The organism is Halomonas urmiana, from assembly GCF_005780185.1.
In the GTDB taxonomy this organism is placed as follows: domain Bacteria; phylum Pseudomonadota; class Gammaproteobacteria; order Pseudomonadales; family Halomonadaceae; genus Halomonas; species Halomonas urmiana.
The window spans coordinates 1-54155 of sequence record NZ_VBUI01000022.1; the positions used below are offsets into that span (position 1 = coordinate 1).

The 54155-nt window shown below is 67.7% G+C and carries 58 protein-coding genes, 4 tRNA genes and 1 riboswitch (1 of these 63 running past the window's edge); of the genes, 32 read left to right on the forward strand and 30 right to left on the reverse strand.

Translation table 11 applies throughout. The features are described 5' to 3' along the window. On the forward strand, positions 1–194 hold a 194-nt coding region (locus FEI13_RS19280), incomplete at its 5' end, for a hypothetical protein (protein ID WP_204758401.1). On the opposite strand, the gene FEI13_RS13910 is transcribed toward FEI13_RS19280, so the two are convergent. The 3 genes from FEI13_RS13910 to FEI13_RS13920 form a co-directional block, all read right to left on the reverse strand. Then, positions 170–1297, reverse strand: a complete 1128-nt coding sequence (locus FEI13_RS13910; protein WP_138182126.1) for a DUF294 nucleotidyltransferase-like domain-containing protein — start codon at positions 1295–1297, stop codon at positions 170–172. The two genes, FEI13_RS19280 and FEI13_RS13910, sit on opposite strands and share 25 nt — an antisense overlap. A gap of 278 nt (positions 1298–1575) precedes the next feature. Further along, positions 1576–1890: an HlyU family transcriptional regulator gene (locus tag FEI13_RS13915; protein WP_138182127.1), complete on the reverse strand. Its 315-nt coding sequence runs from the start codon at positions 1888–1890 to the stop codon at positions 1576–1578. 49 nt (positions 1891–1939) lie between these two features. Then, positions 1940–3160: an argininosuccinate synthase gene (locus FEI13_RS13920; protein ID WP_138182128.1), complete on the reverse strand. Its 1221-nt coding sequence runs from the start codon at positions 3158–3160 to the stop codon at positions 1940–1942. Positions 3161–3307: 147 nt separating this feature from the next. Here FEI13_RS13920 and rnt point away from each other — a divergent pair, with 147 nt between their 5' ends. Further along, complete coding sequence (gene rnt, locus FEI13_RS13925; RefSeq protein ID WP_138182129.1) at positions 3308–3973, forward strand: ribonuclease T; 666 nt, start codon at positions 3308–3310, stop codon at positions 3971–3973. Between the two features lie 108 nt (positions 3974–4081). On the opposite strand, the gene grxD is transcribed toward rnt, so the two are convergent. Continuing rightward, a complete protein-coding gene (grxD, locus tag FEI13_RS13930; RefSeq protein WP_138182130.1) occupies positions 4082–4432 on the reverse strand; it encodes a Grx4 family monothiol glutaredoxin in 351 nt (116 codons plus the stop codon). Between the two features lie 172 nt (positions 4433–4604). On the opposite strand from grxD, the gene argF reads away from it, so the two are divergent. From argF to FEI13_RS13965, 7 genes are all read left to right on the forward strand, one after another. Then, the gene (gene argF, locus FEI13_RS13935) at positions 4605–5525 is read left to right on the forward strand and encodes an ornithine carbamoyltransferase (RefSeq protein ID WP_138182131.1); all 921 of its coding nucleotides are present in this window, start codon (positions 4605–4607) and stop codon (positions 5523–5525) included. A 93-nt stretch (positions 5526–5618) separates the two neighbouring features. Then, on the forward strand, positions 5619–5918 hold the full coding sequence (locus FEI13_RS13940; RefSeq protein ID WP_138182132.1) for a hypothetical protein: 300 nt from the start codon (positions 5619–5621) through the stop codon (positions 5916–5918). Between the two features lie 116 nt (positions 5919–6034). Continuing rightward, a riboswitch (TPP riboswitch) is annotated at positions 6035–6157 on the forward strand. A gap of 62 nt (positions 6158–6219) precedes the next feature. Continuing rightward, positions 6220–7320 carry a glycine oxidase ThiO gene (gene thiO / locus FEI13_RS13945; protein ID WP_204758402.1) on the forward strand — a complete coding sequence of 367 codons (1101 nt, stop codon included), beginning with the start codon at positions 6220–6222 and terminating at the stop codon, positions 7318–7320. Then, positions 7317–7526 carry a sulfur carrier protein ThiS gene (gene thiS, locus FEI13_RS13950; protein WP_138182134.1) on the forward strand — a complete coding sequence of 70 codons (210 nt, stop codon included), beginning with the start codon at positions 7317–7319 and terminating at the stop codon, positions 7524–7526. The genes thiO and thiS overlap by 4 nt, the downstream gene beginning before the upstream one ends. Beyond that, positions 7526–8326, forward strand: coding sequence for a thiazole synthase (locus FEI13_RS13955; RefSeq protein ID WP_138182135.1), 801 nt, complete (start codon positions 7526–7528; stop codon positions 8324–8326). Before thiS ends, FEI13_RS13955 begins: the two co-directional genes overlap by 1 nt. 129 nt (positions 8327–8455) lie before the next feature. Further along, the gene (locus FEI13_RS13960; RefSeq protein ID WP_138182200.1) at positions 8456–9592 is read left to right on the forward strand and encodes an alcohol dehydrogenase catalytic domain-containing protein; all 1137 of its coding nucleotides are present in this window, start codon (positions 8456–8458) and stop codon (positions 9590–9592) included. Next, the gene (locus FEI13_RS13965; RefSeq protein WP_138182136.1) at positions 9589–10641 is read left to right on the forward strand and encodes a proline racemase family protein; all 1053 of its coding nucleotides are present in this window, start codon (positions 9589–9591) and stop codon (positions 10639–10641) included. The genes FEI13_RS13960 and FEI13_RS13965 overlap by 4 nt, the downstream gene beginning before the upstream one ends. A 35-nt stretch (positions 10642–10676) precedes the next feature. Here FEI13_RS13965 and FEI13_RS13970 read toward each other — a convergent pair whose 3' ends face one another. Both FEI13_RS13970 and FEI13_RS13975 read right to left on the reverse strand, forming a co-directional pair. Beyond that, entirely contained in the window at positions 10677–11780 is a 1104-nt protein-coding gene (locus FEI13_RS13970) for a DUF4236 domain-containing protein (RefSeq protein WP_138182137.1), read from the reverse strand. A 316-nt stretch (positions 11781–12096) separates the two neighbouring features. Next, positions 12097–12172: transfer RNA gene (locus tag FEI13_RS13975), tRNA-Ala, on the reverse strand. Positions 12173–12401: 229 nt separating this feature from the next. Between FEI13_RS13975 and uvrY the strand changes: the two genes are divergently transcribed. From uvrY to nadB, 8 genes are all read left to right on the forward strand, one after another. Continuing rightward, positions 12402–13049 carry a UvrY/SirA/GacA family response regulator transcription factor gene (uvrY, locus tag FEI13_RS13980; RefSeq protein WP_138182138.1) on the forward strand — a complete coding sequence of 216 codons (648 nt, stop codon included), beginning with the start codon at positions 12402–12404 and terminating at the stop codon, positions 13047–13049. Positions 13050–13116: 67 nt separating this feature from the next. Further along, positions 13117–14931, forward strand: coding sequence for an excinuclease ABC subunit UvrC (uvrC, locus tag FEI13_RS13985; RefSeq protein ID WP_138182139.1), 1815 nt, complete (start codon positions 13117–13119; stop codon positions 14929–14931). Between the two features lie 65 nt (positions 14932–14996). Further along, on the forward strand, positions 14997–15548 hold the full coding sequence (gene pgsA / locus FEI13_RS13990) for a CDP-diacylglycerol--glycerol-3-phosphate 3-phosphatidyltransferase (protein WP_138182140.1): 552 nt from the start codon (positions 14997–14999) through the stop codon (positions 15546–15548). 59 nt (positions 15549–15607) lie between these two features. After that, a tRNA-Gly gene (locus FEI13_RS13995) sits at positions 15608–15682 on the forward strand. A 26-nt stretch (positions 15683–15708) separates the two neighbouring features. Further along, positions 15709–15782: transfer RNA gene (locus FEI13_RS14000), tRNA-Cys, on the forward strand. A 32-nt stretch (positions 15783–15814) separates the two neighbouring features. After that, a tRNA-Leu gene (locus FEI13_RS14005) sits at positions 15815–15901 on the forward strand. Positions 15902–15958: 57 nt separating this feature from the next. Then, positions 15959–17104 (forward strand): FUSC family protein, encoded by a 1146-nt coding sequence (locus FEI13_RS14010; protein WP_138182141.1) that lies wholly within the window; start codon positions 15959–15961, stop codon positions 17102–17104. Next, the gene (gene nadB / locus FEI13_RS14015) at positions 17101–18681 is read left to right on the forward strand and encodes an L-aspartate oxidase (protein ID WP_138182142.1); all 1581 of its coding nucleotides are present in this window, start codon (positions 17101–17103) and stop codon (positions 18679–18681) included. The genes FEI13_RS14010 and nadB overlap by 4 nt, the downstream gene beginning before the upstream one ends. A gap of 28 nt (positions 18682–18709) precedes the next feature. Here nadB and FEI13_RS14020 read toward each other — a convergent pair whose 3' ends face one another. Both FEI13_RS14020 and FEI13_RS14025 read right to left on the reverse strand, forming a co-directional pair. Then, positions 18710–19108, reverse strand: a complete 399-nt coding sequence (locus tag FEI13_RS14020; protein WP_420841602.1) for a protein YgfX — start codon at positions 19106–19108, stop codon at positions 18710–18712. Next, complete coding sequence (locus tag FEI13_RS14025) at positions 19068–19361, reverse strand: FAD assembly factor SdhE (protein ID WP_138182144.1); 294 nt, start codon at positions 19359–19361, stop codon at positions 19068–19070. Before FEI13_RS14025 ends, FEI13_RS14020 begins: the two co-directional genes overlap by 41 nt. A gap of 136 nt (positions 19362–19497) precedes the next feature. Between FEI13_RS14025 and FEI13_RS14030 the strand changes: the two genes are divergently transcribed. The 3 genes from FEI13_RS14030 to lapB are packed head-to-tail and all read left to right on the forward strand — an operon-like array spanning position 19498 to position 21397. Continuing rightward, entirely contained in the window at positions 19498–19860 is a 363-nt protein-coding gene (locus FEI13_RS14030; protein WP_275668753.1) for an integration host factor subunit beta, read from the forward strand. Positions 19861–19912: 52 nt separating this feature from the next. Continuing rightward, entirely contained in the window at positions 19913–20218 is a 306-nt protein-coding gene (locus FEI13_RS14035) for a lipopolysaccharide assembly protein LapA domain-containing protein (protein ID WP_138182145.1), read from the forward strand. Continuing rightward, positions 20219–21397, forward strand: coding sequence for a lipopolysaccharide assembly protein LapB (gene lapB, locus FEI13_RS14040; protein WP_138182146.1), 1179 nt, complete (start codon positions 20219–20221; stop codon positions 21395–21397). Positions 21398–21404: 7 nt separating this feature from the next. Here lapB and pyrF read toward each other — a convergent pair whose 3' ends face one another. Continuing rightward, positions 21405–22103 (reverse strand): orotidine-5'-phosphate decarboxylase, encoded by a 699-nt coding sequence (gene pyrF / locus FEI13_RS14045; protein WP_138182147.1) that lies wholly within the window; start codon positions 22101–22103, stop codon positions 21405–21407. A gap of 214 nt (positions 22104–22317) precedes the next feature. On the opposite strand from pyrF, the gene FEI13_RS14050 reads away from it, so the two are divergent. After that, positions 22318–22608 carry a ComEA family DNA-binding protein gene (locus tag FEI13_RS14050; protein WP_138182148.1) on the forward strand — a complete coding sequence of 97 codons (291 nt, stop codon included), beginning with the start codon at positions 22318–22320 and terminating at the stop codon, positions 22606–22608. A 180-nt stretch (positions 22609–22788) separates the two neighbouring features. Here FEI13_RS14050 and FEI13_RS14055 read toward each other — a convergent pair whose 3' ends face one another. Then, the gene (locus tag FEI13_RS14055) at positions 22789–23550 is read right to left on the reverse strand and encodes an SDR family oxidoreductase (RefSeq protein WP_138182149.1); all 762 of its coding nucleotides are present in this window, start codon (positions 23548–23550) and stop codon (positions 22789–22791) included. 215 nt (positions 23551–23765) lie between these two features. Between FEI13_RS14055 and FEI13_RS14060 the strand changes: the two genes are divergently transcribed. The 4 genes from FEI13_RS14060 to FEI13_RS14075 all read left to right on the forward strand — a co-directional run bounded on the left by FEI13_RS14060 (position 23766) and on the right by FEI13_RS14075 (position 27520). Further along, complete coding sequence (locus tag FEI13_RS14060; protein ID WP_138182150.1) at positions 23766–24290, forward strand: FxsA family protein; 525 nt, start codon at positions 23766–23768, stop codon at positions 24288–24290. Positions 24291–24500: 210 nt separating this feature from the next. Beyond that, entirely contained in the window at positions 24501–24794 is a 294-nt protein-coding gene (locus FEI13_RS14065; protein WP_138182151.1) for a co-chaperone GroES, read from the forward strand. 62 nt (positions 24795–24856) lie between these two features. Continuing rightward, positions 24857–26503 carry a chaperonin GroEL gene (gene groL, locus FEI13_RS14070; RefSeq protein ID WP_138182152.1) on the forward strand — a complete coding sequence of 549 codons (1647 nt, stop codon included), beginning with the start codon at positions 24857–24859 and terminating at the stop codon, positions 26501–26503. Positions 26504–26740: 237 nt separating this feature from the next. Next, complete coding sequence (locus FEI13_RS14075; protein ID WP_138182153.1) at positions 26741–27520, forward strand: RNA methyltransferase; 780 nt, start codon at positions 26741–26743, stop codon at positions 27518–27520. Positions 27521–27604: 84 nt separating this feature from the next. On the opposite strand, the gene FEI13_RS14080 is transcribed toward FEI13_RS14075, so the two are convergent. From FEI13_RS14080 to FEI13_RS14125, 11 genes are all read right to left on the reverse strand, one after another. Beyond that, complete coding sequence (locus FEI13_RS14080; RefSeq protein ID WP_138182154.1) at positions 27605–28954, reverse strand: Na+/H+ antiporter family protein; 1350 nt, start codon at positions 28952–28954, stop codon at positions 27605–27607. A 284-nt stretch (positions 28955–29238) separates the two neighbouring features. Next, positions 29239–29889: a PASTA domain-containing protein gene (locus tag FEI13_RS14085; RefSeq protein ID WP_158294551.1), complete on the reverse strand. Its 651-nt coding sequence runs from the start codon at positions 29887–29889 to the stop codon at positions 29239–29241. Between the two features lie 281 nt (positions 29890–30170). Continuing rightward, on the reverse strand, positions 30171–30341 hold the full coding sequence (locus FEI13_RS19100; RefSeq protein ID WP_158294552.1) for a hypothetical protein: 171 nt from the start codon (positions 30339–30341) through the stop codon (positions 30171–30173). Positions 30342–30386: 45 nt separating this feature from the next. Continuing rightward, positions 30387–31052 carry a hypothetical protein gene (locus FEI13_RS14090; protein ID WP_138182156.1) on the reverse strand — a complete coding sequence of 222 codons (666 nt, stop codon included), beginning with the start codon at positions 31050–31052 and terminating at the stop codon, positions 30387–30389. Then, complete coding sequence (locus FEI13_RS14095) at positions 30973–31509, reverse strand: hypothetical protein (protein WP_138182157.1); 537 nt, start codon at positions 31507–31509, stop codon at positions 30973–30975. The genes FEI13_RS14090 and FEI13_RS14095 overlap by 80 nt, the downstream gene beginning before the upstream one ends. A gap of 327 nt (positions 31510–31836) precedes the next feature. After that, positions 31837–32328, reverse strand: coding sequence for a hypothetical protein (locus FEI13_RS14100; RefSeq protein WP_138182158.1), 492 nt, complete (start codon positions 32326–32328; stop codon positions 31837–31839). Positions 32329–32513: 185 nt separating this feature from the next. Beyond that, positions 32514–33530, reverse strand: a complete 1017-nt coding sequence (locus FEI13_RS14105) for an Lnb N-terminal periplasmic domain-containing protein (RefSeq protein ID WP_240036533.1) — start codon at positions 33528–33530, stop codon at positions 32514–32516. Positions 33531–33621: 91 nt separating this feature from the next. Then, a complete protein-coding gene (locus tag FEI13_RS14110; protein WP_138182159.1) occupies positions 33622–34776 on the reverse strand; it encodes a class II histone deacetylase in 1155 nt (384 codons plus the stop codon). Continuing rightward, positions 34773–35714, reverse strand: coding sequence for a bifunctional Delta(1)-pyrroline-2-carboxylate/Delta(1)-piperideine-2-carboxylate reductase (lhpI, locus tag FEI13_RS14115; RefSeq protein WP_138182160.1), 942 nt, complete (start codon positions 35712–35714; stop codon positions 34773–34775). Before lhpI ends, FEI13_RS14110 begins: the two co-directional genes overlap by 4 nt. Before the next feature lies 1 nt (position 35715). Beyond that, complete coding sequence (locus tag FEI13_RS14120; protein WP_138182161.1) at positions 35716–36072, reverse strand: RidA family protein; 357 nt, start codon at positions 36070–36072, stop codon at positions 35716–35718. Between the two features lie 26 nt (positions 36073–36098). Then, complete coding sequence (locus FEI13_RS14125; protein WP_138182162.1) at positions 36099–37133, reverse strand: histone deacetylase family protein; 1035 nt, start codon at positions 37131–37133, stop codon at positions 36099–36101. A gap of 182 nt (positions 37134–37315) precedes the next feature. On the opposite strand from FEI13_RS14125, the gene FEI13_RS14130 reads away from it, so the two are divergent. Both FEI13_RS14130 and FEI13_RS14135 read left to right on the forward strand, forming a co-directional pair. Continuing rightward, positions 37316–37504: a hypothetical protein gene (locus tag FEI13_RS14130; protein ID WP_138182163.1), complete on the forward strand. Its 189-nt coding sequence runs from the start codon at positions 37316–37318 to the stop codon at positions 37502–37504. Between the two features lie 13 nt (positions 37505–37517). Continuing rightward, a complete protein-coding gene (locus FEI13_RS14135) occupies positions 37518–38624 on the forward strand; it encodes a pyridoxal phosphate-dependent aminotransferase (protein ID WP_138182164.1) in 1107 nt (368 codons plus the stop codon). 150 nt (positions 38625–38774) lie between these two features. Here the strand turns inward: FEI13_RS14135 and FEI13_RS14140 are convergent, their stop codons facing one another. Next, the gene (locus FEI13_RS14140) at positions 38775–40628 is read right to left on the reverse strand and encodes a PHA/PHB synthase family protein (RefSeq protein ID WP_158294553.1); all 1854 of its coding nucleotides are present in this window, start codon (positions 40626–40628) and stop codon (positions 38775–38777) included. Between the two features lie 440 nt (positions 40629–41068). Here FEI13_RS14140 and FEI13_RS14145 point away from each other — a divergent pair, with 440 nt between their 5' ends. The 3 genes from FEI13_RS14145 to FEI13_RS14155 all read left to right on the forward strand — a co-directional run bounded on the left by FEI13_RS14145 (position 41069) and on the right by FEI13_RS14155 (position 42798). Continuing rightward, entirely contained in the window at positions 41069–41494 is a 426-nt protein-coding gene (locus FEI13_RS14145) for a DUF2784 domain-containing protein (protein WP_138182166.1), read from the forward strand. A 138-nt stretch (positions 41495–41632) separates the two neighbouring features. Further along, a complete protein-coding gene (locus FEI13_RS14150) occupies positions 41633–41986 on the forward strand; it encodes a D-alanine--D-alanine ligase family protein (protein ID WP_138182167.1) in 354 nt (117 codons plus the stop codon). Between the two features lie 221 nt (positions 41987–42207). Further along, a complete protein-coding gene (locus tag FEI13_RS14155) occupies positions 42208–42798 on the forward strand; it encodes a VOC family protein (protein WP_138182168.1) in 591 nt (196 codons plus the stop codon). Positions 42799–42965: 167 nt separating this feature from the next. Here FEI13_RS14155 and FEI13_RS14160 read toward each other — a convergent pair whose 3' ends face one another. From FEI13_RS14160 to FEI13_RS14190, 7 genes are read right to left on the reverse strand one after another with little or no spacing between them, the layout of a single operon-like run. Continuing rightward, positions 42966–43673 carry a lipoyl protein ligase domain-containing protein gene (locus FEI13_RS14160; protein ID WP_138182169.1) on the reverse strand — a complete coding sequence of 236 codons (708 nt, stop codon included), beginning with the start codon at positions 43671–43673 and terminating at the stop codon, positions 42966–42968. Positions 43674–43685: 12 nt separating this feature from the next. Next, the gene (locus tag FEI13_RS14165; protein ID WP_138182170.1) at positions 43686–44447 is read right to left on the reverse strand and encodes a 2-oxo acid dehydrogenase subunit E2; all 762 of its coding nucleotides are present in this window, start codon (positions 44445–44447) and stop codon (positions 43686–43688) included. Positions 44448–44457: 10 nt separating this feature from the next. Beyond that, positions 44458–44694: a biotin/lipoyl-containing protein gene (locus tag FEI13_RS14170; protein ID WP_138182171.1), complete on the reverse strand. Its 237-nt coding sequence runs from the start codon at positions 44692–44694 to the stop codon at positions 44458–44460. Positions 44695–44709: 15 nt separating this feature from the next. Then, positions 44710–45741 (reverse strand): alpha-ketoacid dehydrogenase subunit beta, encoded by a 1032-nt coding sequence (locus tag FEI13_RS14175; protein WP_138182172.1) that lies wholly within the window; start codon positions 45739–45741, stop codon positions 44710–44712. An 18-nt stretch (positions 45742–45759) separates the two neighbouring features. Next, the gene (locus FEI13_RS14180) at positions 45760–46746 is read right to left on the reverse strand and encodes a thiamine pyrophosphate-dependent dehydrogenase E1 component subunit alpha (RefSeq protein ID WP_138182173.1); all 987 of its coding nucleotides are present in this window, start codon (positions 46744–46746) and stop codon (positions 45760–45762) included. Between the two features lie 14 nt (positions 46747–46760). Continuing rightward, on the reverse strand, positions 46761–48341 hold the full coding sequence (locus FEI13_RS14185) for a GMC family oxidoreductase (protein WP_138182174.1): 1581 nt from the start codon (positions 48339–48341) through the stop codon (positions 46761–46763). A gap of 55 nt (positions 48342–48396) precedes the next feature. Further along, the gene (locus FEI13_RS14190) at positions 48397–48912 is read right to left on the reverse strand and encodes a gluconate 2-dehydrogenase subunit 3 family protein (protein WP_138182175.1); all 516 of its coding nucleotides are present in this window, start codon (positions 48910–48912) and stop codon (positions 48397–48399) included. A 355-nt stretch (positions 48913–49267) separates the two neighbouring features. Here FEI13_RS14190 and FEI13_RS14195 point away from each other — a divergent pair, with 355 nt between their 5' ends. After that, entirely contained in the window at positions 49268–51253 is a 1986-nt protein-coding gene (locus tag FEI13_RS14195) for a sigma-54-dependent Fis family transcriptional regulator (RefSeq protein ID WP_138182176.1), read from the forward strand. 157 nt (positions 51254–51410) lie between these two features. On the opposite strand, the gene FEI13_RS14200 is transcribed toward FEI13_RS14195, so the two are convergent. Continuing rightward, positions 51411–51608, reverse strand: a complete 198-nt coding sequence (locus tag FEI13_RS14200) for a hypothetical protein (RefSeq protein ID WP_204758403.1) — start codon at positions 51606–51608, stop codon at positions 51411–51413. 378 nt (positions 51609–51986) lie between these two features. Between FEI13_RS14200 and FEI13_RS14205 the strand changes: the two genes are divergently transcribed. After that, positions 51987–54155 carry the 5' portion of a monovalent cation/H+ antiporter subunit A gene (locus tag FEI13_RS14205; RefSeq protein WP_138182177.1) on the forward strand. It continues 624 nt past the right edge of the window, so 2169 of the gene's 2793 nt are visible here — the first part of the coding sequence; its start codon is at positions 51987–51989; its stop codon lies beyond the right edge, outside the window.

Consider the following 54155-nt stretch of genomic DNA (forward strand, 5'->3'; position numbering starts at 1 on the left):
AGCTGGAAGCTGGAAGCTGGAAGCTGGAAGCTGGAAGCTGGAAGCTGGAAGCTGGAAGCTGGAAGCTGGAAGGCAGCCTGTTGCCACCCTGCCGGGTGTCAAGGTTTTCTTCAAGCTTCCAGCTTAAGCCCGCGAAGCGGGCGTTCTTCCAGCTCCGGGCGAAGCCCGGTTATGGCTTCCGCGCTCTTCTCTGAAGAGCGCGGATCTGTCGCAGGTCATGACGCAGCAGCAGGCGCTGATCCTCGCCCAGCCGGCTGGCGTCCACCCAGCCATCCGGCATGCGCCCCTCGGCCAGCGCCAGGCGCTGCTCTGCGAGGATCAGCCCCTGCAACCGCTCCAGCGCCGCGGTCAGCGCCTCGGCCCGCTCGGCCGTGAGCGCCTCGCACATCACCAGCGCGACCAGGCGCGTGCGGGTATCCGGCGGGCGGACGCCGTGGCGAAGGGCCAGCAGGCGCACCGCGCCGACCAGCGGGAGCAGGCCCTGGCGCTTGAGGTTGATGGCACGTGCGTGGGGCGCGTCTTCGACGCCGCCGCGCAGCCGACCGAAACGGTCCAGGGCCACGGGCAGCTCATCGAGCAGGCTTGCCATCTCGTCGAGGAACAGGTGTGCAGCGGGCAGGCGCTCGGCCACCCGATCGATGAGCCCCTCGGCCAGCGCCGGCTCGCCGAAGACCGGACAGAAATCGAGCAGGATGTTGGCCTGCTGCACTCGCTTGATGCGCCGCTCCGCCGTCCAGATCTCGAGCTGTGCGCCCCACTCCGAGAGCCGCTTGCGCCACATCGGAAAGCGCGCCATGACGTGGCCCTGGCAGAGCGGAATGCCGGCCGCGTCGAGACGCGCGGTGAAACGCTCGCCCAGCGACTGGAAGTAGCCGTCGATCTCGGTGTGCCGCGCATCGGGGTAGTCGGCGATGATCATGGCGTTATCCTGATCCGGCGCCAGTAGGCTCTCGTGACGGGCGCCGGAGCCCAGCATCAGCACGCAGAAGGCCGCCGGCGGCGCTCCCCAGCCCTGGGCCCGCATCTCGGAAAGCGAGAGCTCGATGGCGCGCCGATAGAGCCAGTCATTATGGTCGCTGAGCAACTGGCTGATGCGCCCGGCGGGCAGATCGAGGCGTTCGAGCGCCGCCACGAGATCGCCCTGCCAGGCGTGGGCCGCGGCGAGGTCGGGATGCGGGCCCAGACGCTCGAGGGCGACACGCAGCGGATCCAGCAGCGCAGGCCAGGCGGCAGGGTCGAGGTGTACCTCGTCGGCGAAGAGCGCCCGCCAGGACGAGGAACGGTGCAACAGGCGCATGGACGCTCCGTGTCATGTCACGAATCGGCAATGCCTCGAGTCTAACGAGCACGCCCGTTCGCCACACTTGGGCGAAAGGCCAAGGCGGGGGATGAAGGAGACGCCATGAAGGGGAAAGCGTTTGCCGCGGAGACCATGACAGCCGAGGGCTGTTAAGGATGGATGTTCAACAAGGGCTCTTAATCAGGGCCCTCAACGTAGGCTCTTGAAGAGGGCTGACACGGAGGGCAACGCGCCCCACCGGCGGGGGCGTCGTCGAGCGGCTGCGCGAACGCCGCTCAGCGCGGCGAGAACATCTCGTCGCCGACCTCATCGATGAAGCGCTCGGCCTTGCGGACCATCAGGGTGTCGCAGGCCTCGCGTCCGGGCACCATGTCGGAACGCTCGAAGCGGTGTTCGAGCATCTCGCCGGCCTGCCCTTCGCTCGAGGGGACCGGCCGGCGGATCCAGCCGCTGACGCGATACTGCCCCCCCTGGTCGGCGGGCTCGGAGACGATCAGATAGCCCTTGTATTCGACCGGCTCGGCGGCGGGCGCGCCCTTCGACTCGCCCTCGTGGCCACCGAACAGGCCGGACAGCAGCTTCTTCAGCATGGAACCTCCTGCAAGGAAGACGCCGGCACGGGGCCGGCGTCGGGGTGGTTCAATCCTGGCGGCGACCCTTGCCGGCGGCGATGCGCAGGCGCAAGGCGTTGAGCTTGATGAAGCCCTCGGCATCCTTCTGGTCGTAGGCGCCGGCATCGTCCTCGAAGGTGGCGATGGACTCGTCGAAGAGCGAAGCGTCGGACTTACGACCGGCGACGATGGCGCTGCCCTTGTAGAGCTTCATGCGCACCACGCCGGAGACGTTCCTCTGGGTCTCGTCGATGGCCGCCTGCAGCATGCGACGCTCCGGGCTCCACCAGTAGCCGTTGTAGATCACCTCGGCGTACTTCGGCATCAGCTCGTCCTTGAGATGCGCCTCCTCGCGGTCGAGGGTCAGCGACTCGATGGCGCGGTGGGCGCGCAGCATGATGGAGCCCCCCGGCGTCTCGTAGCAGCCGCGGGACTTCATGCCCACGTAGCGGTTCTCGACGATGTCGAGACGGCCGATGCCGTTGTCGCCGCCCATCTTGTTGAGCGTCTCGAGCACCTCATGGGGCTTCATCGGCACGCCGTCGATGGCCACGATGTCGCCCTTGTCGAAGGTCAGCTCGACGTAGGTGGGCTGGTCCGGGGCGGCCTCCGGCGAGACGCTCCAGCGCCACATGTCCTCCTCGGCCTCGGCCCAGGGGTCCTCCAGGATGCCGCCCTCGTAGGAGATGTGCAGCAGGTTGGCATCCATGGAGTAAGGCGACTTCTTCTTCTTGGAAGAGAAGTCCACTGGGATGTCGTGCTGATCGCAGTAGGCCATCAGCTTTTCGCGGGAGGTGAGGTCCCACTCGCGCCACGGGGCGATCACCTTGACGCCCGGCTTCAGCGCGTAGGCCCCGAGCTCGAAGCGCACCTGGTCGTTGCCCTTGCCGGTGGCGCCGTGGGAGATGGCGTCGGCGCCGGTCTGGTTGGCGATCTCGATCAGGCGACGGGCGATCAACGGACGCGCGATGGAGGTGCCGAGCAGGTACTCGCCCTCGTAGAGGGTGTTGGCGCGGAACATCGGATAGACGTAGTCGCGCACGAACTCCTCGCGCAGATCCTCGATGTAGATCTCCTTGACGCCCAGGGCCTGAGCCTTGGCGCGCGCGGGTTCGACTTCCTCGCCCTGGCCGATGTCCGCGGTGAAGGTCACGACCTCACAGTCATAGGTTTCCTGCAACCACTTGACGATGACGGACGTGTCCAGGCCGCCGGAATAGGCGAGCACGACCTTCTTGACATCGGACATGCTGAGGCTCCTTTAGGCTAACGATCATGAAAGGAGGGGATTATAGCGCGACGAGCCTCCAGCGAACACCAGCGACGGGACGCGCTGCGGCCAAGCTGGTAGACTGCCGCGGTCTAGAGATACGATGCCCCAGACAAGGAGAGGTGCATGAGCGAGGCGATGGCCCGCGAACTCATGGCGCAGCGGTTCCGCAGCTTCCTGCCCGTGGTGGTGGACCTGGAGACCGGCGGCTTCAACGCGCAAGGCGATGCGATCCTGGAGATCGCCGCGGTAACCCTGACCATGGACCCGGAAGGCAACCTGCTGCCCGATGCCACCTATGCCTACCATGTCACGCCCTTCGCCGGGGCCAACGTGGAACAGTCGGCACTGGACTTCACCGGCATCCGCCTCGACGACCCGCTGCGCCAGCAGGTGGCGGTGAGCGAGGCCGAGGCGCTGGGCGAGATCTTCCGCCCGGTGCGCAAGGCCATCAAGTCCCACGGCTGCACCCGCGCCGTGCTGGTCGGCCACAACGCGGCCTTCGATCACGGCTTCCTGAACGCCGCCGTGGCGCGCTGCGGCATCAAACGCAACCCCTTCCATCCCTTCTCGAGCTTCGATACCGCCTCGCTGGCCGGCCTGGTCTACGGCCAGACCGTGTTGGCCCGCGCCTGCCGGGCGGCCGGCATCGAGTTCGACAACACCGCCGCTCACTCGGCCCGCTACGATACCGAGCGCACCGCCGAGCTGTTCTGCGCCATGGTCAATCGCTACAAGGACCTCGGCGGCTGGGACCTGGCGCAACGCGAGCAGGGCCTGGAAGAGGCCTGACGTTTGCCCCTGCTACCCTGCCCTGTGGCTCCTCAGGCCCGAACACGAAAAACCCCCGCCGGCGCGCCGGCGGGGGTTTTTCATGGCCGGTAAAGGCGTCGACGGCCCTCAGGCCTGGGCGTCGCCCTCGCCTTCCTGGGCACGCGCGGCCGCGGCCTTGATCAGCGTCTCCAGCTCGCCGGACTGGTGCATCTCGGCAACGATATCGCAGCCGCCGACCAGTTCGCCCTCGACCCACAACTGCGGGAAGGTTGGCCAGTTGGCGATCTTGGGCAGCTCGGCGCGGATGTCCGGGTTGTCCAGCACGTTGACGAAGGCAAAACGCTCGCCGCAGGCCATCAGGGCCTGGATGGTCTGGGCGGAGAACCCGCACTGGGGCAGCTGGGGGGTGCCCTTCATGTAGATCAGGATGGGGTTCTCGCCGATCTGGCGCTGGATATTCTCGACGGTAGTGCTCATGACGTCTCCCTTACTCGTTTACTGGACTCGCTGCCGGGAACCCGATGGAATTCGGGCAATACCCGAGCGTGCGGGTCGGCCTTGTGGATGCAGCCATTCTACTGATGCCAGGCGCGTTGCGCATCCCCCCTGGGCTGGCTAGGATGGTCGTTTTTCCCCGTGGAGCGACCCCATGGCCATCCGCCATTTCCTCACCCTGCTCGATCTCAGTCCTGACGAGCTGCGCTACCTGATCCAGCGCGCCATCTCGATCAAGAACGGCCTGAAGACCCACGGGCCCACCTATACCCCGTTCGCCAACCGCACCCTGGCGATGATCTTCGAGAAGTCCTCGACGCGCACCCGGGTCTCCTTCGAGACCGCCATGGCGCAGTTCGGCGGCCACGCGCTGTTCCTGTCGTCACGCGACACCCAGCTCGGCCGCGGTGAACCGATCGGCGACACCGCCCGGGTGCTCTCGGAGATGGTCGACGCGGTGATGATCCGCACCTTCTCCCACCAGGGCCTGGAGGCGTTCGCCTCGGCAAGCGCGGTGCCGGTGATCAACGCCCTGACCGACGACTACCACCCCTGCCAGCTGCTCGCCGACGTGATGACCTGGACCGAGCTGCGCGGCAGCGTCAAGGATCGCACCGCGGTGTGGATCGGCGACGGCAACAACATGTGCCACTCCTGGATCAATGCCGCTCGCCAGTTCGACTTCCGGCTGCGCATCTGCTGCCCCGAAGGCTACGAGCCGCGCCAGGACATCCTCGACGCCGCCGGCGACCGGGTGAGCATCGTGCGCGACCCGCAGGACGCCGTCGCGGATGCCGACCTGATCACCACCGACGTCTGGGCCTCCATGGGCCAGGAAGAGGAGCAGGCCAAGCGCGAGGCGGACTTCGCCAGCCTGCAGGTCACCGAGGCGCTGCTCGATCGCGCCCGGGAAGACGTGCTCTTTCTGCACTGCCTGCCCGCCCACCGCGGCGAGGAGATCAGCACCACCCTGCTCGATGACCCCCGCGCCGTGGTCTGGCAGGAGGCGGGCAATCGCCTGCACGCCCAGAAGGCACTGCTCGAGTTCCTGCTGCTGGGGCGCGTGGAAGGCTGAGGAGTGCACCGCGCCTTAGACCTTGGTATGACATCGACCTTCGTCGCCTGTACAATGCGCTGCAGCAGAATCCACGCAAGGAGATGCGGCAGCATGAATCACCCCCATTCCAGCGGCATGCAGCGCAGCCTGCGGCAGTGCCTCTCGCACATGGCCGCCATGCTCTATCGCCACGGCCATGTGCTCGAGACGGTCACCATCAGCCATCGCGGCCTCGATCGCCAGGCCCTGAAGGCTCTGGGAGCGGCCTCGAGCGACTGGTCCCAGTGTCAGAAGGTCCTCGAGAACAGCCAGGCCGCCACCTGGAACGACCAGCAGCGCCTGGTGCTGACCGGACTCGGCCGCGAGTTGCTGTTCGACATGTTCGGCGAAGGAGCCGCCGACTGCGCCTGAGCCGCGCGTCGAGCGAAGCCTTAACACCCGCCGAAGGAACGGGCCTCAAGAACAGACCTTGAACGATGCCCGGGCGCGCCCTCGATTGCGCGCCCGGGCATTTTTGGTTACGTTGTGACGACTTGTCGGGGAGCCCCGGCACGCTCATGGAGACGTGCACGGGGGCTGAGATCGGTACGGCCGAACCCGTTGAACCTGATCAGGTTGATGCCTGCGGAGGGAACAAGCTGTCGCCTCGCCTAGCAGCCCCCTGTCGTCATCCAGCCTGTTCCTCCACGTCTTCTGCTGGATGGACAACGCCATGACACACTCTACCGAGAGCACCATCGCCGTGGCCGGCGCCGGCCTGCTGGGCCGTCTGGTGGCCTGGCAACTCCTGCGCGACGGCCATGCCGTCACCCTCTATGACGCCGGTGACCTGGAGCACCCCGCCGCCGCCGCCTGGACGGCGGCCGGCATGGTGGCGCCGCTGTGCGAGACCGCGGTCTCCGAACGCAGCGTCTACGAGATGGGTCGCTTCGCCCTGGCCCAGTGGCCACGCTGGCTCGAGTCGCTCGACGCCACCGACCTGTGGCATCACCAGGGCAGCCTGATGGTGGCCCACGCCCAGGACATGGGCGAACTTACCCAGTTCCACCGCGACCTCGCTCACGCACTCGACGGCGAGCCGCCCTGCCAGACACTGGACGACGCCGAGATCCACCGCCTGGAGCCCGACCTGGCAGAGAGCTTCCGCCAGGGCCTCTACCTGCCGGACGAGGCGCACCTGGACAATCGCGCCCTGCTCGATCGACTGCTGGCCGAGATTCGCCGCCTGGGCGGGACCTGCCATGCCCACTGCCCCGTCTCGACCTTTCCCGGCGAGGTCGAGACCCGCGACGGCCGCCGCGCCTTCGATCTGGTCATTGACTGTCGCGGCACCGGCGCTCGCCAGCACCACGCCAGCCTGCGCGGCGTGCGCGGCGAGACGCTGCACGTACAGACCGCGGAGATTCGCCTCTCGCGCCCGGTGCGCCTGATGCATCCGCGCTACCAGCTCTATGTAGTCCCCAAGCCCGACCAGCGCTTCGTCATCGGGGCCACCCAGATCGAAAGCGAGGACCGCTCACCGGTCTCGCTGCAGTCATCGCTGGAGCTGGGCAGCGCCCTCTACACCCTGTCGCCGGCCTTCGCCGAGGCGCGCATCCTGGAGCAGGGGGTCAACCTGCGCCCCGCCTTCCGGGACAACCTTCCCCATGTCACCCAGCGTGACGGCCTGATCACCGCCAACGGCCTGTTCCGCCACGGCTACCTGCTGGCCCCGGCGGTGGCCTGCCACCTGCTGGCCAGCATCCGCGGCCGCGGCGAGCAGCCCTTCGCCGAGACCCTCACCGGACATCCGCCCCAGGAGGGCGCTGCATGAACGAGATCACCCTGAGCCTCAACGACGAGACCGCCCGCCTGCCGGCCAACACGACCCTGGCGGATGCCCTGGACGCCTGGCACTACGCCGAGCGGCGCGTCGCCGTGGCGATCAACGGCGAGTTCGTGCCCCGCTCGGCCTACGCCGAACGCGTCCTCGGTGACCGCGATCGCATCGATGTCGTGGCCCCGGTGGGAGGCGGCTGATGAACGCACCACACGACGACACCCTGTCCCTCTACGGCGAGACCTTCTCGAGCCGCTTCCTGCTGGGCACGGCGCTCTATTCGTCGCCCGCGGTGATGGAGGCCTCCATTCAGGCCGCCGGCTGCGACATGGTGACCCTGGGGCTGCGCCGCCAGAATCCCGCCGCGGGCGACGGCGACGCCTTCTGGCAGATCCTGCGCGACAGCGGCTGTCGGCTGCTGCCCAATACCGCCGGCTGCCGCTCGGCCCGGGAGGCCATCACGTTGGCCCAGATGTCCCGCGAGATGTTCGACACGCCCTGGATCAAGGTCGAGGTGATCGGTGACGACTACAACCTGCAGCCGGACCCCTTCGGCCTGCTGGAGGCCTGTCGGACGCTGATCGACGACGGCTTCAAGGTATTGCCCTACTGCACCGACGACCTGGTGCTCTGCCAGCGCCTGCGCGAGGCGGGCTGCCAGGCACTGATGCCCTGGGGCGCGCCCATCGGCACCGGCCGCGGCCTGATGAACCGCTACGCCCTGGAGACCCTGCGCCAGCGCCTCGACGTGCCGCTGATCATCGACGCCGGCCTCGGCGCCCCCTCTCAGGCCGCCGAGGCCATGGAGATGGGCTTCGACGGCGTCCTGCTCAATACCGCCGTGGCCAAGGCCCACCGGCCGCCGCTGATGGCCGAGGCCTTCGCCGAGGCGATCACCGCCGGGCGCAAGGCATATCACGCCGGGCTGATGCAGCAGCGCCAGACCGCCAGCCCCAGTACGCCGACCCTCGGGCAGCCGTTCTGGCACAGCGGCGGCTGAGGGCACCCACGCGACCACCGAGCCGCGCCGAAAGTGATGACGCCGGGCCGGGGAAGTCTGCTATCGTCGGGTCGACTCGACAGCGACGACAGGAGACACCCCGTGAGCAGCGAACGCGTTCCCGAGACCATGGCGGCCATGCTGCTGACTGGGCATGGCGACATCGACCGCCTGGTCTATCACACCGACGTTCCCGTACCGACCCCGGCCCGCGGCGAGGTGCTGGTCAGGGTCACGGCGACGGCCAAAAACAACACCGACCGCAAGGCGCGCGAGGGCCTCTACCCCACCAAGGACAAGGGCGAGGTGACCTCCTTCGCCATGGGCGGCTCTCCCACCCTGACCTTCCCACGCATCCAGGGAGCCGATGTGGCCGGGCGCGTCGTCGCCGTGGGCGAGGGCGTACCGGCCTCGCGCATCGGCGAGCGCGGCCTGCTCGACTTCAACCTCTACCCCGATGAGCGCCGCGACCTCAACCTCATGCCGGACTACTATGGCCACGGCGCCGACGGCGGCTTCGCCGAGTACATTGCCGTGCCGGCGGACCAGTTCCATCACGTGCCCAATCCCGAGCTCGCCGATGCCGAGCTCGCCGCCATGGGCATGTGCTCCTACCAGACCGCCTATCACATGATGACCTCGGCCCGCGTCGCCGCCGGCGAGCGGGTGCTGGTCACCGGCGCCAGTGGCGGCGTGGGCACGGCGCTGATCCAGTTGTGCCGGACCGTCGGCGCCATCCCCTATGCGGTGAGCCAGCCGGACAAGGCCGACGCCCTGCGGACGCTGGGCGCCGAGGCGGTCATCGACCGCGGCGATCTGCCGACCTTCGTCGACCGGGTGCTCGAGGCCACCGACGGCGCCCCCATCGATGCGGTGATGGACCTGGTGGGCGGCGAGATGACCGATCGCTTCATCGACACCATGATCGTCGACATGGCCAAGCGCACGACCTACCCCCGCCTCTCCATCGCCGGCGCCAGCGGCGGCAACGTGAGCGAGCTGATGTGGACGCGCATCTACCTCTATCAGGTACAGATCTTCGGCGTCTCCCACGGCACCCGCGAAGAGGCCGAGCAGCTGGTGGCCTGGATACGCGACGGCCGACTGCGGCCGGTGCTGCATGCCGCCTTCCGGCTCTCCGAGCTCCATGAGGCCGAGCGCTACTTCGTCAATCGTAGCAGCCACTACCTGGGCAAGATCGTGATTGTCCCGGATGCCCAATGGCAGGAATTCGGCGCACCCTTTGCGCTGAAGGGGGCGCAATGAGCAAGGAAGACCTGAAGATCCGGCTGATGGACACTCATGCCGGCGGCGACGTCAGCCGCATCGTGCTCGGCGGCATCGATCCGCTGCCCGGCGCCACGGTGCGCGACCAGATGCACTACCTCCGCGACGACGCCGACGGCCTGCGACGGCTGCTGCTCGAGGAGCCCTACGGCATCCCCGAGATGTCGGTGGACCTCATCGTGCCGGCCACCGACCCCGAGGCCGAGATCGGCTACATCATCATGGAGGTGATGGGCTACCCCATCTATTCCGGCTCCAACACCATCTGCACCGCCACGGCGGTGCTGGAAGCCGGCCTGGTGCCCAAGCGGGAGGGACTCCAGCAGTTCGCCATGGAGTCGCCGGCAGGCCTGGTGCAGATCGAGGCCCAGGTCAACGATAACGTGGTGGAGACTATCACCTGCGAGGGACTGCCCAGCTACGTCGACACCTACCGGGCCAGCATCCACGTGCCGACCATCGGCGACGTCACCTACAGCGTGGCTTACAGCGGTGGCTTCTATGCCCTGGTGGACGCCACCGAGCTCGGCTTCTCGCTGATTCGCGAGGAGGAGCGGGCACTGGCCGACTGCGCCCACCGGATCGTCGAGGCGCTGCAGGCCGAACGCGGCTTCTCCCACTACACCCTGGGCGACGTGGGCCCCCTGCCCTTCCTGCACTTCATGGGACCGGTGGACCAGGTCTCCGATCACTTCTACCGGTCGCGCTCGACCACCTACGTGCATCCGGGCGTGATCTGTCGCAGCACCACCGGTACCGGCACCTCGGCACGCCTGGCGCTGATGAACTACGAGGGCCGCATCAAGCCCGGCGATAAGCTCGAGACCGTCTCGCTGCGCGAGACCGGCTTCATCGGCGAGTTCACCGGTACCCGCCAGGAAGGCCCCCACCAGGTGGTGGAGAACACCATCACCGGCAAGGCCTATGTGCTGGCCCACTCGGAAATCGTCATCAACCCCGAAGACCCGCTGGTGGAAGACGGCAGCCTGCACCATATCCTCTCCTCCCGCCAGACCGGTGACGACTGAAGGACGAGCACGGCGACAAAGACTCTCGTCTCGCGCTAGCGCCAGCGCCAATCGGGCTCGAAGGGCGTGATGGCGCACAGCTCACCGCCGCGCGTCATCTCGCGACGCAGAGCAAAGCCTGCCAGGGCCTCGCCGGGATCGAGGCCTGGTAAATCGTCGAAGGCGAGGCCCTGCCACTGCGCGCGTGTCACCTTGACGCTGAACAGGTAGCGGCGCTCGCCGCCCTCGGCAGCCGGGTCATTGAGGCACCGATAGCCGGAGACCAGCGCCAGCTCGATGCGCGGCAGGCGGGCGAAGGCCGCCCCGAGCACGCGAAAGGCCACGCCATGCAGGTAATCCCGGTAGAGCTGGCGCTGCCGCGTGACCGTGAGCCGGTGCGGCGACAGCTTGATGCGCTTGGCCGGCATGCTCCAGCGACGGTCGGGCATCTCCTCCGGGCCGGGCAGGTCGATATCCACGGCGATGGTGCGGCAGTCATCGACCAGCTCGAAATCGATCAGCGTCTCGCGCGGCCAGGCCAGCTCCTCCAGACGCTCGACCAGCGTCTGCTGCATGGCGTCGGGATCGTCCCAGCTCGCCTCGTCCTCGCGCTGCTGCCGCTGGAACTCCCGAGCGTCGAACTCTGCCTTGCGCCACTCCCAGGCACGATAGGCCGCCGCATGCTGGGCCTCACGCTGGGCATTCTCGCGATGGTGCCGCAGACGGGCCGGCGCCCAGAGGCTCTGCCACCAGGCGGGTCGCGTCTCGGCCATCGGTGTCGGGGGCGGCTCCGGATAACTGCGCGGATGATAGCCGGTAGCGTCCGGAGCCGGCGCCTGCTCGTGCAGGCGAGGGAGCCGGTCGAGCTGCGCATTGAGGGCCTCGCAGTGCGCGCCGAGGGCCTCGCGCAGTTCCCCCTCGGCGCAGCGCCGTACTTCTCGGGCCTCGGCCATGGTCATTCGCGTGCCATCGGCATGCCGGTAGCGAATCTCTCCGCTGGCGGTGATCTCCAGATCCACCGGCAGCGACTCGCCCTCCCCATCGCGCCTGATCAGCAGGCTGATACCGGGCGGACCCAGCGAGAGCCCGGGACGCAGGCGAGTGGTGTTGAGGCGCACGCCGGGTGCGAGACGAATACGACGTTGGAAGCGAAACTCCACGGAGACCTCCCCGACGGCCTGTCCATAGCAATGGCCTACTGTAACCCCTATGGGCCATGAAGTAAGGGCGCTGTTGAGGGAAGACGCCGCGATGGTAACGCCTCGACAACAGTCCGCCCGACCTCGAACGCATGGACGACAGCCTGTTCACGCAGTCAGGAACCGAAGGGCCCGCAAGGGGATGCAGGCGCTGCTGAGTAGCGCCTGAGGGCGGGAAAACCGTGTGGAGTTTTCCCAGAATTTCCCCAGTTTCTTACCAACGCACGAAAAAGCCGCCTGGCGCATTGCGCCAAGCGGCTGATTCGATGTGTCTTGTTGGTGGAGCCTAGCGGGATCGAACCGCTGACCTCAACACTGCCAGTGTTGCGCTCTCCCAGCTGAGCTAAGGCCCCACGTCGTTCCCGCCGTGCGAGAACGAGGCGAATAGTACGGTGTTCCCTCCGGCCCGTCAAGCCTTGATCGTGATTTCACGCCTTCGCCCTTACGCCAATTTCACTTAGACACAAAATGTGACACTCTTGGCTTGGCGCCTTCAGCCCTCCGGCCAGTCGACATGCAGGCGAATCTGCTCGCACACTCGCCTCGCGCCGACTCTCACCACCACATTTCAGGAGCGTCCGAGTGATCAGGGTTCTCGTCGCCGATGACCACCACCTGGTAAGGATCAGCATCGCCCATCTGTTGAATGCCGAGCGCGGGATCCGCGTGGTCGGTGAAGCAGCCAATGGCGAGGAGGCGATCAGCCAGGCACGCACCCTCGAGCCGGACATCGTGCTGATGGACATCCGCATGCCCGGCATCGGGGGCCTGGAGGCAACCCGAAAGATCCACCGCTTCGCCAGTGACATCCGCATCCTGGTGCTGACGGCCTTCATCGAGGAGACCTTCGCCCAGCGGCTGCTGGAGGCCGGCGCCCACGGCTTCATCAGCAAGGGCTGCCAGCAGGACGAGATGGTAGAGGCCATCCACTGCGTGTTCGACGGCAAGCGCTATGTCAGCCCGGAGATCGCTCAGCGGCTGGTGCTGTCGCGTATCGATGCGCCGGACAACCCCTTCGATCAGCTGTCCCAGCGCGAACTCCAGGTGGCCATGATGGTGGTCAACTGCCAGCGAGTCGCCGATATCGCTGACCGCATGTTTCTCAGCCCCAAGACCGTCAACACCTACCGCTACCGGATCTTCGAGAAGCTCGGCGTGGCCTCCGACGTGGAGCTGACTCACCTCGGCCTGCGCCACGGCCTGGTCGACGGCTTCAGCGACGCCGACTGAGTCCTTGATGCACGGTCGAATCTGGTAGAATCACCGTCTCGTTTCCCTCTTCCGGCACGCCACAACCATGAGTTTCGATTCCCGCGACTTCCTCGGCAGCGTCAGCCAGTCCCCCGGGGTCTATCGCATGCTCGACGAGCAGGGCGAGACCCTCTACGTGGGCAAGGCCCGGAGGCTGCGGGCGCGCCTGACGAGCTACTTCCGTGGTGCACACAACGCCAAGACCCAGGCCCTGGTGGGCCGCATCGCCGATATCCAGGTCACGGTGACCAACAGCGAGACCGAGGCACTGATCCTCGAGCAGACGCTGATCAAGGAACTGCGGCCGCCCTATAACATCCTGCTGCGCGACGACAAGTCCTACCCCTTCATCTTCGTCACCGATCGCCACCCCTTTCCTGCCCTGGAGTACAAGCGCGCCCGGGTGCGGCGGGGCGACGGGCGCTACCTCGGGCCCTATCCGAGCAGCGGCGCCGTGCGCGAGAGCCTGTCGCTGATGCAGAAGATCTTTCGCATCCGCAACTGCGAGGACAGCGTCTTCGCCCATCGCACCCGGCCCTGCCTGCAGTACCAGATCCAGCGCTGCAGCGCGCCCTGCGTCGACTTCATCAGCGAAGCAGACTATCGCCGCGACCTGGAGCATGCGGTGATGTGCCTGGAAGGCAAGAGCGAGGCGGTGACCCGGGAGCTGAGCGAGGCCATGGAAACCGCCAGCGCCCGGCTGGACTTCGAGGAGGCCGCCAGGCTGCGCGACCAGGTCCAGGATCTGCGCCAGCTGCAGCAGCGCCAGTTCGTCGATACCGGCGACGGCGACGCCGACGTCTTCGCCCTGGCCAGCCGCCCCGGAGCGCTGTGTATCTCGGTGCTCACGGTGCGCCAGGGCCGCCTGCTGGGCGCGCGACACCACGCCCCGCCCAACGGGCTCGACCTGGGCCCCGAGGCGCTGCTCGGCGACTTCCTCAGCCAGTTCTACCTGGGTCAGGCACGGGAGATCCCCGCCGAGGTGATCACCAGCCACCCGGTCCCGGAGGCCGAGCTGATCGCCCAGGCGCTGAGTGAACGCGCCGGCAAGCGCATCCGCGTGACCGACCAGGTGCGCGGCCACCGCGCCCAGTGGCGAGAGCTGGCCCGCACCAACGCCGAGCAGCAGCTGGCCAGCCAGTTGGCCAGCCAGAATCAGCTCTCGAAGCGCTTCGCCACCCTGCGTGAGGTGCTCGCCCTCGACGCGCCGCCCCGCCGCCTGGAGTGCTTCGACATCAGCCACAGTCACGGGGAGGCCACCGTGGCCTCCTGCGTGGTCTTCGACGAGAATGGTCCCCGCAAGTCCGACTATCGGCGCCTCAACATCGAGGGCGTGGCCGCCGGCGACGACTATGCCGCCATGCGCCAGGCGCTGACGCGCCGCTTCCGGCGCCTGGCCGAGGGCCAGGGCGAGCGGCCGGACATCCTGATCGTCGATGGCGGCAAGGGGCAGCTCAATATGGCCCGCGAGGTCTTCGCCGAGCTCGGCGTCACCGGCATCACGCTGCTCGGCGTGGCCAAGGGCACGACCCGCAAGGCGGGCCTGGAGACGCTGTTCGTCGAGACCGTCGATCGCAGCCTGGACCTCGATGGCGCCTCGCCCGCCCTGCACCTGATCCAGCACATTCGCGACGAGTCCCACCGCTTCGCCATCGCCGGCCACCGGGCGCGGCGCGACAAGACCCGACGCACCTCGACCCTACAGGACATCCCGGGAGTCGGCCCGCGCCGACGGCGCGAACTGCTGCGTTTCTTCGGCGGCCTGCACGGCGTCAAGCAGGCCAATCGCGAGGAGCTCGCCCGGGTTCCCGGCATCAGCGCGACCCTCGCCGAGACGATTCATCGCGCCCTTCATGGATGACCCGAGCGCGGGCGGATAGAATGAAGGACTTTCCCGGCACCCCAAGGCAAGGACCGCATCTCCCGATGAACATACCCAACCTGCTCACCCTGGCCAGAATCGTCTTCATCCCGCTGCTGGTGGTGCTGTTCTACCTGCCCTTCTCCTGGAGCATGCCGCTGGCCGCCGCACTGTTCGCCCTTGCCGCCGTGACCGACTGGCTCGACGGCTACCTGGCCCGCCGCTGGAATCAGTCCACTCCCTTCGGCGCCTTCCTCGACCCGGTGGCCGACAAGCTGATGGTCGCGGTGGCCCTGGCACTGCTGATCGAACGCTACGACGCCATCTGGCTGACCCTGCCGGCGCTGGTGATCATCGGTCGCGAGATCGTCATCTCCGCGCTGCGCGAGTGGATGGCGGAGATGGGCAAGCGCGGCCAGGTGGCCGTCTCCTGGATCGGCAAGGTTAAGACCACGCTGCAGATGACCGCCCTGCTGCTGCTGCTGGCCTTCACCCCGGGCACGCCGATCGCCATGCTCGGCGTGGTCACCCTGCACGTGGCCGCCCTGCTCACGCTGTGGTCGATGATCCTCTACCTGCGCGCGGCATGGCCGCACCTGAGCAGCTCCATGCGCTGAATAGCTTGAAAAGCGTTTGACAGTCACCGACTTATCCGTATAATACGCACTCGAGTCAGGCGGGAATAGCTCAGTGGTAGAGCATCGCCTTGCCAAGGCGAGGGTCGCGAGTTCGAATCTCGTTTCCCGCTCCATTCCCCACGAATGGCACGACTCATGAGGCTGGATGGCAGAGTGGTTATGCAGCGGACTGCAACTCCGTGTACGCCGGTTCGATTCCGACTCCAGCCTCCACTATTCCCTGGTTGCCCGCTCGTGACCGAGCCGCCCGGATGGCGAAATTGGTAGACGCAAGGGACTTAAAATCCCTCGGTGGCAACACCGTGCCGGTTCGAGCCCGGCTCCGGGCACCAGCTCACTAGCACTCTCCGGCAAGCGTCGGGCGCGACCCTCCAACGGGACGCCATCTCATGATCCTGCCGCGCCTGCGCGACCCCTACTTCAATTATCAGCATCGACGCAAACTCTACGTATTGCGCATCGTGCTGGCCCTCTGCGTTACCTTCACCCTCATCGAAGCATTCGCCATCCAGCACAGCGGCTGGGCCCTGGTCAGCACCATCATGGTGATGGGCAACCTGCCGCACATCGGCGGCGTGCTCGACAAGGGGCGACAGCGACTGCTCGGCACCGTGCTTGGTGCCAGTGTCGGCCTCCTGCTGATCATGCTGCCGCTGCCCTGGCCCTACTACCTGGTGCCCCTCGGCGCCCTGATCGCCATCGCCATCGCCACCTGGCTGACCTTCGGCAACCGCCACGGCTACAGCGGCCTGATGTTCGCCATCAGCCTGCTGCTGGTGATCGGCGGCGGCCAGCCGGAGCTTGGCATCGCGCTATGGCGCGCCTTCGATGTATTGCTCGGCACCCTGGTGGGCATCGCCGTCACGGTGCTGGTCCTGCCCCAGAAGGCCACCGACATCATGCGCTTCATGCTGGCCGACAATCTCGACCGCATGGCCCGCCTCTACCATGCCCACACCACCGCCACGGCCGCCCACGACATCGACGCCCGCGAGCTACTCAAGGCCACCAGCAGCCTGCTGGTCAAGCAGCGCGGCCTGGTGGATGCCATCCACCGCGAGCGACGCCTGACGCGCCATGAGCTCGACGACATCATCTCGCTGCAGCGGCGCATGCTCTCCACCATCGAGCTCCTGCTGGAGACTCACTGGAACAGCCGCGACGGCCACGAGCTCATCGAGGCCATGGAGGGACTGCGCGAACAGCAGCACACCCTGGCCCGCGGCATCGGCACCCTGGCCTTCCAGGTGCGCACCGGCCGGCCGGTCGATGTCACCATCCCCCCCTTCGCCCTGGAGCGTCACGCCGAGCTTGCCGCCAATGCCAGGGCCAGCGACGGAAGGCGGCTGTTCAGTCCCGGCGGCTATCTGTGGCTCAATCGAGAACTGGCACGACTCACCGACGACCTGACCCGGTGCCTGGGCGACTTGGATCGCCTGCCCAGCCGGCGACTGCGCCGCCAAGCCCCCCACCACGGCCTCACCGACGCCCGGTCGACCGCCGTGGACCACCACGCGAGAAGGAAAGGCAGATGACTGACGGCAAGCATGAGGTGCTGGTCATCGGCGGCGGCGTCGCCGGACTGGTGCTGGCACTCGAGGTGGCCGACCACCGCCGAGTCACGCTGCTGCGACCGGCCAGCGACGACCAGGGCGCCAGCCGCTGGGCCCAGGGGGGCATCGCCGCCGTGCTCTCCCCCCAGGACGACATCGAGGCTCATGTCGCCGACACCCTGGTGGCCGGCGATGGCCTGTGCGATGAGGCCGCGGTGCGCTTCACCGTCGAGCAGGGTCCGGCCGCCATCGAGTGGCTGCTGTCGCTGGGCGTGCCCTTCACGCCGGATGCCAGCCCCGATGCCGGCTACCCCTACCACCTGACCCGCGAGGGGGGCCATGGCGCCCGGCGCATCATTCATGCCGACGACGCCACCGGCCGCGCGGTGGTCGAGACCCTGCGGCAGCATGTGGACGCCCACCCCCGGATCACGCTGCGCGGCGACCTCACCGCCATCGGTCTGATCGGTGACACCCAGGGCCACTGCCGGGGGGCACGCTGCCTCGATGGCGACGGCCGGGTGCACGAGCTGCTCGCCGCGGATACCGTGCTCGCCACCGGCGGCGCCAGCGGGCTCTACCGCCACACCACCAGCCCCCAGCCGGCCAGCGGCGAAGGGATGATGATGGCCGCCGAGCTCGGCGCCGAACTGATGAACCTGGAATTCCAGCAGTTCCACCCGACCTGCCTCTTCGATCCCGACGGCCCGGCGTTCCTGATCAGCGAAGCGGTGCGCGGCGAAGGCGGCCAGCTGCTCAATGCCGCCGGCGAACGCTTCATGCCGGGGATCGACCCCCGCGCCGAGCTGGCTCCCCGGGACGTGGTCGCCCGGGCCATCGATGCCGAGATGCAGCGCACCAACACCGATCACGTCTTCCTGGATATCCGCCACCTCGGCGAGACCGCCATCCGCCACCACTTCCCGACCATCCACGCCCACTGTGCGGGGCGCGGGTGGGACATCGCCCGACAGCCGATCCCGGTGGTGCCGGCCGCCCACTACAGCTGCGGCGGCGTGAGCACCGACCTCGATAGCGCCACCACCGTGCCGCGCCTGTACGCCATCGGCGAGGTCGCTTGCACCGGCCTGCACGGCGCCAACCGCATGGCCAGCAATTCGCTTCTGGAATGCCTGGTGTATGCGCGCAGCTGCGCCCGGCAACTACTCGAGGCCGAGACGGGTTCGGCGGCCGAGCTGCTGACGGCGCGTTTCGGGGATCGGATGGAGCCCCCGGAGACCCTCACCACCATCCGCGAGGCGATGCGCCAGCTGATGAGCGCCCGGGTGGCGATCGTGCGCACCGACCAGGGCCTCGACGAGGCCGCCAGGGAGCTGGGCCAGCTGCACCGCGATCTCGCCCTGCGGGTCCGTGAGGCCGCCCCGTCGGTGGCGCTGTCGAATCTCTGGCACGCCCTGCGCCTGGCGCGCCTTACCGTGGCCTCGGCGCGGGCGCGGCGCGAGTCCCGCGGGCTGCATTTCAACCCCGGCTGTGAGGTCCATGGCGACGCCGACCCACACCCCTCGCGAATCCATCTGACGGATCTCGATGGGTCCTGACATCCCGCGACACCGGCCCAAGGGCCGCTCAGGGCAGCGGCAGCAGCTCCCTGCGCAGCCGACGGAGGGCGTCGCCATCGCTGCTGTCCGGCCACAGCCATAGCCGACGCCCCTCGACCCGCAGCCCGATCAGCCAGGGCCCGAGGTAGTCGCAGCGCAGACTGACCGGCCGCCAGGCCTCGTTAACGTGATCGCGCCAGGCGGTGGCCGTCTCGCCGGCCGCCGTCGGCGTGAAGCGCAGCTGCCCCGACCGGCGGTCACGCGCCATGAAGGCCATCGCCACTACCAGCAGGATCACCGCCAGGGCGCTTGCCCAGGGGGCAGCCACGACGATGACCAGGCCGGCGACCGAGCCGGCCAAGCACCCCTGAGCCGCGAGCGCGACCCTAGAGGTTGCGATAGTGATCGTTGTCGGTGGTCTCGGCATACTCGACGATCAGCTTGACGATGCGGCGCCGCGCCGGATCCTCGGGCCATTCACGGCGCATCAGCCAGACGAACAGGTCCTGATCCTCCTCGTCGATCAGGGCCCTGAACGCCGCCTGGTCCGCCTCGTCCAGATCGCCGTAGCGCTGCTCGAGGAAGGGAATCAGCAGCAGGTCCAGCTCCCACATGCCACGGCGCGAGTGCCAATAGAGGCGTTTGCGCAGGGCGGCTTCCAGAGACGAATCGTCGTTCAAGGTCGGCCTCGTTGGGTCGGATGGATGTGCGGGCAGTATACCCGACCCCCAGCCCGGCGGCAGCCCGCCTCGGGCTCACGTTCCCCAGTGCTCGACAAAAGGTCGTAGTGCGTTGTTTTCTCGAGATTTGCCCAGTATGCTTTGGAAAAACAACAACGCCGGGATCACGCCGACCCAGGCAGGACCGCACGGAGACGAGTCGATGACCAAGTCCGAACTGATCGAGCAGATCGCCATGCGACAGCCAGAGCTGTCGGTGAAGGAGGTCGAGGCAGCGGTACGCCTGATCCTCGATGACATTACCGACACCCTGGCCGAGGGAGGACGGGTGGAAATCCGCGGCTTCGGCAGCTTCTCGCTGCACTACCGCGAGCCCCGGGTGGGCCGCAACCCCAAGACGGGGGAACCGGTCGCACTCGACGGCAAGTTCGTGCCACACTTCAAGCCCGGCAAGGAGCTGCGCGAACAGGTGGATGCCAGCCGCGCACTCGGCTACTGAACGGCGTCCGACGATCGCCGTCCCTCCTTCAACCGACACGGGAACATTGCACATGCGTTGGCTCAAAGGCCTGATCCTGGCCATCATCCTGCTGGGGGTGCTGCTGATCGGCATCCTCTTTGCCGTCAACAACCAGCAAACCCTGCCCCTGAATCTGATCTGGATCGAGCTGCCCGCCGTCTCGCTCTCCGTCTGGCTGCTGGCCTCGCTGACCGTGGGCGTACTGCTCGGCATGCTCGCCATGAGTGGCGTCTACCTGCGCCTGCGCACCCTGCTGACCCGCGCCCAGCGCCACAACCAGCAGCAGCGCAAGGAGCTCGATCGCCTGCGCGTCCAGGAGATGAAGGAACTCTCCTAGATGCCCGATGTTCTCCTGCTGGCCCTGTTGGTGGTGGCGATCGCTGCCGGCTGGTGGCTGGGCCGACGGGAACGCCGGGATCGCGGCGCCGCCTCCGCGCCGCCGCCCCTGCCCCATGACTACTTCGTCGGCCTCAACTACCTGCTCAATGACCAGCAGGACCAGGCCATCGAGACCTTCATCGGGGCGCTGGAGGTCAACAGCGACACCGTCGAGACCCACCTGGCCTTGGGCAATCTGTTCCGCAATCGCGGCGAGGCCGACCGGGCAATGAAGATCCATCAGAACCTACTCGCCCGCCCGACGCTGACCACCGAGCAGAGCGAAAGGGTGCAGCTCGAACTCTCCCGCGACTTCCTGGCGCTCGGCCTGCTCGACCGCGCCGAACGCCTGCTGGAGGGGCTGGTACGCGACACTCAGGACGACGAACTGCGCGGTTCCGCCAGGCGACTGCTGATCGACCTGCTCGAACGCGAGCGCGAATGGCAGGCGGCACTGGACGTGGCGCTGCCCAAGCTGGCCCGCCAGCACGACGACATCCGCCGCGCGGCGGCCCACTGGCTCTGCGAGCTGGCCGAGGAGGAGCGTCACTCGGCAAGCCCCGTTCTGGCCAGGCGCCACCTGCGTCAGGCGCTGGCCACCGATGCGCGCTGCGTACGCGCCAACCTGCTGTTGGCCGCCATGGCTCACGACACGGGCCAGTACAAGCAGGCCATCAAGCTGCTGCGACGCATTCCCGAGCAGGACGCCACCTTCACGCCGCTCATGCTCGAGCCGCTCGCCCATGCCTATCGGCTGCTGGACGACGAGGAGGGGCTGATCCGCTGCCTACGGGAACTGCTCGACCAGGCACCCTCCTCGGCCGTGATCACCCTGCTGGCCAAGACGCTCTACCACCAGGGGCAGGACCAGGACGCCATCGCGCTGATCCGTGAGCAGCTCGAACGCCAACCGAGCCTGGAGGCGATTCACCAGTTGCTGTCACTCTCCCGACATCACGCTCGTGAGGAGGACGAGCGCATCGAACTGCTCGAGCGCCATACCCTGACCCTGGTCCGCGCCCGCCCCCGCCACCGCTGCCGGCGCTGCGGCTTCGCCACCGAGACGCTGCACTGGCAGTGCCCTCGCTGTCGCAACTGGGGTACCACCCAGCCGATCGACGCGCCCGACAGGGACTAGGCGGGCCTCAGAAGGCCAGCTCCGCCTCGATCGCCGCCAGCGCCGCCATGGGATCCTCCGCCTGAGTCACGGGCCGCCCCACCACCTGATGCGTGCTGCCGGCCCGCCGGGCGTCGAGAGGCGTCATCACGCGACGCTGATCTCCGGCGGCGGCGAAGCTCGGCCGAATGCCGGGCGTCACCTTGAGGAAGTCTGCGCCGCACAGCGTGGTCAGGCGGCTCGCCTCCAGAGCCGAACAGACCACGCCATGCATGCCGCTGTCACGAGCCAGCACGGCCAGACGCTCGACCTGCTCGGCGGGAGACGCCGAGACCCCCACCTCGGCCAGATCCTCGGCCTCCATGCTGGTCAGCACCGTTACCGCGATCAGGTGGGTGGTCAGCCCATGACGATCCAGTCGCTCCCGGGCGGCCTCCATCATCCGCCGCCCCCCGCCGGCATGCACGTTGACCATCCACACTCCCTGCTCGGCCGCGGCCTGGACCGCCCCGGCCACGGTATTGGGGATGTCGTGAAACTTGAGGTCCAGAAACACCTCGAACCCCCGCCCGTGCAGCGCCTCGAGGATGTCAGGGCCGCTGCGGGTAAACAGCTCCTTGCCCACCTTTAGCCGGCAGCGCGAAGGATCGAGGCGGTCGGCCATGCACAGCGCGGCGTCCAGGGAAGCATAGTCGAGGGCGATGATCAGGGGAGAGGCGGTGGACACGATCGGGCTCCTGCTCAGGGGGAAGGAATCGCCCCAGTATATCAGTGATGGCCTACGTCGCAGGTGGCCAAAGTCGCCGTCACCGCCTCCGGGATGGCTGACGCCACGCCGGCACGATCACTGACGAGGCTTGGGCGAAGAGCGGGCTAGCTTGAAGGAGGCGAGCCGGTGCAACGAGGCAACGGCTCGCCCCTTCGACTCAAGGAGAGCCATCATGACCATCGCCCTAAAGACCCGCCTGTCCTGCCTGCTGCTGACGATGCTGCTGAGCCTCGCCCCCCTCGCCGCCAGCCAGGCCCTGGCCCAGGACCTGTCACCGATCGACATCAACGCCGCCGATGCGGCGCTGCTGGCAGAACTTCCCGGCATTGGCCCGAGTAAGGCCTCGGCGATCGTCGAGGACCGCGAGGCCAACGGCCCCTATGAGAGCGCCGAGGATCTGACGCGCGTCAGCGGCATCGGGGAGGTCACGGTCGACGGCCTGGCCGACCAGATCACGTTGTGATCAACGCCTGTCGATGAAAGGGCATCGATGAAAGGGCATCGTCACCATTCATCGACAACCCGACAGTGACGCCGGCCGAAATGCGGCCGGCGTCACTGTGTCGTGAAGGGGCACCACCACGGCGCGTGCATCCCGTAAGCCTGCCGCCGAGAGAACGCACGGCGAGGACGTGGTGAGCCCCTAGAGCCGCAGCCCGCCGTCGCACTCGATCACCCGGCCGGTGAAGTACTCGTTGGTCATGATGAAGGCCACGCTCTCGGCGATATCCTCGGGCTGGCCAAGACGCTTGAGCGGCACCCCCGAGGTCAGCTTCTCGAGCATGTCTTCGCGCATCGAGGCGGTCATCTCGGTCTCGATGAAACCCGGCGCCACCGCGCCCACGCGAATGCCGTAGCGCGCCAACTCCCCGGCCCAGGTGGTGGTCAACGCCACCACGCCGGCCTTGGCCGCAGCGTAGTTGCTCTGCCCCATGTTGCCGGCCCGGGAGATGCTGGAGATATTGACGATCACCCCGTCGTGCCCCGCCTCGATCATCTGCGTGGCCGCCTCGCGACCGCACAGGAAGACACCGGTGAGGTTGACGTCAATCACCTGCTGCCACTGCTGAAGGGGCAGCGTCTTCTCGACTTTGCCGTTCTTCGCCTTGACCAGCAGTCCGTCCTTGACGATGCCGGCATTGTTCACGAGGCCCTGGATCGGCCCCAGCGACGCGAGGATATCGCCGAAGGCCTGCTTCACCGAGGCCTCATCGGCGACATTGACGATGAAGCCCCGCGACTCGATCCCCTCGCCGTGCAGGCAGGAGACGGCCTCGTCCAGGGCGTCGCCGTCGAGATCCATCAGGGCGAGGCGTGCCCCCTGGCGGCCCAGCCGCCGAGCCATGGCCAGGCCCAGGCCGCGAGCGCCACCGGTGATGGCGATAACGGTATTGTCGAGTGTCATGTGCGCTTCTCCAGGAGACAGGTACCGCTCGCGCGGCCGAAAGTGCCGGCCAGCCCCCTCGGCGGGGCCGGCCAGCATAACCTTATGACCTTGCGGTTAGCGCCACTCTACCGAAGCCTGGAACGATATTCCACGACGCCCTTCTCCCGCCCCGGCGGCTTGAAATCTGATCGCCTGCCCCCATCACCAGCGCAACTGTCATCCGCGGAGCCATCATGCCCTTTCTTCTCATCTTCACCCTCTTCGCCCTGCTCGACTTCGTCATCCTCTTCTCGGTGGGCAGCCAGATCGGCCTGCTCACCACCCTGGGGCTGGTGCTGGCGACCGGCTTCATCGGCCTGCACCTGATTCGCCGCGAGGGCGTGGCCACCTTCGCCCGCGCCCAGGAGCGCATGAACCAGGGGGAGATCCCCTCGGGCGAACTGCTGACCGGGGCGGCGCTGATCTTCGGCGGCGCCCTGCTGATGGCGCCGGGCTTTCTCTCCGACGCCCTGGGCTTCATGTGCCTGATCCCCAATGCCCGACGCCTGCTGGCCAAGTCACTCACCTGGCTGGGCGTGCGCATGAAGGGGCTGCACGTTCATGCCGAGACCTATCGCCCGCGCCAGGGCAGCGATGCCGACTGGCAGCAAGCGAGCCCTCATGGGGACGGCCCGACCGAGCATCGAGGCGAGCCGGGAGATGCCGGCGATGATCGCCCGCTGGAGGGGGACTTCATCTCCCGGGACGAGAGGCGCTGATCGGGGCAAAAAATTTTCATGGCAGCCCTTGAAAGCGCCCTGCCGAGCCCCACTTATCCGACAGCATCGGGATTCGGTCCGGGGAAGATCCTCGGGCCATCGACAAGGTAGGCGATAACCGCCTCCACCCCGCAGCCCGCCTGCGGGTTGATGATGAAAACCGCCGGACATTGATTTCCGGCACAGCAAACCATCAGGAGAACGTGAGCAATGAACATCCGTCCCTTGCACGATCGCGTCGTCATCCGTCGCGTTGAAGAAGAGCAGAAGACTGCAGGCGGCATCGTGCTCCCGGGCAGCGCCCAGGAAAAGCCGACTCGTGGCGAAATCCTCGCCGTCGGTAACGGCCGGATTCTGGACAGCGGCGACGTACGCCCGCTCGACGTCAAGGTCGGCGATACCGTGATCTTCAAGGATGGCTTCGGCGTCGAGAAGCAGAAGATCGACGGCGAAGAAGTGCTGATCATGAGCGAGTCCGACATCCTGGCCGTCGTCGAAAGCTGAGCCGCGACCCGCTAGCAATCGCACGATACTGACGTTCACGAACTCACAGGAAGCATACGAAAATGGCAGCGAAACAAGTCAAGTTCTCCAGTGATGCACGCACTCGCATGGCGAAAGGCGTCGACACCCTGGCCAACGCCGTCAAGGTTACCCTGGGGCCGAAGGGCCGCAACGTGGTAATCGAGAAGTCCTTCGGCGCCCCGACCGTGACCAAGGACGGTGTCTCCGTGGCCAAGGAGATCGAGCTCAAGGACAAGTTCGAGAACATGGGCGCGCAGATGGTCAAGGAAGTCGCTTCCAAGACCTCCGACGTCGCCGGTGACGGCACCACCACCGCCACCGTGCTGGCTCAGTCCATCGTGACCGAGGGCCTGAAGGGCGTGATCGCCGGCATGAACCCGATGGATCTGAAGCGCGGCATCGACCAGGCCGTCATCGCTGCGGTCAAGGAAGTTGAGGCTCTGTCCGTGCCCTGCACCGACACCAACGCCATTGCCCAGGTCGGCACCATCTCCGCCAACGGTGACAAGCGCATCGGTGAGATCATCGCCGAGGCGATGGAGAAGGTCGGCAAGGAAGGCGTCATCACCGTCGACGAAGGCCGTGGTTTCGAGGATGAGCTGGACGTCGTGGAAGGCATGCAGTTCGACCGCGGCTACCTGTCGCCGTACTTCGTGACCAACCAGGACACCATGGCCGTGGAACTGGAAGATCCGTTCATCCTGCTGGTGGACAAGAAGATCTCCAACATCCGCGAACTGCTGCCGACCCTCGAGGCCGTCGCCAAGGCCGGCAAGCCGCTGGTGATCATCGCCGAAGACATCGAAGGCGAAGCGCTGGCCACCCTGGTGGTCAACACCATGCGCGGCATCGTCAAGGTCGCGGCCGCCAAGGCACCGGGCTTCGGTGACCGTCGCAAGGCCATGCTGCAGGACATCGCCATCCTCACCGGGGGCACCGTGATCTCCGAGGAAGTGGGTCTGGACCTCGAGCAGGCCACCCTGGACCATCTGGGCACCGCCAAGCGCGTGACCATGTCCAAGGAGAACACCACCCTCATCGATGGCGCCGGCAACGACAATGACATCGAGGCCCGCGTCAGCCAGATCCGCGCCCAGATCGAGGAGACCTCCTCCGATTACGATCGCGAGAAGCTCCAGGAGCGCGTCGCCAAGCTGGCCGGCGGTGTCGCCGTCATCCGCGTCGGTGCCGCCACCGAAGTCGAGATGAAGGAGAAGAAGGCCCGCGTCGAGGACGCCCTGCACTCCACCCGCGCCGCCGTCGAGGAAGGCGTGGTGCCCGGGGGCGGTACCGCCCTGGTGCGCGTGCTGACCCGTATCGCCGGCCTCAAGGGCGAGAACGAGGACCAGACCCACGGCATCGCCATCGCCGTGCGCGCCATGGAAGCCCCGCTGCGCCAGATCGTCACCAACGCCGGTCAGGAGGCCTCTGTCATCCTGAACCGCGTCAAGGACGGTGAGGGCAACTTCGGCTACAACGCCCAGACCGGCGAGTTCGGCGACCTGTTCGAGATGGGCGTGCTGGACCCGGCCAAGGTCACCCGCTCCGCACTGCAGTCCGCTGGCTCCGTCGCCGGCCTCATGATCACCACCGAGTGCATGATCGCCGACGATCCGGACGAGAAGGATGCCGGTGGCGCCGACATGGGCGGCATGGGCGGCATGGGCGGCATGGGCGGCATGATGTAAATCGCCCCCACCCCCAGGCCTCGCCTGATCGAGACCCCCGCCGGGAGACCGGCGGGGGTCTTTTTAGCTATAAGCCTTAAGCTGGAAGCTGGAAGCTGGAAAATAGCTTACGAACGCCAGCACCGGTGCCAATAGCCTTTCTTCAAGCTTCTAGCTTCCAGGCGCGTAGCACCGCTCTTCAAGCTATCGGCAATTCGCACTGGTATACGACGCCCTCATCTCGCATAGAGCCGACTCATGTTGTCGAACATCCGCATCGTCCTCGTCCAGACCTACCATCCCGGCAATATCGGGGCCACGGCCCGCGCCATGAAGACCATGGGCCTCAGCGACCTGGTGCTGGTCAATCCGCGCTGCTTCCCCGACCCGGAGGCCTCGCGGCTGGCCGCCGGGGCCGAGGACCTCATCGACCAGGCCCGCGTGGTGGGCTCGCTTGCCGAGGCCGTGAACGACTGCGTGCAGGTGGTGGGCGCCAGCGCCCGGCTGCGCAGCCTGCCGCTGCCGCATTTCGATGAGCCGACCGACATGGCACGCGACATCGTCGACCAGGGCGCCGACGACCCGGTGGCGCTGGTCTTCGGCCGGGAGCGCTTCGGGCTGACCAACGACGAGATCCGCTGCTGCAGCCACCAGGTGAGCATCCCGGCCAACCCGGACTACGGCATCCTCAACCTCTCCCAGGCCGTGCAGGTGCTCGCCCATGAGGTGTTTACCGCCTGGCGGCGGCGCCCGGACAGCGACTTCCGCCTGGCGCGCCCGAGCCAGGATCGCCAGCCTCCCCGGGAGCAGCTGGGCCACTTCCACGATCACCTGACGCGCGTCATGCAGCGCAGCGGCTTCATCACCCAGCCTCACGCGCGCACCGAGGCGCAGCTCCAGGCGCTGTTCGCCCGGGCCCGGCCGTCGCGCAAGGAGCTCTCTCTGCTGCGCGGTCTGCTCGCCTCGCTGGAGCAGCATCTTCCCGATGACCGACTGCCCGATGAGCAACTCACCGATGACCGGCTCAGCGACGAGTGACTCGCGATCGAATGACGGGCAGAAACGCCGACGGCGGCCCGCGGGCCGCCGTCGGCGTGAGCACTCATCACGCCGAGCGCGCGATCACAGGGTCATCGCCGCCAGCCAGCCGAAGCCGATCAGCGGAATGTTGTAGTGCAGGAAGGTCGGCACCACGCTGTCCCAGATATGGTCGTGCTGGCGGTCGACGTTGAGCCCCGAGGTCGGCCCGAGGGTCGAGTCCGAGGCCGGCGAGCCGGCGTCGCCCAGCGCCGCCGCCGTGCCCACCAGCGCCACGGTGGCCAGCGGCGAGAAGCCGAACTGAACCGCCAGGGGCACGAAGATCGCGGCGATGATCGGGATGGTCGAGAAGGAAGAGCCGATCCCCAGGGTGATGAACAGCCCCACCAGCAGCATCAGCAGCGCGGCCAGTCCGCGGTTATCGCCGATGATCTCCGCGCTGGCGGTCACCAGGGTCTCGACCTCGCCGGTGGCGGTCATCACCGCGGCAAACCCCGAGGCCGAGATCATGATGAAGCCGATCAGCGCCATCATGCGCATGCCGCTGGTGAAGAGATCATCGGCCTCCCGCCACTTGAAGATCCCGCCCAGCGAGAGCAGCGCGAAGCCCACCAGGCCGCCCAGAACCATCGAGCCGGTATAGAGCTGGATGCCCAGGGCCGCGACGATGGCGACGAGCGACATCGCCACGCCCAGCGCATGGGGCTCCTGGGCCTCGGGGTGATGATGCGGCACGTTGGTCGTGGCGACCTCCGCCGCCTCGTAATCGCGCGGCTTGCGATAGCTCACGAACAGCGCGACGAGCAGCCCCAGCGCCATGCCGCCCACCGGCACGCCCATGGCCACGGGCACCATCCCGCGGGTGATCTCGAGGCCCAGCGCCTCGCCGGCCTGATTGATGTTGGCCAGCAGGATATCGTTGAGAAAGATCGCCCCGAAGCCCACCGGCAGCAGCATGTAGGGCGCCGTCAGGCCGAAGGTCAGCGCACAGGCCACCGCGCGGCGATCCAGGCGCAGCTGGTTCATCACCTTGAGCAGCGGCGGGATCAGGATCGGGATGAAGGCGATGTGCACCGGGATCAGATTCTGCGAGGAGATCGCCACCAGCAGTACCGAGCCGACCAGCAGGTACTTCACCGTGGCCTGGCGGCTGGCCGAGGCCTCCTGGCCCAGCAGCGCGATCAGCCGGCGCGCCAGCAGGTCGGGCAGCCCCGAGCGCGAGATCGCCACCGCGAAGGCGCCCAGGGTCGCATAGGCCAGGGCCACCTTGGCGCCGCCGCCGACCCCGTCGTTGAAGGCCGCCAGTGTGTCGGTGATGGAGAGCCCCCCGACCAGCCCGCCGGCCAGCGCCCCGACCACCAGGGCGAAGACCACCGAGACCCGCGCCAGTGATAGCCCCACCATCACCAGCACCGCAACAATTACCGCATTCATGAGAGATTCCCGAAAATGGAGTTGGATTCAGACGAAACGGCGCGGGATTTTACCAGATGGCGACCGTCCCTACCGGATGCCGGCGTCGGGCATGTCACCGTCTCGTCATCGAATCCTCATGGTGCTGTCACGGGCATCGGCGATAGTGAGAGTACCCGGCAAGGGAGACTGCCGAAGTCGGTGACAGGGACGCCAGGGGCAGGAGGCCCCGCAGGGAGCAAGGCATCACGACGATGCCCAGGGAGGAGTGAGACCGCCACGGCGCCCGCGTCGTGGCGTTTTTGTCAGCTATCGGGCGTCACTTCCAGGGTGACCGTGACGACATCGCCACGCCGCAACACCTCGCCCGGCGACGGGTCCTGTGCCAGGACCCTACCCAACGGGGCGCCAGACGGATCCACCGCCATCTCGAGGCGGAGCTCGGCGAGCAGCTCCTGCGCCGCATCACGCTGCAGGGAGATCAGCCGTGGGACCGCCACGATCGGCATTTCCTCGATCTCCGGGGGAGGCGGCACCGGGACGATGCGAAAGCGCAGCGATGCCCCGATCGTGGCCTGGTAACCGAAACGATTCTGATATCCCGCATCCACGGGGGCCGCGTAGAGGGCGATACGCGACGTGGCTGGCCGCCCCCGGGAGGAGCTCGCCGATCGGGTTGCCTCCCCTTTCCCGGAGACCGCGCCGGAGAGCGAGAGCGCCACCTTCACCTCCCCCTCGGTCTCGGGAAGCGTATACGTATAGAAGGTCGGCTGCCAGCCACTTTGACGCAGCAGCGCCATTGCCTCGTCGCTGTCCCAATACAGCGCTTGCAGCTGAGCCAGCGCCTGCTCGTCCAGGGCGCGTTGCGCCTGTGCCACCCCCTGGCCCACCGAGGCGATGATCTGGCCGAGTGGCGCGGCCGTCGTGTCGTTGATCAAGCGCTTGATATCACTCATGGACTGCTTCCTCGGTCTCTGGTCCCACGGCGACCCCGAGCCGTCCGCTGGCCTGTAACAGCGCCGCACCGGGGGCAGCCCGCGAATGCGCAGTTCGGCGGAGGCCAGCTCCATCCCCTGCTCGTCCCGGGCCAGGTCCAGGGCCCCGGAGATGGTCGCTGGTGGCATTCGAGGTGGTGCGCTCGTAGGCCCGCTCACGGGTCATGCGAATGGCGATCTTCACCTCGATGATGGTGTCGACGAACTGGTAGAAGGTGGGCGTGAAGCCCAGCGCCAGCAGGTTATAGGTCTCTCCGCCGATCTCGACCTCCGTCTCCCATCACCTTGGCCATCTCCACGGCATTGCGATCGAGGGCGAACTGCCCCTCGGCGATGGCCATGCCGAGACGTTCGACGATCTGCGGCAGCGGCGCCGTGACCCAGGCACGGGGCGTCTGAGTCCCGGCACTCATGAGCGACGCTCCCGCTGCAGGGCGTGAATCGCCTCGACGAAGAGCTCAGGCGGTGGCACGGAGGCCAGCCGGGCGGAGATCTGGCTGTTCCCGGTCACCGCCATGTTGAACTGCCGGGACTCCCGCTTGTCCACGCTGACGCCGATCGCCACGGCGGTGCTGGACCTGGCGTGACCGCGAGCGCGAGAACTGCTGGGTCACGGAGAGTCCCTCGCTGCCCGACAGCTCGAGCTGTTCGCTGGTGGCGCTGAACAGCTTGACCTCATAGGTATCGCTTGCGCGCATCACCTCGACGACGTGGCCCAGCTGGTTGGCGCGCAGCGTGCTGGTGGCATTGAGGGCGGCCGCCAGGTGGTGCGCGTAGGCCTCGGCGGCATTCGCCGCATGCCCCGCCACCGCCGCGCCGTTGAGCCCGAACGCCTGTCCCTCGACGGTGACGGAGAACGACGACAGGTCAGGCGAGGCCGGCTGCCACAGGAACACGAAGCCGTTGCCATCGCCTCCGCCCTGGAGGTCGGGCGCGACCGCATCCAGCAGTGCACTGCCCTCGCTGCGCAGCGACAGCCAGTAGTAGTCGCGTTCCGGCGAGGCGATCGTGGTGGCCCGCCACTCCTGGTTCGGCGTGCCGTCATCATCGTTGGCGCGCGCCGCCCGCCGCGTCGACCTGGCTCTTGACGTACTCGGCGTAGGCCTCGAGGTCCGCCTGGGCACTGGTCGAGACCGTCGTGCCGCTATTCAACACATAGTCGGTGGCGGCATTGTCACGGATGGCGATCAGGCCGTTGGCCGTGGCGGTGAAGATGAAGGCCACCGAGCGAGACGTCGTCACCACCTGATGACCGGGCGCATCGCTGGAAATGGCCAGGGCGGCCTCCGGCGGCGAATAGACCAGCGCCTCGCCCCCCTGCCCTACGACCAGCTGGTCACGCAGGCCGCCAAGCCGGACGCGCGGCGCCTGGCCGGCGGGCACCACCTGGGTCCCGTTCACCGAGAGCGTGCCGGTGGCATCGGCGCGATACTCGAGGCGGGCCTGACGCGTCTCGACCCGCGTACCACTCTCACTCTCCGACTCGGAGGCCGACGACGAGGCGCTCTGCTGGCGGGTATCCCCTAGGCTCGCGCTGGCAGAGAAACCGAACTCGTCGCGCTTGCCCACCTCGAGCCGCATCCCGAGCGGCCAGCAGCTCGATGCCCGCTCGCCCGAAGCCGCTCGGCTCGCTGTCGACCGACAGCCCCAGCGCGCGTACCTCATCGAGACATTGCCGTGCGTGGGCCGCGTCGCAGGCCTCGGCTAGGGCGAGAGGAGGATGGACGAGGACGCGAGGCGCCACCCGGGGCGGAATGCCGAAGCGCTCCTCGAGCCAGGCCAGCACGTCGCTAGTGGGTGTCGCCTCGGCGGTCAGCACCAGGTCCCAGCGCATCAGGGCACGATTCACCAGCCGAATGCCGCCCTCCCGTCCGAGCGAGGACCAGAGCGACCGCGCCTCGGCGTAGGTCAGACCAAGCGAGAGCCATCCTGGACGGAGCGTCTGCTGCTTCTCACGCAGGCGGGCCTGAAGCCAGGCCGGAACGCGGGCATCCGGGGCGAGATGCAGATCGAACGGCCCCGCGTCGCCAGCAAGCCGAAGGCGCGCTGCGCCGAGACCCCGAGGAAGTCGGCGAGCGACTCGGTCACGGCTGCGACGCGCGCGACGTCCTGGACCTGAATGGCCACGTCGAGGGGAGTCGCCTCGGCCGGCGCCTCCCCGTGGGGAGCCACACGAGATTCCAGGCCCAGCGATGCCAGCAACCGGTCGAGGGCCGTGGCGGTATCGGCGTCGAGGTCATCGACGAGGACGGTCGGGGCTCGGAAGATCGCTTCGGCCACTTCGGCGACGAGTCTGGCGAGACCCTCGGCGACGGCGCGCAGCGCGGAAGGCGACACGTCACCGGGCGAGGTGACGACCACCTGATGGCGCGACGGGGAGATGGCCGAGCTGCTTGTCACTCCCGGCCTCCTTCCACGAGTCAATCCTGGGCCTGGAGATAAGGCGCCTCGTAGGGTGCACATGGCCGCTGACGGTCATCGGCGAGGCGGGGCGCCGAATCAGCAAATCACGCTCTGAAGCTAAATTCAGGTTATCAGATCCGTCAAACTCCAGAAAATGGATTTGCCATGCTCCTCGGTGCAGGTTAGTCACACCACCCCGGCACACCGCGGCGGATCCGCTTCGAGAAATCGGGGGCATCATGGGCCTGTCTGGCGCGTTCGGTGATATCGCCGAGACGGCGCAGCTCACAGAGGCGGTATCCGTCAACGAGACCGCCATGCTCATGGATGTAGCCCGGCAACAGGCCGCTGAGCAGCAGGCGATGGTCCAGCGGCAGCCCCTCGATGATCTGGCGCATCATGGCGAACATCAGGGTGGTGCAGTTGGCGGTGATGGTGTGGTAGAAGCGCGGCTGGCGCTCCAGGTCATTGGCCGCCGCCACCAGGGCCAGCAGCAGGTCGCGACGGGCCTCGGGCGCAAGGGTGACATGGTAGAGGGTGACCCGCTCGCCCCGCACGTTGCTGCGCAGGCGCACGGCGTCACGTTCGTCGGCGGCGATGATCGCCAGCTCGTACTGTTTGAAGAAGCCGCCGATCTCCGAGAAACGCTCGTGGCGCTCGCGGCGCACCTCCACCGAGAAGGCCACGAACGCCTCCTCGCCCGGCCCCTCGCCGGAAAAGCCGAAGGAGACCAGCACGTGGGCGATACCCGGCCGGCCCCAGCTCGAGACGAACAGGTCGACCGACTGCAAACGCCGCAGGTCATAAGTTCGCCGCTCCCAGCCTCCACGGGCCTCGGTCGGGGTCTGCCAGTCGAAGTGGCGCACCCGGTGAAGGGTCAGCCGCTCCCCCTCGACCTCCCCCGTCGCCAGGTGGGCGACATCCTCGGCCCACGCCAAATCCTTCGACGGCGTCAGGCGCCGCCACCAGGTCAGCAGCGCCGCCATCTGCACCGCCATGGCGGCAAGCGGCCCCAGCCGCGCGCCCTGCCAGGCGAGCCATAGCCAGCCCGACCCCGCCGCCAGCCACAGCCCCACCCCGCCCCACCGCCAGGGGCGCGGCAGCGGCAGGCGATGGCCCAGGGCCAGCGCCCCCCACAGGGTGGCGAGCGCGATCCCCAGCCCCAGCAGGCCGGTCAGCAGTGCCATGATCATCGTCATCGTCGTCCTCGCCGGCATGATGGCGCGAACGCAGATAATACGGCGACTCGCCGAGCGCCACCGCCCCCAAGGGGCAGGCCCGTAGATTCGGTCACGACGCTCGGCGCGCGAACCAGGCGTCGCGCCAGCCATCGATCAGCTCCCGCTGGTGGGGTTGCAACGCCTGATAGGCCCAGGCGGCGATCTCGTCATTCTGGGGATCGGGCACGGCGATCGCGCTGCTCGTCAGCGCCTCGATCACGGCATGGCCACACAGCGGGACATAGCCCTCCGAATAGCCGCCCTCGTGGACCATCACCAGCCGGCCCTGGCAGACCCGCTCGGCGAGCGCCATCAGCTGGCGGGTCATGTCGCCGAAGGCCGCGCTGTTGAGCAGCATCTTGCCCAGCGGATCCTTGGCGCAGGCGTCATAGCCACAGGCCACCACGATCAGCTCGGGCCGGAAGGCCTCGAGGGCCGGCATCACCAGCTCGCGCATGGCGTGGTCGTAGGCCCCGAGGCCGCAGCCGGGCGGCAGCGGCAGGTTGAGGCAGGCCCCCTCGCCGGCCCCCTCGCCTTGCTCCTCGAAGGTGCCGGTGTCCAGCGGGAAGTTGCCCGCCTGGTGGATCGAGACCGTGAGGACCTCGGGGTCGTCGTAGAAGGCGGCCTGCTGGCCGTTGCCGTGGTGCACGTCCCAGTCGAGGATCGCCACGCGCCCTACCTGCCCCAGGGCGCGGGCGCGCATCACGGCCACCGGGATGTTGCCCAGCAGGCAGAAGCCGCGGCCGCGATCGGCCTCGGCATGATGGCCGGGCGGCCGGCACAGCGCATAGGCCCGGGTCCGTTCGCCGGTGGCCACGGCCTCGACCGCCGCGATGGCCAGCCCCGCCGACTGGCGCGCGGCGGCCAGGCTGCCCGGGGTGTAGGGCGCGCAGTCGCCGCCGTCGCCGCCCAGGGACCGATCCCCGGCCTCGAGCGCCGCCAGGTAGCGCGGGGTGTGGAAGCGCTCGAGGTCCTCACGGCCCGCCGGTCCCGGCTTGCGCACGCTGAGCTCATCGATCAGCCCGGAGACCTCCAGCAGGTTCTTGAGCCGCCGCTTGCTCTCGGCGCTCTCCGAGGCCGGCTGGGGCTGCAGGAACTCGCCCGGCGCCGAGAAGACCCCGATGGCGCCCGGGTCGTGCCAGAAGCAGCGCTCGTGCCAGTAAAAGCCGACGGCAGGCGGACCTGCGACAGTCGTGGCTGATCCGTGCGAGTGCCCCGCCGTCATGAAGCACCCTCCAGCCGCTCCCACACCTCGATGGCCGCGGCCAGGTCCTCCAGCGAGGCGCCCACCGACTTGAACAGCGTGATGGCATCCCGGGAGGAGCGTCCCGGGCGCTCGCCGCGCAGCAGCTCGACGAGCTCAGCCTGGATATCGTCGAAGGCGAAGCGCCCCTCGTCGATGGCCTGCAGGATATCGCCCGCCTCGCCCCGGGCGCCGGGATAGGTGTCCACGAACACCTCGCTGCGGGCCAGGCACTCGGCGTCGGTCTCGCGCATGCTCGGCCGGAAGGCGCCGATGAGGTCGAGGTGGGTACCGGGCGAGAGCCAGTCGCCGTGGATCAGCGGCTCGGTGGAGAGGGTCACGCAGCTGATCACGTCGGCCTCCCGGGTCGCCGCCTCGAGGTCGGTGACGGCGGCCGTGTCGAAGCGATCGGCATACTCGGCGGCCAGCCGCTCGGCCTTCTCGGGATGGCGTCCCCAGATCCGTACCGTCGCGATGGGACGCACCGCGGCGTGAGCCTCGATCACCATCGGCGCCATCCGGCCGGTGCCGACCACCAGCAGGGTCGCGGCATCGTCCCGGGCCAGCTCCCGGGCCGCCAGGGCCGAGGCCGCCGCGGTGCGCCGCCGAGTCAGCTCGCCGCCATCGAGGCAGGCCAGGGGCCGCCCATGGTCCCCCTCGCTGAGCAGGTAGACGCCGGAAATGGCCGGCAGGCCGTGGTCGGCGTTCTGCGGAAAGACATTGACCATCTTCATGCCGATATAGCCGGCCCGCTCCCAGGCCGGCATCAGCAGCATGGTCGCCTCGCCGTCCGGCCGATGCATGGCGTGGTGGTGGCGCGGCGGCGACTCCACGCCCTCGCGAAAGGTCGTGGCCAGCCGCTCGACCAGCGCCAACCAGTCGAGCGCCGCCGCCACTTCCGTGTCGGTGATGATGCGCATCTCAGCCCTCCGGGAGTGCCGCGGTGACCATGATCTCCACCTTCCACTCGGGCTTGGCGAGCTTGGCCTCGACGGCGGCCCGCACCGGTGGACGCCCCGGCACCACCCAGCTGTCCCAGGCGGCGTTCATCTGGTCGAACTCCGCCATGCTGGTCACCCAGATCTGGGCGGCAATCAGCTGCTCCTTGGAGGTACCGGCCTTGGCCAGCAGGTCATCGATGCGCGCCAGCACCTGCTCGGTCTGGCCGCGCATGTCGGCGCTGGCATCCGTCGGCACCTGGCCCGCCAGGTAGACGGTGCCGTTGTGTACGGTGATCTGGCTCATGCGGGCATTGCTGTCGTGATAGGTGACGGTCATGGCGTGGTCTCTCGTCGGGATGGCAGTCAGGCTGCGGTATAGCCGCCCAGCAGGGCGGCCAGGTTGTCGCCCAGGTGCTCGGTGGGGTAGCCCCCCTCCTGCACCAGCACGATGGGCAGGCCGAGGGCGGCGATGCGCCGGCCCACAGTAATGAAGTCCTCGGTCTCCAGCGCCAGGCCGGCGAGCGGGTCGTCCTTGTGGGCATCGAGCCCCAGCGCCACCACCACGGCCTGGGGCCGGAAGGCGTCGAGATGCTCGATCAGGCGATCCAGCTGGGCCAGGAAGGCCGCGCCATCGCTGCCCAGGGGCAGCGGCAGGTTGACGTTGGCCCCCTGGCCGTCGCCCTCGCCGTGCTCATCGGCGCCGCCCCAGAAGAAGGGATAGAAGTCGGCGGGGTCGGCGTGCAGCGAGCCGGTCCAGACATCGCCGCGGCGATAGAAGATGTCCTGGGTGCCATTGCCGTGATGGAGGTCGACGTCGAGGATCGCCACCCGCTCGTGCCGCTCACGCAGCACCGTGGCGGCCAGTGCTGCATTGTTGAGGAAACAGAAGCCCCCCGCCCGCTCCGGGCCCGCATGGTGGCCCGGCGGGCGACACAGGGCATAGGCCGCGGACTCACCAGCGAGCACCGCATCGGCGGCGGCCTCGGCGCTGGCGGCGCTGGCCAGGATGCCGGCGAAGCTGTCGGCGGTCATCGGGCAAGCCATGTCGTGCATGTGCCAGCCCACCAGCCCCACCGGATGACGGGGATAATGATGGCCGCCCCCACAGGGGTGGACGTTGGGCGCCACGATCTCGGCGGCATTGGGCAGCGCCCGCCAGCGGGCATGGATGGTCTCGAGGAAGTCGAGATAGCGCGGGGCATGGATCCTGGCCAAGCGGTCTCTCAGCCGCGCGCTGTCGACCTCGGTGGGCGGGGTCATGGAGAGGCCCATGGACGCCAGCCCCCGGGTCAACAGCTCGGCCCGCACCGGCCCTTCCGGGGAGTCCACCGGCCGGCCTCGCAGCAGGAAGGTCGGCGGCGCATGGCGTTGCTGGTCGGGGTGATAGAAAAGCTTCATCGTCAACGCTCCCCGGTCCAGCAACGGTCGGTTCCCTGAGTGCCCTGCCCTTGGGTGAAGAGCTTCGTGGCGCGTCGCCTGGCCAGGCTCGGCTGGTATTGGCCATGACCCAGGGTGGCAGTAGACGGATCGAGAAAGGGCATCGGCATCATCGGCTCGCGGTCACCATCGACGAGTTCAACATGCCGAGGCAGACCGTGGAACGCAAGCCGCGGCCCGGGCGCTGCCGGGGATGCTCGCCCCGCCCGGCGCAGATGCTATGGTATCGCAAGGTCCAGCGCCTCACCCGGGGAGTCGCCCCCGTGCCCTCCGATCCCTCCCCCTCGGGCATCGACAGGGCCCGGCAGTGGCTCCTCCTCGACCACACCTGACTGGAAGTTCCCGATGCCCCGTTTTCCCGACCACCTGACCGGCGACGGCCCGACCAATCCCTTCCCCGGCATCCGCGTGCTGGAGCGGCGCCTGGGCCGAGAGATCCCCCACCGCCTGGGCTCCAACGAGGGGCTGGACATGCCCCATCGGGCCCTGCGCGCGCACTTCGGCGACGCCATGGTCGAGCACGCCTACTGCTACGGCGACTCGGAGGCGCTGGGCGTGCGCCAGCGCCTCGCCGAGCAGCAAGGCCTGCCCCTGGACGCGCTGCTGGTCGATGCCGGCGCCGACAGCCTGATCGCGCTGGCCCTGCGCACCGTGGCCGAGCCCGGCACCACGGTGGTCGCCACCGCCGGCACCTACCCCACCTTCGGCTACTTCGCCAGGGGCCAGGGCTGCCGGCTGGTCGAGGTCGCCTACGACGAGTCGCCCGGGCGCCTCGCGCCGGACCTCGAGGCCCTGGTGGCCGCGGCTCGAGAGACCGAGGCGCGGCTGGTCTATCTGGCCAACCCCGACAACCCCAGCGGGCATCTCCACGGTGATGATGCCGTGCGTCGCCTGCGCGAGACCCTGCCCGACGACTGCTGGCTGCTGCTCGACGAGGCCTATCACGACTTCCGCGAGGACGCCGACAGTGCCTTCTCCCGCCAGGTGCTGCCCGGCGTGATCCGCCTGCGCACCCTCTCCAAGGCGCATGGCCTGGCCGGGCTGCGCATCGGCTATGCCATCGCCGAGCCCGAGACCCTGGCGATGATGATGAAGGTGCGCATCCACTACGCGGTCTCGACCCTGACCCTGGCCGCCGCCGAGGTGGTGCTCGACCATCCCGACGAGACCCGCGAGCACATCGCCGCCGTGCATCGGCGCCGGGAAGTGCTGGCCGAGCATCTGCGCGGACTCGGTGCCGAGGTGCTGCCCAGCGCCACCAACTTCATCGGCGTGCAGATGCCAAGCGCCGCGCTCGCCGAGCGGGTCAACCGGGAACTCCTCGAGGCCGGACGCCTGATCGCCCGCCCCGCCCATCCGGACCTGGGTCACGTGCTGCGCATCACCGCCGTGGAAGACGCCCTGGTGCCGGGCCGGCTGACGATACTCGAGAAGGCTCTGCGCCCGGCCTAGTTCTGATCTCTCGGCAACTGGATGCGGCGACGATCGCGGCGACGTCGCCATCGGCTTCGGCCCTGACCAACGGCCGGCCCTCAGCAGGGCGCTTTGCGGGAGAAGAGGGCCACAAGTCGTCCGGCCTTTGCCCTTCGCGCCACGGTCCCCTCACCCATCAGACGGGGCGTCGACCCGTACCCGCACATAGGACCCCGGCGCCTCCTCGAGGGGCGGGTAGTCACTGCTGCCGGGCTCGCGGGCCGGTACCTGGCCGCCGGCGTGGCGCTTGAGCCAGGTGCGCCATTCCGACCACCAGGAGCCCGGGTGGTGGGTGGCCGAGGCCAGCCAGCGCTCAGGGTCTTTCGGCAAGCGGCCATAGGTCCAGTAGCCGTACTTCGGCGAGTCCGCCGGGTTGATGACGCCGGCGATATGCCCGGATCCGCCGAGCAGGAAGCGGGGGTTCTTGCCCAGCAAATGTGCCCCGCGGTAGCTGGAATGCCAGGGAGCGATGTGATCCTTCTCGGTTGCCACGAAAAATGTCGGGATGCGCACCTGGCTCAGGTCGATGGCTTCCCCCGCCAGGGTGATCCCGCCCGGTTCGGCCAGGCGGTTCTCCAGGTACATGTTGCGCAGGTAGAAGCTCTGCATGCGCTTCGGCATGCGAGTGGAGTCGGAATTCCAGTAGAGCAGGTCGAAGGCCTTGGGGTCGCGGCCGAGCAGGTAGTTGTTGATCACGAAGCCCCAGATCAGGTCGGCGGATTGCAGCAGGTTGAAGGCGTTGGCCAGGTGCGTGCCTTCCAGGTAGCCGAGCCGTTCCATGTGCTGCTCCATGTTGCGGATCTGCTCCTCGTCGATGAACACCTCCAGCGGCCCCACGTCGCTGAAGTCGAGCAGGGTGGTGAAGAAGGTGGCGCTGTGTACCCGGTCATCGCCCCGGGCGGCCTGGTGCGCCAGGGTGCAGGCCAGCAGGGTACCGCCGATGCAGTAGCCGATGGTGTTGAGCGTGTCCTCGCCGGTGACCTCCTGCACCACGTCCATGGCCTTGAGGGTGCCCTGGGTGAGGTAGTCGTCGAAGGCCACCTCGGCATAGCGCTTATCCGGGTTGACCCAGGAGATCACGAACACGGTGATGCCCTGTTCCACCGCCCAGCGGATGAAGGAGCGCTGCGGGGTGAGGTCGAGGATGTAGAACTTGTTGATCCAGGGCGGGACGATCAGCAGCGGCCGGCGGTCGACCTCCTCGGTGGCCGGGGCGTACTGGATGAGCTGCATCAGATCATTCTGGAAGATGACCTTGCCCGGGGTCACCGCGAGGTTCTCGCCCAGTGTCAGTTCGGCCGAATCGCTCTGCTTGATGCGCAGCAGGCCCTCGCCCCGTGACAGGTCCTCCATCAGGTTAGCCAGGCCCTGTAGCAGGTTGGCGCCGCCGGTGCGCACCGTGGCCTCGATCACTTCCGGGTTGGTGGTGGCATAGTTGCTGGGGGCGAGGGCGTCGATCAGCTGATGGGCATAGAATTCGACCTTCACGCGCTCGTCGTGGTCCAGCTCCTCGGTGACCTCGTGCACCCCCTTCAACCACTGCTCGGCGGTCAGCTGGTAGGCCTGGCGCAGCGCGTCGAAGAAGAGGTTCTCCTCCCAGCCCTTGCCCTTGAAGCGCCGGTCGCGCGGCGCGGACTCGTGGTCCGGTGAGGACGCTTCACCGAGCAGGCGCTGGGCGGTGTCCTGCCAGAGGGCGGTGTAGCCCTGCCACAGTTGCCGCTGGAGCTCGAAGGCCTGCTGCGGATGGAACATGAACTGCTGGCCCAGCCGGGCGAGCGACTTGGCCGCGACCGCCGGGTCGGGCAGGGTGAAGAAGTCCCCGCGCGCCTGGCGCTCGAGCCAGCCCTGCCAGGCTCGAGATGAGCCGGCCGACACGCGCGCAAGGGTCTCGGCATAGCGCTGTGCCAGCTCGTCGGAGGGCGTCTCCTGGGGGGATGGCGCCGGATCGCCAGGTTTCGCTGACGACGGTTTCTGGTCACTCATGGCCTTGCCCCTTGGTGGGTACCGCTCGATAGCGGCCTGTCTCCGAGCCATGGCCGGAGGCAGGCCGACGAACCAGGGCCGACGCGCTGACCCCACGCGGCCGCAACCTTCCGTTTCAGTATCGTCGGGACTGGGTGAGACGCCAACCAGGATGCGCTCCCCTCCCCCATCAGCCAACATGCTCATGTCGTCAGGCTCGCGCTCTACCGCCTTGTCGCTCCCCTCCAGCGCTCCTAGCTTGAGAGTCACTCGCCTTGCACTAGGGTAAGGCCCGCCGGTGTCGTGATGATGTCCGACGTGCCGATACCCGATGAGGAGCCGGCATGGACTTCAGCGACCCTCCCCCCGAGGCGGCCGTGCCCGTCCTTCTGACCGAACAACCTACCGAGAGATCACAGCGAGCCCTCTAAACGAATCGGCCCCAGAAGAGGCGCAACACCATGGAACCTCGCCTGCTCTATTCCCTGGCGGCGGACGCCATCCTGATGGTTCACGCGGCCTTCGTGCTGTTCGTGGTGCTGGGACTGGCGCTGACGCTGGTCGGCAAGTGGCGCGCCTGGCACTGGGTGCGTCATCCCGGGTTCCGCCTTGCTCACCTGGTGGCGATCGGCATCGTGGTGCTGCAGGCCTGGTTGGGCGCGCTCTGCCCCCTCACCGCTTGGGAGATGGCGCTGCGAGAGAAGACAGGCGATGTCGTGTATACCGGCTCCTTCATCGCCTACTGGCTGCACGAGCTGCTGTACTATCAGGCCCCCGCCTGGGTCTTCACCGTCGTCTATACGTTATTCGCTGGCCTCGTTATCCTCAGCTGGATCTGGGTGCGTCCTCGCTCCTTCCGCCGCAAGGGACGCCGTGACGCCCGCTGATGCGTGATGTCGCGGTCCGAGTGAATCCGCGACAACTGTGACTTTGCATACCCCTATGCGGACGCCAACATCAACGCCTTGGCCCGGTGCCATGATAAGGCAGCGGTGCATGGGGCGGCGGCACAGGCAGGGATTCCGGTGTCCCGTCAGGAGCTGCTGCGGCTGGCCCCCGACCTCCCCGCTCTGCCCCGGGCCTTCCCGGCCTTGCTGAAGCCCCACGACGGCAGCGGCAACATAGGCATCACCACCAGATCGCTGGTGCATGATGCGGGAAGCGACGCCTGCTGCCTGCGCAACCTGCTGGAGGAGCGGGCGACCCCCGCCAGGATCGTCGCGGAAGAATACCTCCCCGGCCGCAAATTCAGCGTGGCCGTCCTGGGCGCCACGGGGACCGGCGAGGAGCCGATATACCAGCTACCGCTTACGATCGAGGACAAGGTCCAGCGCACCGTGTATGGCCGGCAAAGCGAGGCACGGCTTGTGGCGAAATGACAGTCGTGACAGGTGTCACGTGACAGTTGTAGCGCCGGCGTATCACCATGGTCAACTCGAATCCTCCCTTTTCTTTAAACCCCGTTAGAACTCAGTACATTAAACAGCGATCGCGACATACTCCTCTCTTGGCATGGCCCTTGCTTAAAGTACCCATGTTGCCCGTGACATACCGCGGTAACCATCAAGACAAAACAACTCATAAGACACGGAGTCATGCCATGACTTTCACTCCGAAGCGTACGATGCTTACCCTGTCCCTGCTATTGGCCGCCCAGGCCGCCCAGGCCGAACTTCCCGGCATGCAGGGGCCGCAACACTTTGGCTTTACCGTTCCCGACCGTCAGGCCGCCGTCGACTTCTTCGTCGAGGTGATCGGCTGCGAGGCCTACTTCACCATCGGTCCCTTCGGCCCCTTCGAGGACGACTGGATGACGGTGAACCTGAACGTCCACCCGGAGGCCACCATCCCCGCCGCCCACCTGGTGCGCTGCGGCGACGGCACCAACCTCGAGATCTTCGAATACACCGCGCCGGACCAGCGCACCGAACAGCCCCGCAACAGCGACATCGGCGGACACCATATCGCCTTCTATGTCGACGATATGGATCAGGCCGTGGCCTATCTGAAGGAGAACGATGTGAAGGTGCTGGGTGAGCCCCATACCTTCACCGAAGGCCCGATGGAAGGCCTGACCTGGGTCTACTTCATGGCGCCCTGGGGCATGCAACTCGAGATGGTCAGCGTGCCTTTCGGCAGCATGGGGTACGAAGAAGAGAATCGCGGTCGTCTCTGGGACCCCAGGCACTAACTTCCGATCGTCACTCGCCCCATTCTCCGAGATGGCCGCGAACCGACACCGGCGAAACAGGCGAAAAAAGGAGATGGCCGATTGGCCATCTCCTGTTTCCTACCAGGGCCCGCTTGCCCATGGCAAGGCGCCTCGCGTCGCTAGCGACGTATCAATGGGTTGTTTGACTAGCCCCGGTAACGCGCCAGCAGCGTGTCGAGGGTCTCTGGTTGGAAGCCGGGGATCGCCTCGCGCAACGCGATGTGTCGCTCGGCCCGGAAGCGCATGGGGTCACCGATACCGGCCTGGAAGTCGTTGACGACCGCCACCAGCTCCGCGGGATTTCCCTCGACCTGCATGGCGCCATGCACCAGCAGAGCCATGTCACGACAGCCCCGCACCCGGCGCCAGCGCTGGGCGGTACCGACCAACTTGCGCCCGGCGATGCGCACGTTGAAGCGCCCATCGCAGTAGGAACCGGCGACCGGGCCGAGATCGCTGTCCGCCACGCCCAGATGACCGAGCCAATCGCACCAGGGATCGCCCAGCCGGTGATAGCCCCACTCGAGGTGGGCCGCCGAGCCGCCCACCCGGCAGCGCTGGGCCAAGGCGACATTGATCACCTGGGGCGACTGGGGCACCGGCGTCCCGCCGGTAGCACGGAAGCGAACCGGCCAGCCCCGCTCGGCCAGCCGCGCCCGGGCCTCGGGGAAGCCCGCCAGGCGCTCGTGGCGACGCGGCATCACCAGGCCCCGGTCCCGGGGCGACCAGGCCAGCCAGCCGAGCGATATCTCCCCCTGACAGACCATATCGAGGAGGGCCTCCTCGGCGACGAGGCCCTCCTCCACCGTGGGGCGTTGCAGGGTCATGCTGGAGATGTCGAGCGGACCGGTCATGGTTCCCCCGGATCAGTGGCGCAGTTCGTGGTCGAAGGCATCGGGCGCGAGGCGCTCGATGCGCTCGACCAGCCTATCGAGAAAGGCCGCCGCCGGCGCGCCATTGACCGCCCGGTGATCGAAGGTCAGCGACAGGCCGATTACCTCCGCGGCTCGCCCGCCCCCGTCGCCGTCCGGCACCATCCGCGCCTCGATGCCGCCGATGCCGAGGATCGCCACCTGGGGCAGGTTGAGGATCGGCGTGAAATGGTGCACCCGGGAGCGCCCCAGGTTGGAGACGGTGAAGGTGGCCCCGGTCAGCTCACGCACGCCGAGCTTGCCGGCACTGGCCTGCTCCACCATGTCGCGTCGTGCGCCGGGCAGTGTCCCCAGTTCGATTGCCTGGGCGTCGAACAGCGCCGGCGCCAGCAGCAGATCATCGGGCAGCGGCACGGCGAGCCCCAGATGCACCGCAGGGTGTTCGGTGATGCAGTTGTCCTCCAGGGTGGCGTTCAGCGCCGGGAACTCGGCCAGGGTCTGGACCACCAGGCGCAGCAGCAGGTCCTGCACCGAGGGCGGCGTGAGCCCGGCGCCCCGGCAGTGCTCGCGCAGGGTCTGAACGGCGCCGAGCTCGGCGCCGGCATGGTGGGTGAGCTGAGCGGTCGATTGCAGGCTCTCGCGCATCTTGGTGGCGATCATGCCGCGCATCCCACGCAGGGGAATCTCGCGCGGCTCCTGACCCGCCCCCGGGCCGGCCGCCTCATCGGCGGCGCTTGGTTGAGTGTCGAGTGGCATGGTGGCCTCCTCAGTCGTCCAGGCTGGCGATGGTGGTACCCTTCGCGACCACCTCGTCTTCCTGCTTGGCGATGGCGAGGCGGCCGGCGGCCGGCGCCTCGATCTCATACTGGGCCTTCTCGACCATCACCTCGGCCACCAGGTCGCCCTGGCTGACCTGGCTGCCATCATCGACCAGCCAGGCGGTGATCACGCCCTCGTTGTCACCTTCCCAGAGATCCTCGGGTACGGTAATCGCGGTGCTCATCAGCGGTGTCTCCTGTTATTGGCTCATCATTTGGTGATAGGCGTCGACGATCTTGTCGGCATTGGGCAGCGCCCACTGCTCCATCGTCGGCGCGAAGGGGATCGGAATATCCGGGTAGGCGACGCGCCGGGGCGCGGCCTTGAGGCAAGAGTGGTCGTGCTCGGCCACGCTGGCGATGATCTCGCCGCTCACGCCATAGCTGTGGTAGTCCTCGTCGACCACGATCAGCCGGCCGGTCTTGGCCACCGAAGCACGCACCGTCTCGCGGTCCAGCGGCACCAGGCTCCTCAGGTCGACCACCTCGGCATCGACGCCCTCCTCGCCCAGCGCCTTGGCGGCGCGCAGGCAGTGATGCACCCCGGCACCCAGGCTGACCAGGGTCAGGTCCTGACCTTCCTTGACCACGGAGGCCTTGCCGATCTCGACGGTGTAGGGCTCCTCGGGCGTCGCTACGGTGGCGCCCTTCTCGGTGCCCAGCCAGCCCATGCCCTGCAACGACTTGTGGTACATGAAGACCACCGGGTTGTCGTCACGGATCGCCGCGGTCATCAGGCCCTTGGCGTCATAGGCGTTGCTCGGCACCACCACCTTCATGCCCGGCAGGTGGGCGAAGGTGCCGTAGAGGCACTGGGAGTGCTGGCCACCGTCGGAATAGCCGCCACCGGTAGAGGTCATCAGCACCATCGGCACCTTGACCTTGCCGCCGGAGAAGTAGGTGTTCTTGGCCATCATGTTGTAGATAGCGTCCATGCACACGCCGAAGAAGTCGACGAACATCAGCTCGACGATGGGACGCATGCCGTCGGAGGCCGCGCCCACGGCGGCGCCGATGAAGGCAGTCTCGGAGATCGGGGTGTCGCGCACGCGTTCGGACCCGAACTCCTCATGCAGGCCCCGGGTATTGCCGAAGACGCCGCCGAGCGGTCCCACGTCCTCGCCCATCACGAAGACCGTCGGATCCTGGCGCATTTCCTGGGCCGTCGCCTCGGCCATGGCCCGCGCAATGGTCAGCTTGCGGGAGCCGGTAGCAGCGGTTGAAGTGGTCATGGGTTCTCTCCTGGGCAATCAGATGAAGACGGTTTCAAGGGCCGCCTCGGCGGGCAGGAAGTCGCTCTCCCGCGCGAAGCGGATGGCCGTCTCGACGCGTGCGTGGGCCTCGTCGACCAGGTGGCTGTCGGTGGCCTCGTCGAGCAATCTGGCCTCGATCAGCGCCTGGCGATAGCGCGGGAGGGGATCATGGCTTTGGAGCCCGGCCTTCTCGCCTTCGGGCCGATAGTCCTCACTGTCGCCCATGAAGTGACCGGCCAGCCGCGAGGTCTCGATCTCGATCAGCGTCGGCCCCTGGCCGTCACGGGCCCGGGCGATGGCAGTGCCTGCGGCCGCGAACACGCCCTCGACGTCATTATCGGCGACATGCACCCCGGGCATGTTGTAGCCGCTGGCGCGCAGGTCATTGCGTGGCACGGCGGTGGAGGCCTGCTTGGCCACCGAGATGCCCCAGGCGTTGTCCTCGATCACGAACACCACGGGCAGCTGCCAGACCGCCGCCAGGTTCAGGGCCTCGTGGAAGGCGCCCTGGTTGGCCGCCCCCTCGCCCAGGAAGGCCACCGCCACGCCGGGCTTGCCCTGCAGCTTCCGGGACAGGGCGGCGCCCACCGCCGGCCCCAGGCTCTCGCCGATGATCCCCGAGCAGGAGAAGTTCACCCCGGCATCGAAGATGTGCATGTGGCCACCCCGCCCGCCGGAGAGGCCGCTGGCCTTGCCGAAGATCTCGGCGACCATGGCATCGAGGTCGACGCCCTTGGCCACGGCGATATGGTGCGGCCGGTGGGTGGCGACGACGACATCCTCGGCGTCGAGGTGGGCGCAGACCCCCACCGCACAGGGTTCCTGACCGTTGGAGAGGTGCATCTCGCCGGGAATCGGCCCCTTGGCCATGTTGAAGACCGGCGTCTTGCCTTCCATGTAAAGCGTCTCGATGCGTTCCTCGAGATGACGGCTGGTCACCATCTGACGGTACATCCACAGCCGCTGGTCGTTGGTCGGTTGCATGGGGAGTCCTCCGCTCAGAGTTCTTGGCGCTGCATGCGCTCGGCGATGTGATCGGCCTGACGCAGTGCCAGGGCGACGATGGTCAGGGTCGGGTTCTCGGCCCCGCTCGAGGTGAACTGGCTGCCGTCGGAGACGAACAGGTTGTCGATGTCGTGGGTCTGGCCCCACTGGTTGACCACCCCGTCCTCGGGACGGGCACTCATGCGATTGGTGCCGACGTTATGGCTGGTGGGGAAGTCCGGCACCTTGAAGATGCGCTCGGCACCCGCGGCCTCGTAGCAGCGCCGCGCCTGCTGCTCGCCATGGCGGCGCACCTTCGCGTCGTTGGGGTGATCGCCCTTGTAGACGACGGGGACCGGCAAGCCGTACTGGTCCTTCTTGGTGTCGTGCAGGGTGATGCCGTTGTCCTCCATCGGCAGGTCCTCGCCGCAGATCCACACCCCGGAGAGGTGGTCGTACTTGTCCAGGGCGGTGGTGATATCGCGGCCCCAGCCGGCATTGGTGGGATCCATGAACTTGGCGAAGAAGGGCACGCCCAGCGACATCACCTCCAGGGTGTAGCCGCCGACGAAGCCCCGCGACGGATCGAGGCGCGCCTCGTCGGAGATGATGCCGGCGAAGGTGGTGCCACGATGCATGTGCACGGGCTTGGGCATCACGCCGAAGATGCAGCTGGTGGCGTGGGTCATGTAGTTGCGCCCTACCTGGCCGGAGGAGTTGGCCAGGCCGTCCGGAAACATCGAGGAGTGGGAGTTGAGCAGCAGGCGCGGCGACTCGATGGAATTGCCGGCGAGGCACACCGCCCTGGCCCGCTGGCGATGCTGATTGCCGTCGCCATCGACATAGACCACCGCGGTGGCCCGGCCCTGGTCGTCGTGTTCGATCTTCAGCGCCATGGACCGCGGCCGTACCTCGCAGTGGCCGCTGGCCTCGGCGCGGGGAATGTCGGCGTACATGGTCGACCACTTGGCACCGAAGCGGCAGCCCTGCATGCAGAAGCCGGCCTGCATGCAGCGGCCCCGCTCGTCGTACTCCTCGGTGTTGATGGCCATGGGACCGGAGCGCAGCTGCTTGTAGCCGATGCGCTCGGCGCCGGCGGCCAGCACCTTGAAGTTATTGTTCCACTGGTGATAGGGCATGCCGGTGGACTCGCCGGTTACCCCCATATGGCGTTCGGCCTTTACATAGTAGGGCTCGAGGTCCTCGTAGGAGATCGGCCAGTCCAGCAGGTTGGCTCCCTCGAGATCGCCGATCTCACTGTGCAGTTTGAATTCATGGGGCTGGAAGCGCAGCGAGACGCCGGCCCAGTGGATGGTGCTGCCGCCCACGCCCTTGACGATCCAGGCCGGCAGGCCGGGGAAGGTCTCGGTGAGTTGGCGGGGGCCGGCGGTGATGCGCTCATCGAGCCAGGAGATCTTCTTGAACATCTCCCATTCGTCGTTCTCGATGTCGTTCATTTGGTAGCGCTTGCCGGCCTCCAGCACCACGCTGTCGATGCCCTTCTTGGCCAGGGCCTGGGCCAGGGTGCCGCCACCGGCCCCTGAGCCGATGATCACCACCACGCTGTCGTCGTCATAGTCGAAACGTGTTGCCATGGCGTGCCTCCTCTCGCTTCGGTTGTTGTTATCGCGTCACACCGGATATCGGGCGTTACAGCCAGTCGATCTCCAGGTCATCGAAGCCACGGTGGAGGTATCCCCCCTGCTCCCACGACGAGCCCTCGTAGCCGAAATACGGCCCCCAGAGCGCGGGGTTGTCATAGAGCCCCACCACCAGGGTGCCCCGCACCGTCTGGAAGAAGTCACCGTCCTCGATCTCGCGCAGCAGCGCCGCCCGGTCGGCTTCCTCGCCGATGTCGCTGTAGTGCTTCCCGTGGGCGTCTCGGGCCCGGCGATCGAGGTCGGCCAGGCCGTCGGCGATCAGCGCCCGGTTATTCTCCAGCAGCGGCTCGAGAGGGGTGAGGTAGTAGCGGTCGGGGATGGCATCGTGGGGATAGATGTCACGGCCCATGCGCAGCAGGCCGGCGGCCAAATCGGGCTCGGCCAGGGCCCAGCGTGGCCAGAGGCCGCCGGCGCCGAGCGCTGCTCCGGCAACCAACGCGCCTTGGCCGGTGAGGCTGAGGAAGCGACGCCGGCTCAGCGGCATCGCCTTGGGAGAAGGGGTCATGGCGTGGCTCCTGTTGTTATGCGAGACCTGGTCTCGCGTTGTGATCAGCCAGGGCGACCACTCGGCCGCACACCACTCCCCTCGCAGCATTCGTGCCAGGAATCGGCATCAAGGATGCAGAGGACTGTCATGCAAGGAAAAATCCGGGATTTGGGGAGGCGGCAGGAGCGTCATTCGCTGCGGGGTGAACGACGACTATTACACTCGCCGTGACACTCCGCTTTACACAGCGTTGTTACAGGTGTAACGGGGGCGACCAAGGTCGAATCACCGTTGGTCTCTGCGGGGCGTACCTTGAATGACAGGACAACAACAATCCGATGACGCACCGGTTCGCCGACGCAAGGCCATCACCATGAGCACCGCCCAAGCACAGCGAGAACATGTCGAGACGATTCTGCACTCCCTCGACCATCCCGACGGGGGCGAGGATGCGGTAATCGAGCGTTCATGGCGTCGCTGCATCGACCGCTATGGCCTCGACCCCACGGCGCCCAGTCCACCCCGCTATGTCCCCGACCGCACCCTGCGCGAGCACCAGGACCAGGCCGACGCCCTGATCCAGGTGGCCCGGGCCGGGGTGGAGCAACTCTATCGCCAGGTGACGCCGCTGGATTATGTGGTGCTGCTCACCGACGCCAGGGGCATCGCCGTGCAGTTCCTCGGCGCGAGCAGCGCCCAGTACGAGCACCAGCGCACCGGCCTCTATCTGGGGGCAGACTGGAGCGAGGAGCATGCCGGCACCTGCGCGGTGGGCACCTGCATCCAGGAGCGGGTGCCGCTGACCTGCCACCACAGCGACCACTTCAGTGCCCACCATATCCGCCTGACCTGCACGGCGGCACCGGTCTTCGACCCCGACGGCCAGCTGCTGGCGGTGCTGGACATCTCCGCCTATCGCTCGCCGGAGTCCAAGGCCTCCCAGACCTTCGCCCTACAGGTGGTCAAGCACTATGCGCGGATGATCGAGGACGCCTACTTCCTGCAGCGCTACAGCGGCTACCACATCGTCTGCCTGGACCGCTCCCGGGAGTTCGTGCAGATCAACCGACGCTACCTGATCGCCATCGAGGAAGACGGCACCCTGCTGGCCGCCAACACCGCCGGGCGCAAGCTGCTGCGCCACCACGACCTGCCCCTGGCCGGCCCAGGCGAGGCAAGACCGTTCCGGGCCTGGAACATCCAGGACCTGCTCGACGCCGAGATCAATGAGGTCCTCGACATCCAGCGCTACAGTGACGACGGAGTGCGCGCCTTCCGCACCCACCGCCACCGCGAGCTGCACTTCGCCACCCTGCTCGAGCCGAAGCGCCGCCGCGCCCCCAGCGGCCAACCACGCCCAGGCGACAGCAGCCTGGCCCCTCTGGAGGCCCTGGCCGACGACGACCCGGCGATGCGCGACACCCTGACCCGCGCCGCCCGGCTGCGCAACGAGCCAATCAACCTGCTGGTGGTCGGCGAGACCGGTACCGGCAAGGAGCGCATGGCCCGGGCCCTGCACGACTCCAGCCGGCGCCGCGACCAGCCCTTCGTGGCGATCAACTGCGCCGCCATGCCCGAATCGTTGATCGAGAGCGAGCTGTTCGGCTACGAGCCCGGCAGTTTCACCGGCGCCAACAGCAAGGGCATGAAGGGGCTGATCGCCCAGGCCGACGGCGGCACCCTCTTCCTCGACGAGATCGGCGACATGCCGCTGCAGCTGCAGACCCGGCTGCTGCGGGTGCTGGCCGAGCAGGAGGTGCTGCCGATCGGCGCCAGCCGGCCGGTGAAGGTCGACCTGCGCGTGGTGGCGGCCACCCACCGCGATCTGCGCACCCTGATCGACGCCGGCCGCTTCCGCGAGGACCTCTTCTATCGCCTGAACGGCGCCAGCTTGCGACTGCCGCCGCTGCGCGAGCGGGCCGACCAGGGCTACCTGATCCGGCGGCTCTTCGAGGACCTGCAGGCCGAGCGCGGCGAGTCGCAGTCCCGATTGCGCGGCGATGCCATGAGCGCCCTGCTGGCCTACCCCTGGCCGGGCAACATCCGCGAGCTGCACAATGCCCTGCGTTATGCCCTGGCCACCTGCGAGGGCGACGAAGTGGTGGTCGGCGATCTGCCGGAGGAATGCATCAGCAGCCACCTAGCGCATCCGGCGGCACGCCCCGCCGAGACACCCGACGGGCCCATCGCCGGCCACTCAGCGGTGGCACGCCCCCAGGACCCGCTCCACGAGGCCCTGCGCCGCCACCGCTGGAACATCAGCGCCGTGGCCCGGGAACTAGGGCTGTCACGACCGACCATCTACCGACGCATGAAACGCCTCGGGATCACGCCTCCCCACCAGCAGGACGCCCTGTGATACCGGGGCCCGCCCCTCCAGGTTTCGGCCAGTGCTGTGCCTCACCGCCGTGGAAGACGCCTTGGTGCCGGGCCGGCTGACGAGATTCCAACCAACTGGCCCTGCGGCAGCGATGGCATGCGGGGGAGACACTGGGTAGGGATGGGGAAGCGTCTGCTCAGCAGCGCCCTTTCTTGGCCTGGCCGGGCGGGCAGAAGCCGCCACCGTGGCCATGACGTTCGTGGTCGTGACCGTCGTGACGGTCGCCAAACTCGATCAGCGGCTCGGAGGAGATCCGCGCCGGCGTGTAGCTGCAGCCCGCCAGCACGGTCGTGGCGATCAGCAGGAGGGACAGCAGGAGGACTCGACGCATCATAGGGACTCTCGGTGGATGAATCATGACGGATCACCATTCTAACGAACCACGGCCCTCTCCCCCATGTGGCGTATCCGCAACGCCGATGTCGCCACAAAGTGACAGTCAGTGCCTTGGCCCGCCGCGAAGGCGCGGGTGCCGATGAGCGTTGACGCCCGGCACAAGCAGGAGCAGGCACGCCCACTATAGTGAAAGGACGGGTAGTGTATGGACCGGACGTAACAGAGCCGGTCCCCGCGTGCTTCAGGGAGCCTGACCCATGACAGGGACGATCACCGAGCATCGAGCCGCCCTCATCCCCAAGCTCGCTTCAGACCGTGGGGGGACGGGGCACCCCGCCCCCCAACACGTTTCCTGTCGATAGCCGGAAACGCCCGTATGACACTGGCCCTCATCGTCCTGTTACCGCTGCTCGGTGCGCTGCTACCGGCGCTGTATCGACGCGGCACCTGCCGACGGCTCGCCTGCCTGGCGGCCCTGCCCACTGTCTCGAGCCTTCTCCTGCTGTTGAGCGTTCTGCCGCGGATCTCGAGCGGCGAGACGATCATTGCCGAGCTTGGCTGGCTGCCCTCGCTGGGACTCAACCTGGCGCTGCGACTCGACGCCCTGGGCCTGCTGTTCGCCCTGCTGATCACCGGTATCGGTGGCTTGATCCTGCTCTTCGCGCGCTACTACTTCGAGGGCAGCGCCTCGGCCGCACGTTTCTTCACCCTGGTGCTGCTGTTCATGGCGGTCATGCTGGGCATCGTGCTTTCCGAGAATCTGCTGTTCATGCTGGTGTTCTGGGAGCTGACCAGCCTGGTGTCGTTCCTGCTGATCGGCTTTCACAGCGACCGCCAGGCGGCCCGGCTGGGCGCGCGGATGTCGCTGGTGATCACCGGCGGCGGCGGGCTGGCCCTGTTCGGCGGCATCGTGCTGCTCGGCCAGGCCGCCGGCAGCTACGAGCTCTCGGTGGTGCTCGAGGCCGGCGAGCGGATCCGCGCCCACGAGCACTATGGCCTGATGCTCAACCTGATCCTGCTCGGCGCCTTCACCAAGTCGGCCCAGTTCCCCTTCCACCTCTGGCTGCCCCACGCCATGACGGCGCCGACACCGGTCTCCGCCTACCTGCACAGCGCGACCATGGTCAAGGCAGGGCTCTTCCTGCTCGCCAGGCTGCATCCGGCCCTGGCGGATACGGAACTCTGGTTCCACCTGGTCACCCTGACCGGGATGCTGACGCTGATGGTGGGGGCCTTCGTGGCCATGTTCATGCACGACATGAAGGGGCTGCTGGCCTACTCCACGGTCTCCCACCTGGGGCTGATCATGCTGCTGCTGGGGCTGGGCACGCCCATGGCGCTGGCGGCGGCACTCTTCCACCTGGTGTGCCATGCGCTGTTCAAGGCGCCGTTGTTCATGATGGCGGGTTACGTGGATCGCGCCACCGGCACCCGCGACATGCGCCGCATCAACGGCATGTGGCGCTTCATGCCGACGCTGATGGCGCTCTCGGCGATCCCCGCCGCCGCCATGGCCGGCCTGCCGCTGATGAGCGGCTACCTGAGCAAGAAGATGCTGTTCGGCGAGAGCCTGCGGGTGGTCACACCGGAATGGGCGACGCTGGTGATCCCCGCCTGGGTCACCCTGGCAGGGCTCTTCTCGGTGGCCTACTCGATTCGCATCTTCCATAACGTCTACTTCAACGGGCGGCCCATCGACCTGCCCGTCTGGCCGCCCCACGAGCCCCGCAAGGCGGCCCTCACGCCGATCGCGCTGCTGGCCCTGGCCACGCTCCTGATGGGCCTGGCGCCGCAGGGGGTCTACGCGACGCTCGTCCACCCGGCGTTCGAGGCCGCGCGCCAGGCAGAGCTTGCCGCCTACGACTTCGCGACGCTGGGCGGCACCCGAACGGGGCTGATGAGCCTCGTCGCGCTGGCGGGGGGCGCGCTCTTCTATGCGATCCGCAATCCGCTGTTCCGCCTCCACGCCCGCCTGCCCGAGGTGGATGCCAAGGAGATCTTCGACTGGGCCATGCGCCGCGCCATCGAGCTCTCCCAGCGCCGGGTCTTCCAGCTCGAGAACGGCTCGCTGCAGCGCTACCTGACCTTCATCATGGTCACCGTGGTGGTGCTGGTCGGCGTGGAGCTGCTCGCCGTGGCGCACTGGAACGGCGGCGTGCCGCTGGCCGCCCTCGACCCGCTGACCGTGCTGGCCGCCGGCCTGCTCTGCCTGGCGGCCATCGGCGTGGTGGTCTTCCACCACCATCGGCTGCCGGCCCTGTTGCTGCTCGGGGTGACCGGGCTCTTCGTGACCGTCGCCTTCGCGCGGTTCTCGGCGCCGGACCTCGCCCTGACCCAGCTGATGGTGGAGGTGATGGCGGTGGTGATCATGATGCTGGCGCTCTCCTTCCTGCCCCAGCTGTCGCCCCGGGAGTCCACGCGTTTGAGGATGGGACGCGACCTGGCCATCGCCGTCCTGGTGGGCGTCGGCGTCGCGGCCTTCAGCTTCGCCATCCTGACCCGCCCGCAGCACACCATCTCCGACTTCTTCCTCGCCAACAGCCTG

Excerpts from the sequence above, each read along its gene's own strand:
- FEI13_RS14060 (WP_138182150.1), top strand. The coding sequence starts at position 23,766 with ATGCCCTTTCTTCTCATCTTCACCCTCTTCGCCCTGCTCGACTTCGTC.
- FEI13_RS13965 (WP_138182136.1), top strand. The coding sequence starts at position 9,589 with ATGAGCAAGGAAGACCTGAAGATCCGGCTGATGGACACTCATGCCGGC.
- nadB (WP_138182142.1), top strand. The coding sequence starts at position 17,101 with ATGACTGACGGCAAGCATGAGGTGCTGGTCATCGGCGGCGGCGTCGCC.
- FEI13_RS14095 (WP_138182157.1), bottom strand. The coding sequence starts at position 31,509 with ATGCGGCTCGAGGTGGGCAAGCGCGACGAGTTCGGTTTCTCTGCCAGC.
- FEI13_RS14085 (WP_158294551.1), bottom strand. The coding sequence starts at position 29,889 with ATGAGTGATATCAAGCGCTTGATCAACGACACGACGGCCGCGCCACTC.
- FEI13_RS14185 (WP_138182174.1), bottom strand. The coding sequence starts at position 48,341 with ATGGCAACACGTTTCGACTATGACGACGACAGCGTGGTGGTGATCATC.
- FEI13_RS14155 (WP_138182168.1), top strand. The coding sequence starts at position 42,208 with ATGACTTTCACTCCGAAGCGTACGATGCTTACCCTGTCCCTGCTATTG.
- FEI13_RS13940 (WP_138182132.1), top strand. The coding sequence starts at position 5,619 with ATGAATCACCCCCATTCCAGCGGCATGCAGCGCAGCCTGCGGCAGTGC.
- FEI13_RS13915 (WP_138182127.1), bottom strand. The coding sequence starts at position 1,890 with ATGCTGAAGAAGCTGCTGTCCGGCCTGTTCGGTGGCCACGAGGGCGAG.
- FEI13_RS14175 (WP_138182172.1), bottom strand. The coding sequence starts at position 45,741 with ATGACCACTTCAACCGCTGCTACCGGCTCCCGCAAGCTGACCATTGCG.
- FEI13_RS14160 (WP_138182169.1), bottom strand. The coding sequence starts at position 43,673 with ATGACCGGTCCGCTCGACATCTCCAGCATGACCCTGCAACGCCCCACG.
- FEI13_RS13910 (WP_138182126.1), bottom strand. The coding sequence starts at position 1,297 with ATGCGCCTGTTGCACCGTTCCTCGTCCTGGCGGGCGCTCTTCGCCGAC.
- rnt (WP_138182129.1), top strand. The coding sequence starts at position 3,308 with ATGAGCGAGGCGATGGCCCGCGAACTCATGGCGCAGCGGTTCCGCAGC.
- lhpI (WP_138182160.1), bottom strand. The coding sequence starts at position 35,714 with ATGCGCATCATCACCGACACGGAAGTGGCGGCGGCGCTCGACTGGTTG.
- FEI13_RS19100 (WP_158294552.1), bottom strand. The coding sequence starts at position 30,341 with ATGAGTGCCGGGACTCAGACGCCCCGTGCCTGGGTCACGGCGCCGCTG.
- lapB (WP_138182146.1), top strand. The coding sequence starts at position 20,219 with ATGCCCGATGTTCTCCTGCTGGCCCTGTTGGTGGTGGCGATCGCTGCC.
- uvrC (WP_138182139.1), top strand. The coding sequence starts at position 13,117 with ATGAGTTTCGATTCCCGCGACTTCCTCGGCAGCGTCAGCCAGTCCCCC.
- FEI13_RS14105 (WP_240036533.1), bottom strand. The coding sequence starts at position 33,530 with ATGACGATGATCATGGCACTGCTGACCGGCCTGCTGGGGCTGGGGATC.
- thiS (WP_138182134.1), top strand. The coding sequence starts at position 7,317 with ATGAACGAGATCACCCTGAGCCTCAACGACGAGACCGCCCGCCTGCCG.
- FEI13_RS14200 (WP_204758403.1), bottom strand. The coding sequence starts at position 51,608 with ATGATGCGTCGAGTCCTCCTGCTGTCCCTCCTGCTGATCGCCACGACC.
- FEI13_RS14050 (WP_138182148.1), top strand. The coding sequence starts at position 22,318 with ATGACCATCGCCCTAAAGACCCGCCTGTCCTGCCTGCTGCTGACGATG.
- FEI13_RS14180 (WP_138182173.1), bottom strand. The coding sequence starts at position 46,746 with ATGCAACCGACCAACGACCAGCGGCTGTGGATGTACCGTCAGATGGTG.
- FEI13_RS14130 (WP_138182163.1), top strand. The coding sequence starts at position 37,316 with ATGCCGAGGCAGACCGTGGAACGCAAGCCGCGGCCCGGGCGCTGCCGG.
- FEI13_RS14035 (WP_138182145.1), top strand. The coding sequence starts at position 19,913 with ATGCGTTGGCTCAAAGGCCTGATCCTGGCCATCATCCTGCTGGGGGTG.
- FEI13_RS14195 (WP_138182176.1), top strand. The coding sequence starts at position 49,268 with ATGAGCACCGCCCAAGCACAGCGAGAACATGTCGAGACGATTCTGCAC.
- FEI13_RS14165 (WP_138182170.1), bottom strand. The coding sequence starts at position 44,447 with ATGCCACTCGACACTCAACCAAGCGCCGCCGATGAGGCGGCCGGCCCG.
- FEI13_RS14055 (WP_138182149.1), bottom strand. The coding sequence starts at position 23,550 with ATGACACTCGACAATACCGTTATCGCCATCACCGGTGGCGCTCGCGGC.
- FEI13_RS13960 (WP_138182200.1), top strand. The coding sequence starts at position 8,456 with ATGGCGGCCATGCTGCTGACTGGGCATGGCGACATCGACCGCCTGGTC.
- argF (WP_138182131.1), top strand. The coding sequence starts at position 4,605 with ATGGCCATCCGCCATTTCCTCACCCTGCTCGATCTCAGTCCTGACGAG.
- FEI13_RS14075 (WP_138182153.1), top strand. The coding sequence starts at position 26,741 with ATGTTGTCGAACATCCGCATCGTCCTCGTCCAGACCTACCATCCCGGC.
- FEI13_RS14140 (WP_158294553.1), bottom strand. The coding sequence starts at position 40,628 with ATGAGTGACCAGAAACCGTCGTCAGCGAAACCTGGCGATCCGGCGCCA.
- thiO (WP_204758402.1), top strand. The coding sequence starts at position 6,220 with ATGACACACTCTACCGAGAGCACCATCGCCGTGGCCGGCGCCGGCCTG.
- FEI13_RS14080 (WP_138182154.1), bottom strand. The coding sequence starts at position 28,954 with ATGAATGCGGTAATTGTTGCGGTGCTGGTGATGGTGGGGCTATCACTG.
- FEI13_RS14020 (WP_420841602.1), bottom strand. The coding sequence starts at position 19,108 with ATGCCGAGACCACCGACAACGATCACTATCGCAACCTCTAGGGTCGCG.
- FEI13_RS14010 (WP_138182141.1), top strand. The coding sequence starts at position 15,959 with ATGATCCTGCCGCGCCTGCGCGACCCCTACTTCAATTATCAGCATCGA.
- FEI13_RS14110 (WP_138182159.1), bottom strand. The coding sequence starts at position 34,776 with ATGACGGCGGGGCACTCGCACGGATCAGCCACGACTGTCGCAGGTCCG.
- FEI13_RS14190 (WP_138182175.1), bottom strand. The coding sequence starts at position 48,912 with ATGACCCCTTCTCCCAAGGCGATGCCGCTGAGCCGGCGTCGCTTCCTC.
- grxD (WP_138182130.1), bottom strand. The coding sequence starts at position 4,432 with ATGAGCACTACCGTCGAGAATATCCAGCGCCAGATCGGCGAGAACCCC.
- FEI13_RS14065 (WP_138182151.1), top strand. The coding sequence starts at position 24,501 with ATGAACATCCGTCCCTTGCACGATCGCGTCGTCATCCGTCGCGTTGAA.
- FEI13_RS13920 (WP_138182128.1), bottom strand. The coding sequence starts at position 3,160 with ATGTCCGATGTCAAGAAGGTCGTGCTCGCCTATTCCGGCGGCCTGGAC.
- FEI13_RS14030 (WP_275668753.1), top strand. The coding sequence starts at position 19,498 with ATGCTTTGGAAAAACAACAACGCCGGGATCACGCCGACCCAGGCAGGA.
- FEI13_RS14135 (WP_138182164.1), top strand. The coding sequence starts at position 37,518 with ATGCCCCGTTTTCCCGACCACCTGACCGGCGACGGCCCGACCAATCCC.
- FEI13_RS14125 (WP_138182162.1), bottom strand. The coding sequence starts at position 37,133 with ATGAAGCTTTTCTATCACCCCGACCAGCAACGCCATGCGCCGCCGACC.
- groL (WP_138182152.1), top strand. The coding sequence starts at position 24,857 with ATGGCAGCGAAACAAGTCAAGTTCTCCAGTGATGCACGCACTCGCATG.
- FEI13_RS14120 (WP_138182161.1), bottom strand. The coding sequence starts at position 36,072 with ATGACCGTCACCTATCACGACAGCAATGCCCGCATGAGCCAGATCACC.
- FEI13_RS14170 (WP_138182171.1), bottom strand. The coding sequence starts at position 44,694 with ATGAGCACCGCGATTACCGTACCCGAGGATCTCTGGGAAGGTGACAAC.
- pgsA (WP_138182140.1), top strand. The coding sequence starts at position 14,997 with ATGAACATACCCAACCTGCTCACCCTGGCCAGAATCGTCTTCATCCCG.
- FEI13_RS13955 (WP_138182135.1), top strand. The coding sequence starts at position 7,526 with ATGAACGCACCACACGACGACACCCTGTCCCTCTACGGCGAGACCTTC.
- FEI13_RS14145 (WP_138182166.1), top strand. The coding sequence starts at position 41,069 with ATGGAACCTCGCCTGCTCTATTCCCTGGCGGCGGACGCCATCCTGATG.